The sequence below is a fragment of the Inhella crocodyli genome (assembly GCF_004004565.1).
GTDB classification, from domain to species: Bacteria; Pseudomonadota; Gammaproteobacteria; order Burkholderiales; family Burkholderiaceae_C; genus Inhella; species Inhella crocodyli.
On record NZ_SACM01000004.1, the window covers coordinates 334,736 to 392,406 of the forward strand.

The following is a 57,671-nucleotide window of genomic DNA, read 5'->3' on the forward strand; positions in this document are numbered from 1 at the left end:
AGCGCGGCCGCGGCAGGCAGGTCCAGCGCCACGATCTCGGGCTTCACGCTGACCTTCAAGCGCCCGAAGGGCGGCGTGACGCAGGCGCTGTGCTTGAAGCGCAAGGGGCGGGCGGCGTCGCTCAAGGTTCGAGACGCTTGCAGCGCGGCCTCGAAGGCCTGCACCGCCTCTGGCGCGCCGGCCACGGCGCCGTTGATGCCCTCGGGGGCCAGCACGATCAGGCCGGTGAGGCCCTGCGCCATGGCGCGCACCTGCGCGGCCAGGGCCACGGGGTCGGCCACGGGCCAGAAGCGGTAGAAGCTGCTGTGCAGCAGGGCGGCGGGCGTGGGGGGCATGGGGCGATTGTCCGAGCGCGGTGAACCCGCACGGGCGCTGCGCCGCTGCGTCCGCCCAGGGGGTGCAGCAACACCAGCATGCCAACCGCCGAGCGGCGTTCAAACGGCGACTTAGAGCCCGCAACCCAAGTTCTGTGCGGGAAAGTCCTTCCCCGTTTTAGGGTCGTGAAAACCCGATCTGTGGCGGCGCGGTAACCCCAACGTCACATCGCGTCGATATGGTGCGCGGCTTCGTCAAAAACTGAGCCGAGGTTCGTGATGCGGTGGGTGCTTTCGAAGGGGGCGTGGGCCCTCGTGGTGGCCTTGGGGGCGGTGCACGCCCCGGCGGCCTTTTCGCAGACCGTCCTGAGCAAGGGCGTCACGGTCAGCAGCATTTCGGGTGCCAAGAGCAGCACGAAGGACTACAGCCTGGTGGTGCCGGCCGGCGCCACGGCGCTGAGCTTCAAGCTCAGCGGCGGCACGGGCGACGCCGACCTGTACGTGCGTCGCGGGGCCCTGGCCACGACGAGCACCAACGACTGCGCGTCCACCGGCTCGACCAACAGCGAGACCTGCAGCTTCGCCACGCCCACGGCGGCCACGTACTACGTGCGCCTGGTGGGCTACAGCAGCTACAGCGGCGCCAGCCTGGTGGCCAACTACACGGCCGGCAGCACGCCAGCCCCCACCGTCACCCTGCAAAACGGCGTGGCCGTGGGCAGCCAGGGCGCGGCGCAAGGCGCTTGGCTGCGCTACACGATCACCGTGCCCGCGGGCGCGACAAACCTGAGCATCACCAGCAGCGGCGGCACGGGCGCGTCCGACCTGTACGTGCGCGCCGGGGCCGAGCCCTCGCTCACGGTCTACGACTGCCGTCCCTTCGTGACCGGCAACAACGAGACCTGCACCTTCGCCCAGCCGCAGGCCACCACGTACCACGTGGGCCTGTACGGCTACCAGGCCTTCTCGGGCGTGACGGTCAAGGCCCAGTACACCGCGGCCACCACGCCGCCTCCGAGCGGTGGCGGCGCCACCTGGTCGGGCTTCGACAGCTACTACGTGCAGGCCATCGGCAAGACGGGCGCGGCCTTGCGCAGCTCGCTGAACCAGCACGCCGCGTTGGGCCACGTGCGCAAGACCTACGCCGAGGTGTGGGAGGCCATCAAGTACACCGACGAGGACCCGGCCAACACCGCCAACGTGATCCTGATCTACACGGGTCGCTCGCAGGCCAAGACGGCCAACGCCTCGGCCAACTCCAGCGACCAAGACGCCTGGAACCGCGAGCACGTGTGGCCCAAGAGCCATGGCTTCCCCGACGAAGCGCAGTGGGCCCACACCGACATCCACCATCTGCGCCCGGCCGACGTGTCGGTGAACAGCACGCGCGGCAACAAGGACTTCGACTGGGGCGGCACCGCCATCGGCGAGGCCCCGGGCAACTTCACCGACGCCGACAGCTTCGAGCCGCGCGCCGCCGTGAAGGGCGACATCGCCCGCATGATGTTCTACATGGCCATCCGCTACGAAGGCAGCGACGCTACCGGCGTGCCCAACCTGGAGCTGGCCGACACCACCGGCACCACCGGCAACTTCTTGGGCAAGCGCTGCGCCTTGATGACCTGGCACCGCCAGGACCCGGTGGACGCGAACGAGATCCGCCGCCACGCGCGCATCGTCGAGCGCCAAGGCAACCGCAACCCCTTCGTCGACTACCCGGCCTGGGCCGAGGAGCTCTTCGGCGCCGGCTGCCCTTGAGGGCCTGCGGGGCAGCGTTCGCCGCGACACTGCGGGCATGAGCGCTGCCCCCACCCCTTTCGCCCTGCGCGGCGACCTCATCACCCTTGAAGCCCTGATCAAGGCCACCGACCTGGCCGGGCTGGGCCAGCTGTCGCGGGCCGTCATCGCCGATGGCGCGGTGACGGTGGACGGCGAGGTGGAAACCCGCCGCGGCCGCAAGCTGCGCGGCGGCGAGGTGGTGCGCCTGAAGGGCGCGGCCGTGCGCGTCGAGGCCGCCGACCTTCAGTAAGCGCTGGCACCGGCCAGCGCGCCACCCAGGCTGCGGTGCGTGGCACCGGCGGCCTCCCAGGTCCAGGCGTCGTCGCCGTCTTCCAGCGCGTCCAGCAGGGTGTTGGCCGCGTCGTAGAGCGGGGCCCAGGGGTCGGCGGCACCGGCCGTGCCGCTTTCGGCGCACAGCACGCGCACGCCATCGCCCGCCGCCTCGCTGTGCAGGCGCAGCGCCTGCGCGAAGCCCTGCAGGCCGGCCAAGGCCGCGCATTGCACCGGGCTGCTGGCGTGCGGGCCCTGGGCCACGTGCGCCGGCGCAAAGGCCACCACCCCCGCCCGGCGTTGCGCGGCCGATTGGCGCAGCGCCGGCCACAGCGCGCGCGTCAGCGCGATGGGGGCCAGCAGGTTGAGGTCCAACTCGTCGGCCAGGGGCGCGTCGTCGAGCGCGGCCGGACCGGTGAATTCGCGGCTGACCTTGAGGCCGGCGTGGTGCACCACCGCGTCCAGCGGCAGGCCGGCCAGGGCGCGCACCAGGGTCTGGCGCTCGGCCGGGTCGACCAGGTCGCAGGCCAGCCAGCGCACCTGGGGCAGGCTGCGCCGCGCGGCGGCCAGGCGGGCCTCGTCGGTGCCCGTGGCGGTGACCCAGGCGCCCCGCGCCAGCAGGGCCTTGACCAGGGCGCGCCCGAGGCCGCGCGTGCCGCCCGTCACCAGCACGTGCAGGCCGCGCCAGTTCAGGCCCGGGTGCCAGGCGGGGTGCGGCGCCGTGGGGCTGAGCCGGTGCGAGGGCAGGGCGGTGGCGGTGGTGGGCATGGCGGGCTCCCGGTGGGGACGGATGGAACGATCAGTTCAATAAATATACCGCTCAGTCACCAAAGATACCAAGCGGTATTTTTGGCCAAGACCTTCCTGCCAAAGTGGGTTCTTTGCTGAACTTTCAAGAATCTTTGAAAGTTCCAAAACAATCGAGGCCCTCACGCCGCCGCACCCGTCCGCCCATGAGCCCCTCGCCCACGCCCAACCCCATGAGCCCCCTTGTCCAGGCCTTCGTCAGCCACTTCGGCGAGATGGGCAGCCACTGGGGCATCAACCGCACCGTGGGCCAGATCTACGCGCTGATCTTCGTGTCGCCCGCGCCCATCCACGCCGACGACATCGCCGCCACGCTGAGCTTCAGCCGCGGCAATGTCAGCATGGGCTTGAAGGAGCTGCAGGCCTGGCGCCTCGTGCGCCTGAAGCACCTGCCGGGCGACCGCCGCGAGTACTTCGAAGCCCCGAGCGACGCCTGGGAGGTGTTCCGCACCCTGGCCGAAGAGCGCCGCCGCCGCGAGATCGAGCCCACGCTGAGCATGCTGCGCAACGCGCTGCTGGAAACGCCGACGAGCGAGGCCGACCGCATCGCCCAGGAGCGCATGCGCGGCATGCACGATCTGATCGACCTGCTGACCACCTGGTTCGACGACGTGCAGCGCATGGACCCGGCCACCCTGGCCAAGCTGATGAAGATGGGCGCCAAGATCCAGAAGCTGCTGGAGCTCACGGGCGCGATCAAGGCCCGTCCGGTGGCGTCCGACGACGACGGGGAGCGCGGCCATGGTTGACCCCAGCGCCCTGCTGCTGGCCCGCGCGCAGTTCGCGGCCAACATCAGCTTCCACATCCTGGCACCCACGCTGACCATCGCGCTGGGCTGGACCCTGCTCTTCCTGCGCTGGCGCTGGCTGCGCACCCAAGACACCGCCTGGCTGGCCGCCTACCGCTTCTGGACCAAGGTCTTCGCGTTGACCTTTGCGCTGGGCGTGGTCAGCGGCATCACCATGAGCTTCCAGTTCGGCACCAACTGGCCGGGTTTTATGGAGCGCGTGGGCAACATCGCCGGGCCGCTGCTGGGCTACGAGGTGCTGACCGCCTTCTTCCTGGAGGCCAGCTTCCTCGGGATCATGCTCTTCGGCCACGGCCGGGTGAGCGAGCGCGTGCACCTGCTGGCCACCTTCTTGGTCGCCTTCGGCACCACGCTCAGCGCCTTCTGGATCCTGAGCCTGAACAGCTGGATGCACACGCCCGCGGGCTTTCGCATCGACAACGGCGAGTTCTTCGTGACGAGCTGGTTCGAGGTCGTCTTCAACCCCAGCTTCCCCTACCGCCTGGCGCACATGCTGCTGGCCTCGGGCCTGACCGTGGCCTTCTTGCTGGCGGGCTTGAGCGCCTGGCAAACCCTGCGCGGCCACGCCAACGCCAGCACGCCGAAGGTGATGCGCGTGGGCCTGACCCTGGGCGCCCTGCTGATTCCCATTCAGATCTTTGTGGGCGACCTGCACGGCCTGAACACGCTGAAGCACCAGCCCGCCAAGATCGCCGCGATGGAAGGCGTGTGGGAGACCGAGCGCGGCGCGCCGCTGCTGCTGTTCGCCTGGCCCGACGAAGCCGCGCGCACCAACCACTTCGAGATCGGCATCCCCAAGCTGGCCAGCCTGATCCTCACGCACGAGCTGGACGGAGAAATCCGAGGCCTGAACGAATTCGAGGGCGCACACCCGCCGGTCAAGCCCGTGTTCTTCGCCTTCCGACTGATGGTGGGCACGGGCGTGCTGATGCTGCTGACGAGCTGGGGCGCGTGGTGGCTGCTGCGCCGCCGCGGCTGGGCGCCCGAGAGGCTGCCCAGCAAGCTGCTGGGCTGGACGGCGCTGATGGGCTTCTCCGGCTGGGTGGCCACGCTGGCCGGCTGGTACGTCACCGAGATCGGCCGCCAGCCCTTCATGGTCTACGGGCAGCTGCGCATCGCCGAGCTGGCGTCCTCCACCCCGAGCGCCCACATCGCCCTCACGCTGGCGGCCTACGTCACCGTGTACCTGGCGCTGATCGTGGCCTACGTGCACGTGCTGCGGCACCTGGCCAAGAAGCCCATCGACGAGCTGCTTCACGGCACCGGCGAAGCCCCGCGCAGCCCCAAGAACCAAGAGGTGCTGGCATGAGCGCGCCGGGCCGCTCCCAAGCGCGAATCCCGCAGCGCTTCGCGCGGAGGGTTTCACCATGACCCCGACCGACGGCCACTGGCTGCCCGTGGTGTTCGTCGCCCTGATGGGCGCCGCCATGCTGGCCTACGTGATCTTGGACGGCTTCGACCTCGGCGTGGGCCTGCTGCTGCCGCGGGGCCAAGGAGAGGCCGAGCAGGACCTGATGGTGGCCAGCATCGGCCCCTTCTGGGATGCCAACGAAACCTGGCTGGTGCTGGGCGTGGGCATCTTGCTCATCGCCTTCCCCAAGGCGCACGGCATCGTGCTCACGGCCCTGTATCTGCCGGTGGCGGTGATGCTCATCGGCCTCATCCTGCGCGGCGTGGCCTTCGACTTCCGCGTGAAGGTGCAGGCCAGCCACAAGCCAGCCTGGAACGCCGCCTTCGTCGCCGGCTCGGGCCTGGCTGCGGCGGCGCAAGGCTGGATGCTGGGCCGCTACATCACCGGCTTCGCCGAGGGCTGGGCCGCCACGGCCTTTGCCGCCGCCATCGCCGTGGCCCTGCCCGCGGCCTACGTGCTGCTGGGCGCCACCTGGCTGGTGATGAAGACCGAAGGCGCACTGCAAGAACGCGCCATCGCCTGGGCCAAGCAGGCCTGGGCACCGGTGGTGCTGGGCATTGGCGCCATCAGCGTGGCCACGCCGCTGGTCAGCACCACGGTGCGCGCGCGCTGGTTCGCCATGCCCGAGTTCATCGCCCTGCTGCCCATCCCGCTGATGACCCTGCTGGCCTTGGCCGGCCTGCGGTCCTTGCTCAACAGCCACCGCGTGCGCGGCAAGCTCTGCGCCGGGCCCTTCTTGCTGGCGGTGCTGGTGTTCCTGCTCAGCGGCCTGGGCCTGGCCTACAGCCTCTACCCCTACGTGGTGATGGACCGGCTCACGCTCTGGCAGGCCGCCAGCCACCCGGACTCGCTGAAGGTCATCCTCGTCGGCTGCGCCATCACCGTGCCCGCCATCGTGGGCTACACGGTGTTCGCCTACCGGGTGTTCTGGGGCAAAGCGCAGCCGCTGAGTTACGGCTGACCCCGGCCCCGGCTGGCAACATGGCGCCCACCCCCACCGGGCGCGCGCCATGTTCTCTCGCCGGCTGTTCACCTTGCTCTTGGTCTTGGGCCTGCGTCCCGTTCAAGCGGATCCCGGCCTGCCGCCCGAACTACCCCGCGGCGTGCACTGCGCCTGGCGCGAGGCCGCGCCGGGCGAGGCGCACCTGCTGATGCTGCCGGGATGGCGCGTGCAGCCCGACTGGGCCTGGCACTGGCTGCAGGCCGTGAGCGCCGCATTGCCGCCCGCGTGGAGCGCGGGCACCCGTTGCGTGCTGCGCGGCCCGAACGACGCGCGCTTTCTGCAGCGCGATGACCTGGACCTCGCGGCCTGGGCCGAGGCCCTGCGCACGACGCTGCCGAGCGGCCCCGTGCGCTTGATCGCCCATTCCAGCGGCAGCTTCGTGGCGCACCGCCTGCTGCGCCTGTTGGCCGGGTCGCCCGAAGGGACGGCCCTGTTGGGCCGCATCCACTACGTGAACCTGGACGGCGCCGTGGGCGAGGGCGACCTGGCCCTGGACGCCGCGTTGATCGCCCGCCTGGCCTCCGTGCAGGCCGTGGCCGCCGCCGACGGCATGGGCGAATCGGCCAACGCCGCGGCCATGCGCGCGCTCCTGGCCCTGGCCCCCGACCGCGTGCAGTTCACCCAGCTGGACGGCCGCGATGCCGGTTGCGCGCCCGGCGCCCGCTGGTGCTTGCACATGCTGCCCATCACCCGGCGCCCGCACCGGCCCGAGGGCTTCGACCTGGCGCGGGACTACGGCGCGATCGGTCCCGCGCACCCGGTGCAGGTCGACTACCTGCGGGCGCGCCCCATCACCGCCGCGCCGCCAGCAAGCGCCCGATGAAGGCGTCAATCGCCGCGTCGTCCTTCACCCAGCGCAGCACCACCACCAGCTCGTTCTCGCGGTCGACGTAAATGACGTTCTGCCCGTTGCCGCGGTGGATCACCGCACTGGCCGGGGCCGAGGGCAGGGCCTTGCGGTCGGCGTTCAAGTAAAAGTTCGCGTAGCCCACGCTGGGGTTGGGGCCGGAGGGCGTGACCGCCGCGCGCAGCCAGGCGGCGTCGAGCAGCTGGCGGCCGGCCCAGCGGCCCTGGTTCAGCTGCAGGTAGCCGAAGCGCGCCATGTCCCAGGCGCTGAGGAACAGGCCGCCGCCCCAGTGCCCGCCGCCGCTCACCGACTGCAGGCGCTGCCCGTCCAGCTCCACCCAGCTGTTGCTGTAGCCGTGCCAGCGCCAGTTGGGCGAGGCCTGCATGGGCTCCATCAGGCGCTCGCGCAGCACCTCGGGCAGCGGGCGGCGCAGCACCTGCAAGGCGGCCAGGGCCAGCAGGTTGACGCGCACGTCGTTGTACTCGTGCACGGTGCCGGCGGGCACGCGCGGCACCTTGGGCCAATCGTCCGGCGTGGCGCCGGTGGGCCGGTCGGCCCAGTCGGGGCGGCCCCAGAGCGTGCCCTCCCAGTCGCTGGTTTGCTGCAGCAGGTGGGTCCAGGTGATGGCGGCGTTCTTGGGCGTGGCGAAGTGGGCCTCTTGGACCTCGCGCGGCATGCTGCGCACCACGGGCTCGTCCACGCTGGCGATGCGGCCGTCTTGCACCGCCAGGCCGACCACGGCGCTGAGGAAGCTCTTCGTGATGCTGTGGCTCATGTCCACGCGCTCGGGCTCGCCAAAGGCCGCCTGCACCTTGCCGCGGTGGATCACCACGCCGGTCATCGGACCGCGCACGGCCATGGGGCCCAGGATGCCGCCAAAGTGGGGCTCGCGGCTGCCGAAGGTCTGCGCCCAGGCCACGGCCTGGTCGCGCGGCAGCGGGTTCTCGTTCTTCTGCACCTCGCGCACGGCCTCGGCCACGGCGGCGGCGTCCATGCGGCACTGGGGCTCGCAGCGCGCCCAGTCGCCGCGGGGCGGGAAGTAGGGCTCGGCGGCGTGGAGCGAGGGGGCCAGCAGGGCGCCGCTGGCCAGCAGCAGGGCCACGAGGGCGGGGCGGAACGTCATGGCGGTCAGACCTGGAAGGAGGCTCCGCAGGGCGCGGGCCGGGCCTGGATGCTACGGGCGGGGCGGCCGGCTATCCTGGCCCGCCCGCGTCCTGCACGCGCCCCATGTCCCAGCCTGCCATGCCCTTCGTGCCCCCCGATTTCCCGGTGCCCGAGACGCTCACCACCGACCGGGTGCACCTGCGCATGCTGACCGTCCACGACGTCGTGAAGGACTACGACGCCGTGATGAGCAGCGTGGCGCACCTGCAAACGGTTTGGCCCCACGGCCACTGGCCCGAGGGCCTGACCCTGGAGCAAAACCTGATCGACCTGGGCTGGCACCAGAAAGAGTTCCAGCGCCGAACCTCGTTCGCGTACACCGTGCTCAGCTTGGACGGCCAGCGCGTGCTGGGCTGCGTCTACCTCATGCCCACGCGCAAGCGCGGGCACGACGTCGAGCTCGTCTTCTGGGCCCGACAAAGCGAGCTGGCCAGCGGCTTGGAGGCGCACCTCCACACGGCCCTGCGGGATTGGCTGGCCGCGAAGTGGCCGTTCAAGGCGCCCGGCCTGCCGGGGCGAGAAGTGCCTTGGGCCGCGTGGAACGCATTGCCCGAGGTCGGGCGCTGAGGCCCGACGACGCTCAACGCGGACGCTGAAAGCCCCCGGCCACCCAGTCCTCGGCCGCGGCCTTGCTGAGCTTGTAGTTCGCCGCCACGCGCACCTCGGCCAGGCGCGTGCCGGCGGCGTCTTCGGCGCTCAGGACCGCGTAGGGCTCGTCCTCCGAGGGCACGATGTCGAGGTTGACCTTGAGCCAAGCGCCGTCCTGCGCCACGTAGAGCGACTTGTGCAGCTGCGCGCGCAGCTGTTGCTCGTGCCGCTCGATGACCTCGCTGGCCGTCTTCACCAGGGTGTTGAAGGCGCTGCTGTCCAGGGGCTTGGGGTTCTTCTTGTCGCGGCCCATGGTCCAGGGGCCGACGAGCGCGGGCTCGGCGTGGCCGTCCAGGTACATGGCCACGGCCCAGCCCTCGTCGTCCTCGTTCTTGATGACCTGGGCCGTCCAGCCTTTGTCGCGCCAGCGGCGGGGCTCTTGGATCAGGTCGGGGGTCGCGTCGTCGTCGTGCATGGGGCGGGCCGGGAAGCAGGGCGCGGGATTGTGCGGGCCCCCGTGTCAACCTGACGACCGTCAAGCCGACTCGTCCCCCCCTAAAGTTCAGCGCTTGGGCGCGTTGCGCCCCCCGAATCGGTTCCTTGCCCCATGACCTTCCACGCCTTCACCCGTTGGGCCCTGGCCCTCGTGCTCCTGGGCGCCAGCGCCCTGGCCCCCGCGCAGGAGCAATCCGCCCCGGTCAAGTCCTTGCAAGCCGCGGCCCGCCTGCTGGCGCACGCCCCCGAGGGCGTGGCCCCGGGCAAGACCCTGTGGCTGGGCCTGGAGATCGAGCACGCGCCGCACTGGCACACCTACTGGAAGAACCCGGGCGACTCCGGCCTGCCCACCACGCTGAACTGGACCCTGCCCGCGGGCCTGACGGCGGGCGAGATCCAATGGCCGGCGCCCAAGAAGCTGCCCTTGGGGCCGATGGTGAACTACGGCTTCGAAGGCACCTTGCTGCTGCCCGTGGCCGTGTCCCTGCCGGCCACGCTGCCGGCCGGGCCGCTGAAGATCGACCTGCAGGCCCAGTGGCTGGTGTGCAAGGACGTGTGCATCCCCGAGGAAGGCCAGTTCTCCATCACCCTGCCCGCGGGCACGCCCCTGACGGCGCACGCCGCCGCCTTCGCCGCCGCCCAGGCCGCCCAGCCGCTGACCAGCCCGTCCATCAAGGCCGAGGCCCGCGTCAGCGGCGCCACCCTGGTTGTGCGCGCCGAAGGCCTGCCCGCCGCGTGGCGCGGGCGCGAGGTGGCCTACTTCGCGGCCGACGCCGGTGTCATCGACCATGCGCAGCGCGAGCAGGCCGAGTGGGCTGGCGAGGTGCTGACGCTGAAGGTGCCCCTGTCGCCCAACCGCAGCGAAAGCCCCACGGCCATGCAGGCGGTGCTGACGCAAGGCCCCGAGGCCGTGGCCCTGCCGGTGACCCTGGTGGGCGGCTGGGCCGCCGCCAGCAGCGCGCCGGCCGGGCCCGAGGCCCCGCCCGTCGAACCCTGGCAGCCGCCGGCCCCGAGCACCGGCCTGGGCCTGGCGCTGGTGCTGGCCTTCTTGGGCGGCCTGCTGCTGAACCTGATGCCCTGCGTGTTCCCGGTGCTGTCGCTCAAGGCCTTCTCGCTGGTGCAAGAAGAAGCCGGCCAGCGCCGCATCGGCGCCATCGCCTACACCGTGGGCGTGGTGCTCAGCTTCGTGGCCTTGGCCGGCCTGCTGCTGGCGCTGCGCGCCGGCGGCGAGCAAATCGGCTGGGGCTTCCAGCTGCAAACGCCCTGGGTGGTGGCCGCGCTGGCGGCGCTGTTCACGCTCATTGCGCTGAACCTGTTCGGCGTGTTCGAGGTGGCGCTGGCGCTGCCCGGCCACGTGGCCGGCTGGCGCGCCGAGCGCCCCTGGTTGGACCAGGCCGCCACCGGCGTGCTGAGCGTGGCCATCGCCTCGCCCTGCACGGCCCCCTTCATGGGTGCAGCCCTGGGTGCGGCACTGGCCCTGCCGGCCTGGCAGGCCTTGGCCGTGTTTGCCAGCCTGGGCCTGGGCATGGCGGCGCCCTACGCACTGATCGCCTTCGTGCCGGCGCTGGCGCGCCTGCTGCCGCGCCCCGGCGCCTGGATGGCGCGCGTGCGCACCCTGCTGGCCTTCCCGATGCTGGCCACCGTGCTGTGGCTGGTGTGGGTGCTGGGCGTGCAGACGGGCATCGACGGCGCCGTGGCCCTGCTGGTGCTGCTGCTGGCCGTGGCCTACGCCGTGTGGGCCTGGACCCAAGGCGGCTGGGGCTGGCGCCTGAGCGGCGCCGTGGTGCTGGGCGCGGCCGGCCTGTGGGCCGCCCCCTCGTTCCACCAGCCCGACGGCGCCCCGGGGGTGTCCAACGCCGCCCCCAAGGCGCAGGCCGCGGGTTGGCAGTCCTGGAGCCCCGAGGCCCAGGCCCAAGCCCTGGCCGAGGGCAAGCCGGTGTTCGTCGACTTCACCGCCGCCTGGTGTATCAGCTGCCAGTACAACAAGCGCAACGCCCTGGCCGACGCGGCCGTGGTGGCCGACTTCGCCCAACGCGGCGTGGTGCTGATGCGCGCCGACTGGACACTGCGCGACGCCACCATCACCGCCGAACTGCGCCGCCTGGGCCGCAGCGGCGTGCCGGTGTACGCGCTTTACAAGCCGGGCGCCACCTCGTCCGACCCGCCCGTGCTGCTGCCCGAGATCCTCTCCGCCAGCGGCGTGCGCGAGGCCCTGGCCGCCACGCTCAACCCCTGATCCCACAGGGTTGAGGACTTGCTGCTTTGATTCGGCCCCCGCGTCATCTTCCGGAGTTGCCCATGACCCCTGTGTTCCTTCGCCGCACCCTCCTTGCCGCCGCCGCCCTGTGCGCCGCCGGCGCCGTGCACGCCCAGGCCGTGATTGGCCAAGCCGCCCCCGCCTTGCAGGCCGTGGACGTCAGCGGCAAGGCCGTGAACCTGGCCGACTACAAAGGCAAGACCGTGGTGCTGGAGTGGGTCAACCCCGGCTGCCCCTTCGTGAAGAAGCACTACGGCAGCGGCAACATGCAGGCCACGCAAAAAGCCGCCGCCGGCCAGGGCGTGGTGTGGCTGACCGTGAGCAGCACGGCGCCCAGCCACAAGGACTACCAAAAGCCCGCCGAGTTGGCTGCCTGGATGGCCGAGCAAAAAGCCGCCAGCACCCTGGTGATGGACGACAGCGGCGCCGTGGGCAAGGCCTGGGGCGCCAAGACCACGCCGCACCTGTTCATCGTGAACCCCGCCGGCCAGGTGGTCTACAACGGCGCCATCGACAGCAAGCCCAGCGCCAACCCGGCCGACATCCCCGGCGCCACCAACTACGTGACGGCGGCCCTGGGCGAGCTCAAGGCCGGCCAGCCCATCGCCAAGGCCAGCACCCAGCCCTACGGCTGCAGCATCAAGTACGCGAGCTGAGCGTGCTCGGGGCGGCGGTGCGGCCCGTGCGGCCGGCACGCCGCACCGCCACCAGCACCGGCCAGGCCGCCCCGGCCGCGGCCAAGTGCTTGAGGGTGTGGCCGCTGACCCACTCGCCGGTGGCGGCGAACACGGCGGCATCGGCCCCTTCCAGCACCTTGGCCAGCGCGTACCAGGCCACCACCGCGCCCAGGCGCACGCCCAAGCCGCCGGCGGGACGTCCGAGTGCCAGCACGAGCACCCACAGCACCCCGCCGCCCTGCACCACGAACCAGGGCAGCACGTTGCCGTTCAGCGCGGGCAGCGCGGCGGCCAGCAAGGCCAGGGGCAGGCTGGCGCGCAGCATCCAGACCGCGCCCGCGGGGCTCAAGCGGTCGGCGGTGGCGACGGTCAGCAAGCCGGCAAAGGCCACGGCCATGCCCGCCCGGTCCAGGGCCAAGGCCGCTCCGGTGGGGGCCCAGTGGTAGACGCTGGAGCCCACCGCGGTCAGCAGCAGGCCGGCGAAGAACACGCCCAGCCCCGCGCGCAGCGCCGGTGCCAGCGGCGGCAGGCGACGCAGGGCCACGAAGCCCAGCAGGCCGGGCAGCAGGAACACGGCGTTGCTCACCGTGTCCCAGGTGTTGGGGATGCCGAAGAAGCAGCGGGCGTCGACGAAAGGGTGGCCGTGGGCGTGCAGCTGCGCGTGGCCGTGCTCGTTCAAGTGGGCCAACCAGCGGGCCGTAAGAACATCGCCGAACCAGAACGCCAGCAGGGCCAGCAGGAGCCAGAGGCCGGCCATCAGCGGCCAACCGAAGGAACGAGAAGAGGGGGTCATGGCGCGGTGCAAAGGGCGTTGAGGCCGCGCATGATTGGTGGCGTCTCCCACTGCGGCAAGCTTTGAAGCCGCGGGCGCAAGGCGCGGTACCGCCGGCATCTGACGCCGCCACCCGAGCCCATCCGGTGGTGCAATGCGGGCCATGCTGAACCGCCGCACCCTCCTCGCCACCGGGGCCCTGGCCGCCCCCGCCTTCATCCGCGCCCAGGGCCTCAGCGCACCGCAGAAGGTCGTCTTCGCCACCAATTGGAAGGCCCAGGCCGCGCACGGCGGCTTCTACCAGGCGCTGGTCGATGGCACGTACGCCAAGGCCGGGCTGGCGGTCGAGATCCGCCAGGGCGGTCCGCAGGTCAACAACCGGCCGCTGCTGCCCGCGGGCAAGGTCGATTTCTTGATGACGGGCAACCTGCTGCACGCCTTCGACCACGCCAAGATGGGCGTGCCCACGCTCTGCGTCGCGGCGGTGTTCCAGAAGGACCCGCAGGCGCTCATCGCGCACCCGGGCCAAGGCTTCGAGCAGTTCGCGGCCCTGGCCAAGGCGCCGCGCGCCTGGATCGCCAAGGACCTGCAGTTCACCACCTGGCAGTGGCTCAAGCAGGCGCACGGCTTTCGGGACGAAGCGCTGCGCCCCTACAACTACACGCTCGGCCCCTTCCTGGCCGAGAAGCGCAGCATCCAGCAGGCCTACTCGGTGGCCGAGCCGATCTACGTGAAGGAGCAAGGCGGCTTCGACCCCGTGGTGCACCTCATCGCCGACCACGGCTGGCGCAGCTACAGCACCTTGATCGACGCGCGCGCCGACACCGTGGCCAAGCAGCCCGACCTGGTGAAGCGCTTCGTCGACGCCAGCATCGCCGGCTGGAAGGCCTACGTCAGCGGCAGCGTGGCCCAGCGCGCCGCGGCCGACGCGCGCATGCGCCAAGACAACCCCGAAATGAAGCAGGCCGAGCTGCTGGCCAGCCACGCGCTGATGGTCGGCCAAGGCCTGGTGGGCGACGTGGCCACCCTGGGCCGCCTGCGCCTGGCCCAGGTGGACGGCTTCTTGCAGGACATGGTCAAGGCCGGCCTGTACAAGCCGGGCGAGGTGAAGCTGGCCCAGGTGGCGAGTGAGCGCTTCACCGGCTGACGCCAGGCCGCTTCAGCGCTGGCGAGGCGGAGAATTGTCGCTGAGCACAAAGTGGGCGACCGACGCTTGAAGCCGTTGTGACAGCTGGGCCAGCACCTCGGTGCTGGACGCGGACTGTTCCGCCACCGCGGCGTTTTGTTGCGTCAGCGTTTCCAGCGCGGCCACCGCCTCGTTGACGGCGCGGATCTCGTGGCTCTGGCGGCCGGCCGCGGCGCTGATGTCTTGGATCACCGCGTTCACGTTCGCCACGGCGCTTTGGATGCTTTGCATGGTGTGGCCCGCAGCGTGCACGCGCTCAAGGCCCTCTTCGATGCGCTCGGTGCTCACGGCGATCAGGCCCTTGATCTCGCGGGCCGCGGTGGCCGATCGCTGGGCGAGCGTGCGCACCTCGCTGGCCACCACCGCGAAGCCTCGGCCCTGTTCGCCCGCGCGGGCCGCCTCCACGGCGGCGTTCAGGGCCAAGATGTTGGTTTGGAAGGCGATGCCATCGATCACGCCGATGATGTCCACGATGCGCTGGCTCGCCGTGTGGATGGCGTCCATGGCGCTCACGGCCTGGCCCACGGTGTTGCCTCCTTGAGCGGCCACCGCCGCGGCGTCGTTGGCCAGCTGCCGGGCCTGCTGCGCGTTGTCCGCGGTGACCACCACGTCGGCCGACAGGGTCTGCACGGTGGACGCGGTTTGCTGCAAGCGGGCGGCGGCTTGCTCGGTTCGCGCGCTCAGTTCCTGGTTCTCTTGGCGGATCTCGTCGCTGGCACTGTTGACCTCTTGGGTGGCTTGCTGAAAGCCCAGGAGCAAGGCGCTCCATTCGTGGCGCATGGCCTCCAGCGCTTGGCTCAACTGCCCCAGTTCGTTGCGGGTGTCGGCCTGGAAAGGCTGGCTCAGGTCTCCCCCGGCCATGGATGTGCTGCGTTGGGCCAGCGTCTGGATGGGCTTGAGGATGGCCTGGACCACCGCCCACAGGCGCCAGGCCAAGAAACCCAACAAGGCCAGCAACACGGCGCTGAGGGCGTAGACAAAGGTCGCCAGCTCCTGGGCCCGGGCTTGCAGCGCGTGGGCCACGTGCCGCGACAACGTCTGGGTGAGCTGCGTTTGGGCCTGCAGCGCCGATTGCAGGGCTTTGGCGTAGTCGGCCGCAGGCTTGTCAAAGTCGGGCGAGAAGCCAAGGAAGGTCTGGTCGACCAAGGCGATGCTTTGCGCCACGCCCTCTTTGGCCGCGGTCACGCGCCTTTGCAAGTCCTCGTCCAGCACCACCCCGGCGCGCTCGTGGGCCAGGTCCAGGTTCTGCTGGAAGAAGCGAGCGCGGTCCTCCAACCGCGCCTTGACGGCCGCGAGTTGGTTCAAGTCCAGCGGGCTGGCGCCCTTTTGCCGCAGCACGTTGAAGCCCAGGTCGTGCAGCTGCGCCAGCTGGTCGACCACGGTCTTGCCCTCTTGGAAGCCGGCCACGATCAAGAAGTAGTTGCCGGGCTCGGGGTCCAGCAACAGGCCGGAGGCCGCCAGCACGTGCGCGCTGAGGTCGTCCAACTGCCGCAGCAAGGCACCGTGGCGGTCGAAGGCCTCTCGTCCTGCCATCCTGTCTTGGGCCACCTCCGCGGCCAGCACCGCGAAGGCCTTCTGCGCGTCGGTCCATCGAGCGCGCAGGCCTTCGGCCTCCGGCAGCACGGCCTCCACGGCCTTCAAGGCCGCATTGACCTTGGCCTGCGCCGCTTGCCGAGGGGCGGCGGCATCGGCCTGGCCGCTGAGTTGGAGAAAGCTGTGCAGGCGGTGCTCTTGGACGGCAGCGATGGCGTCCAGCAGGGACAGGGCGGCGGGCGTGCCTTGGAACTCCTGGTGCACGAAGCGCTGCTCAGCCAACACGCGCTGCATCAAGGCGCCGGTCGGCAGCGCCACGGCCAAGACCACCAGCAAAGACAACCAACTGAAGCGGACGACCAGGGACTGGTCCTTCATGGAGAACATCGTGGGCTCCGAGGGATCGCGCCAAGCGCGCCCTGGATGGTCCGGATGCTTGGTGACGAATCCGTGACGCTGGGCCTGGCCCTTCAGAAAAATGGGGGAGGGGTCTCCACCGCCGTGACACCCAGGCTTGAGCTAGCGCAAGGCCCACCGGCGCGGCTGGGCGGAGCATTCGAGGTGTCCGCTCTTTGAGCTCCCTCATGCCTGCCGCCCCCGCCGCCCCACCTCCCGATTTCTTCCGCACCCTGGTGCGGACCTTGCCGGACCTTGTGTGGATCAAGGACCCGGAGGGCGTGTACCTGGCCTGCAACCCGCGCTTCGAGGCCCTGTACGGCGTGCCCGAAGACCAGATCGTGGGCAAGACCGACCGGGATTTCGTGGCGCCCGAGCTGGCGGCCTTCTTTCGCGACCACGACCTCAAGGCCATCCTGGCTGGCCGCACGCAGCAAAACGAAGAGGTGCTGCGCTTTGCCAGCGACGGCCACACCGAGCACGTCCAGACCCTGAAGACGCCGCTGCGCGACGCCGCAGGGCGCCTGATCGGCGTGCTGGGCGTGGCCCGCGACATCACCAGTGCGGTGGCCCTGCGCGAATCGCTCCAGCGGACGATCGACCGCCTTCGCGATGCCGAGCGCATCGCCCAGCAGGGCACGTGGTGGGTGGACCTGGCGACCGATCGATTGGAGTGGTCGGAGCAGGTGCACGCCATCTTCGAGACCGACCCTGCGACCCACCAGCCCAGCCTGGAAGACTTCTTTCGACGGGTGCACCGCGACGACCGCGACATCGTGGACCTGGCCTTTCGCGAGGCCGTGGAACGCTGCCAGGTCTACCGCGTGCAGCACCGCATCGTGTTTCCGGACGGCCGCGTCAAGCACGTGCTGGAGCACGCCGAGCCGCGCCGCGATGCGCAGGGCCAACTGCGCAGTGTCATGGGCACGGTGCAGGACGTCACCCAGCGGGTGCTGGACGAGCAGGCCCTGAACGAGCGGCGGGCCTTGTTCTCGGCGGTGGTCAGCCAGTCGACCGACAGCGTGGCCATCATCGAGCCCAAGACCGCGCGCTTCGTGGAGTTCAACGACGCCGCGGCCAAGGCCCTGGGCTACACCCGCGACGAGTTCGCCCAGCTCACGGTGGGGGACATCGACCCCCTCTACAACGATGCCGCGATCCAAGCCACGTTCGAAACCATGCACGGGCCCGAGCCCGTGCGCTTCGAGTCGCAGCACCGCCGCAAAGACGGCGAGTTGCGGGACGTGAGCATCACCGGGCACGGCATCGAGGTGAACGGCCGGCGTTACGTGGTCTCCATCTGGCGCGACATCACCGACGCGCAGCGTGCCGAGATCGAAATCCACCGCCTGTCGTACTACGACGGGCTGACGGGCCTGCCCAACCGCCACCTGCTCAGCGACCGCGTGGAGCGCGCCATCCGCCAGGCCCGGCCCGACGAGCCCGCCGCGCTGCTGATCGTCAACCTCGACCGCTTCCACGCCATCAACGACGCCCTGGGGCGCCCCGTGGGCGACGAGGTGCTGCGCGAGGTGGCGCGGCGCCTGAAGCGCCTGCAGCCCACGATCGACTCGGTCATGCACCTGGGCGCCGACGAGTTCGTGCTCTTGCTGCCGCCGGCGCGCGACCGCTCGGCTGCCGACACCAGCGCCGACGCCCTGCGCGCGGCCCACGCCGCGCTCAAGGCCCTGCAGCCGGCCTTCCAGGTGGGCGAGCACTGCATGGAGCTGCGCGTCAGCGTCGGGGTCACCCTGCTCGCGCAGTCGCCGAACGACAACTTCAGCGACGCGATGCGCCGGGCCGACACCGCCTTGCACCGCGCCAAGCGGGCCAGCGTGCAGCGCGTGTCCTTCTTCGACGAAAGCATGGGCGAGGCGGCGCGCCACCAGTTCACGCTGGAGCAGGCCTTGCGCGAGGCCGTTCCGGGTGGGCAGTTGCGCCTGTACCTGCAGCCGCAGGTGGACGTGCGCGGCCGCCAAGTGGCGGCCGAGGCCCTGGTGCGCTGGCAGCACCCCGAGCGGGGCCTGGTGCCGCCCGGCGACTTCATCCCGGTGGCCGAAGACAGCGGCCTGATCGTGGCCCTGGACCGCTGGATGCTGGACGCCGTGGCGCGCCTGACCCGCCAGTTGCGCGAGGCCGGGCACCCTCTGCGCATTGCCGTCAACATCAGCCCGCGGCACTTCCACTCGCCCGACTTCGTCAGCTGGGTGCAGGCCTGCTTGCTGCGCCACCGCGCCTTGCCCGACGACCTGATGCTCGAGGTCACCGAGGGCCTGGTGATCGAGAACCTGGACGAGGTGGTGCTGAAGATGCGCTCGCTCAGCGAGGTGGGCGTGAGCTTCTCGATGGACGACTTCGGCACCGGCTACTCCTCGCTGGCGCACCTCAAGCGCCTGCCCATCCACGAGCTCAAGATCGACCGCAGCTTCGTGCACGACGCGACCGACGACGCCGACAGCGTGGCCCTGATCAGCACCATCCTGGCCGTGGCCCATCACATGAACTTGGAAGTGGTGGCCGAGGGCATCGAGAACGCGCAGCAGGTCGCGCTGTTCGCGGGTTTGGCCCCGCAGGTGCGCCTGCAGGGCTACCACTTCAGCAAGCCCCTGCCCGAGGCCGATTGGCGGGCGCTCTACGCCCCGGCGGCGCCCGCGGCGTCGGCCTGAGCACCGGCCTTGCGCCGCGTCAAAGCGCCGGCGCGCCGCGCGGCGCACCATGAACGCACCCCATCACTTCGGAGCGTTTCATGTCTTTGTTCCACGCCGTGCTTTGGTTGGACCACCACGAGGCCAAGGTGCTGCAGTTCGACGCCGAACACGTGCAGGCCGAGCGCGTCAAATCCCACAGCCACCACACCAAGCAGCGCGGCAGCGCGGTGCGCACCGAGCACGAGTTCTACGCCGACGTGTGCGACGCATTGGCCGGCATCGCCGAGGTGCTGGTGACCGGCTCGCGCACCGCACAGTCCGACTTCAAGCACTACGTGGAGAAGCACCGCGCCGCGCTGGCCCCGCAGATCGTGGGCTACGAGACGGTGGACCACCCCAGCGACAAGCAGCTGGTGGCCATGGCGCGGCAGTACTTCCTGAAGCACGACCGCATGGCCGGCGTGCCCACGCCGACCTGAGGGTCGCTGGCCGGGCTCAGGCGGTGAAGCCGCTGGGCCCGGCGTCCTTCGTCCACCAGGCGCGTGGCGCGCGCCACTCGCGCGTCCAGCCCGCCACGGCCTCGGCCGGCATGGGGTGGGCAATGCCATAGCCCTGGGCCACGTCGCAGCCCAGCCACAGCAGCGCGCTGCCGTGGGCCTCGGTCTCCACGCCCTCGGCCACCACCTCGCGCCCAAAGGCCTGGGCCAGGCCGATGACGCCTTGCAGGATGGCGAGGTCGTCGGGGTCTTCCAAAAGGTTGCGCACGAAGCTCTGGTCGATCTTGAGCTTCGCCACCGGCAGGCGCTTGAGGTAGGTGAGCGTCGAGTAACCGGTGCCAAAGTCGTCGAGCGCGAAGCAAAAACCGCGGCGCTCGCCGTCGGCCATGATGCGGCTCACGCCCAGCAGGTCTTCGAGCGCGCTCGACTCGAGCACCTCCAGCACCAGGTCGGCCGGGTTCAGGTCGGGGTACTGGCCCAGCAGGTTTTGCAGGTCGTCGATGAAGCCGGGCTGCTGCAGGTGCCGCGCGCTGATGTTCACGCTGATGGGCAGGCGAACGCCCTGGCGATGCCAGGCCGCGCGCTGCGCCACGACCGACTCCAGCACCCACTGCCCCAGGCTGCATTCCAGCGGGTGGTCGTGCACGGCCGGCAGGAACTCCGCCGGGGCCAGCAGTCCGCGCTCGGGGTGCTGCCAGCGCACCAGGGCTTCCAGGCCCACCACCTCGCCGGTGCGCAGGTTCACCTGCGGCTGGTAGTGAAGCACCATCTCGTGCCGGCCCAGGGCCTGGCGCATGCCCTCCACGCTGGCGATGTGCCCGCGCAGCGCGCGGTCGCGCACGGCGTCGAAGACCACGTAGCGGTTCTTGCCCTGCAGCTTGGCGGCGTACATGGCCTGGTCGGCCTGGCGCAGCAGCTGGTCGCTGTCGACCTCTTCGTCCTGCGGGTAGAGCGTCACGCCCAGGCTGGCCGAGACCTGCAGGGTCAGCTCGCCCACGTCGTAGGGCAGGGAGGCGGCCCACAACAGGCGCTGCAGCAGGGGCTCGCAGGCGTGGGCGTCGGGCAGGTCTTGCAGCACGGCCACGAACTCGTCGCCGCCCAAGCGGGCCAGGGTGTCGCCTTCGCGCAGGGCCTGGTGCATGCGGTTGGCCAGGCCCACCAGCAGGCGGTCGCCCACCTCGTGGCCGTGCGCATCGTTCACGGCCTTGAAGCCGTCCAGGTCCAGGTAGACCACGGCCACGCGCAGGCCTCGGCGCGGGGCCAGGGCCAGGGCCTGGCGCAGGCGGTCGGCCAGCAGCACGCGGTTGGGCAGGCCGGTCAGGGCGTCGTAGTGGGCGGTGTGCTCCAGCCGGCGCTCTTGGTCCTTCAGGCGGGTGATGTCGCTCATCAGGCTGATGAAGTGCGTCACGCGGCCCGCGGCGTCGCGCACGGCGCTGATGGTTTGCTGGGTGGCGATGAGCGAGCCGCCCTTGTGGCGGTCCCAGACCTCGCCCTGCCACAGGCCGGTCTGCTTGAGCTCTTGCCACTGGTGCTCGAAGTAGGCCGGCGGGTGCTGACCCGAGTCCAGCAGGCGCGGCGAGTGGCCCACCAGCTCTTGCCGCGTGTAGCCGGTCAGGCGCTCGAAGGCGGCATTGACGTCCACGATGCGGCCCTGCGGGTCGGTGATCATGATGCCCTCGCGGGCGTGGGTGAACACCCCGGCTTCCAGCTGCCACTGGGCCTGCTGGCGGCGCAAGTGCGCCATGCGCTGCCACAGCCAGCGCCGGCCGCCCCAGGCGGCCACCGCGATGACCCCGCCAAGCCCCAACAAGGCCCCGACCCGCCAGGCCGGCGGCACCGGCAACACGGCCGCGACCAGGGCCAGCAGCCAAGCGCTGGCCACGAGCAGGAACGCCCCGCGCGGTCGGGTCAGGTGAACGGTCAACAAGGGAATCCAGGGGCCCAGCGGGGGAAGGGCACAAAAGCCCGCGTTTGTAACCGGGTTACTCCCCCGCGCCGGTCAGGACTGTCCCGGGCGCCGGCCGCAGCCTTCGCCGCGCGCGAGGCGTGGTCGCCTGGGGGCGACGGCGGCTCAGAGCCAGCGGCTGGCCGCCACCTCGCGGGCCCGCAGCTGCGCTTGCAGCAGCTCCAGCACCCGCAGGTGGGCCGCCTGCAAGGCCTCCAGCGCCTCGGGGGCCAGGCCCTGGGGCGCCACGGCGCGCAACTGCAGCGCCTCGTGCGCCAGCAGCAGCAGGCGCGCGTGGCGCTGCAAGAAGGGCGTGCCGCCCAGCGCGTCGTCGCCCGCCGTGGCGCGCAGCCAGGACTGCGCCCAGGTTTCCTGCACGTCCAGGGCCGGGGCCAGCTCGCGCCGGCCCAGCAAGTAGAGCTCCAGGCTGCGCATCCAGGCGCCGAACTCGACCTTGGCGCGCAGCAGGTGCAGGTCCTCGCGGCGCAGCAGGGCCTGGTGGCGCCAGGCCGCCGGTGGCTCCCAGTGCTGCACCCAGGGCAGCAGCTGGTCGGCCGGCATGGGCCGCGCGATGCCGTAGCCCTGGCCGAGCGTGCAGCCCAGCTGCAGCAGCACGGCGCCGTGCTCTTCGCTCTCCACGCCCTCGGCCACCACCTCGCGGTGGAAGGCGTCGGCCAGGCCGATGACGCCGTGCAGGATGGACAGGTCGTCGGGGTCGTCCAGCATGTCGCGCACGAAGCTCTGGTCGATCTTCAACTCGGCCACCGGCAGGCGACGAAGGTAGGTCAGCGAGGAATAGCCGGTGCCGAAGTCGTCGAGCGAGAAGCGCAGGCCGCGGCGTGCGCCCTCGGCCATGGTGCGGCTCACGCCCACCATGTCTTCAAGGGCGCTGGTTTCCAGCACCTCGAGCACCAGCTGGTTGGGGTGCAGCTGCGGGTGCCGCTGCAGGGCCTGCGCCACGTGCTCGATGAAGTCCAGCTGCTGCAGGTGGCGCGCGCTGATGTTGACGCTCACCGACAGGCTCAGGCCGGCGTCGGTCCAGGCGGCCAGCTGGGCCAGGGCGCTGCGGATCACCCACTCGCCGATCTCGCACTCCACCGGGTGGTCGTCGACCGCCGGCAGGAACTGCCCGGGCGCCAGCAGGCCGCGCTGCGGGTGGCGCCAGCGGATCAGCGCCTCCACGCCCACCACCTGCCCGCTGCCCATGTGGACCTTGGGCTGGTAGTGCAGCACGAACTCGTTGCCCACCAGGGCCTGGCGCAGGGATTCGACGGTGGCGCTGTGGCCGCGCAGCGCGCGGTCTTGGTCGGCGTCGAAGACCACCACGCGGTTCTTGCCCGCCACCTTGGCCTCGTACATGGCCTGGTCGGCCTGGCGCAGCAGCTGGTCGGCGTCCACGTCCTCGGCCTGCGGGTAGTGCGTCACGCCCACGCTGGCCGACACCTGCAGGTTCAGCTCGCCGACGGGCAGGGGCTGGGCGGCGGCGCGCAGCAGGCGGCCGACCAGGGGCTGGCTGGCGTTGGTGTCGGCCAGGTCGGGCAGCACGACGACGAACTCGTCGCCGCCCAGGCGGGCCAGGGTGTCGCCCTCGCGCAGGGTCTGCTGCAGGCGGCTGGCCAGGGCCACCAGCAGGCGGTCGCCGGCCTCGTGGCCGTGCAGGTCGTTCACGGCCTTGAAGCCGTCCAGGTCCAGGTAGGCCACGGCCACCACCTGGCCACGGCGTGGGGCTTGGGCCATGGCCTGCTTCAGGCGGTCGCCCAGCAGCACGCGGTTGGGCAGGCCGGTCAGCGCGTCGTAGTGCGCGATGTGGGCCAGGCGCTGCTCCTGCTCTTTGAGGCGCGTGATGTCGTTCATCAGCGTCACGTAGTGCGTGATCTCGCCCTGCTCGTCGCGCACGGCGCTGATGGTCTCCAGCACCACGAACACGCTGCCGTCCTTGGCCCGGTCGTGCACCTCGCCGTGCCACTGCCCGTCGCGCCGCAGGTGCTCCCACATCGCGTCGAAAAACGCCGGCTCGTGGTGCCCCGAATCGAGCAGGCGGGGCGAGCGGCCGAGCAGCTCGTCGCGCCGGTAGCCGGTCAGGCGCAAGAAGGCCTCGTTCACGTCCACGATCAGGCCCTGGGCGTCGGTGATCATGATGCCCTCGCGGGCGTGCGTGAACACGCCCGCGGCCAGCTTCAGCTGGGCCTGGGCACGGCGCTGCTGGGTGGCCAGCTGGCGCAGCTGCTCGCCGGTGCGGTTCAGGCGGGCGAGCACGCTTTCGGGCGGCGTGTTCTCGGGCAAGGGCGGCAGCTCGAAGTCGCCCCGGCCCAGGCGGCCGATGCGCGCGTGCAATTCGCTGGCGGGGCCGCCGAGCAAGGCGCGCAGCGTGCGGCGCGTGCGCAGCACCAGCAGCACCACCAAGGCCGCCAGCGCGACCACCACCAAGCGGCCCCACAGGGCATGGCGCGCGGCCGTCTCGACCGCCGCGTGGGTTCGGGCGTCCATGGATTGGTACACCGCGTCGATGGGCCCCATGATGGCGGCCTTCAGGCGGTGGTAGCCCTCGTCGTGCAGCATGCCCCGCGCCCGCTCGCGGGTGCTGCCATCGCCCGGGGCCGCGCCCTGCACCAAGGCCATGGCTTGCTGCTCCAACTGCGCCAGGGCGTCCGATTCGCCCTTGGCGCGCGCCAGCGCTTGGAATTCTTCGGCCGTGAGACCGGCCTCGCGCAGCAGGTCCATCAGGGGCACCGCCGGGCCGTGCACCTCCGTGCGGGCCACCCGGCCGCCCAGCACCAGGTCCCAGTAGATCTGCCCGTAGCGGGCCGGTCGGGGCAGGCGGCCGTCGCGGATGGCGACGATGTCGTCGAAGGCCTCGCGGTAGCGGGCGTCGCCGGTGACGACGTAGGTGCGGGCCATGCGGGTCAGGTCGTCGGACGACTGGCGCAGCTCGTCCGCCAACATGAAGGCCCGGTGCCGGGCGTCGTTCGCGGCGTCGACGCGCTTTTCCAGCCACACGTAGCCCACGAAAGCCAGCACCAAGGCCAGCAGTGCGGCGATGGTGCGTCCGACTTGGCGGGAATAGGGCTTGGCGTTGGCGTCCATGGGCAGAGGTCGGGGCCGGCTGGGCGGTCCACTCGCCTTTGTACCCGTTGCGTCCCGCAGGGGGCCAGGGCGCGCTGTGAAGGAGTTGGCGCCCGTCCACAACGCCCCGCGGGCAGCGGGATCACCCGGAGGCGTTTGTTACAAAACGTCCCACCACAATCCGCCCATGCGCTTTTTCTACTGGACCATGGCCCTGTTGATCGTCGGCACCTTCGTGCCGGCGGCCTTTTACTTCGTCCTGTTCGTGTTCACGGGCGAAGGCGGGTGCCTGGACCGGGCCAAGGCCCTGTGGAACTACACGCGCGTGTTCACGCTGGCCAGCCTGAACATCCTGATCTGGGGCCACGTCATCGTGGGCCTCTGGCAGATCTTCTTCCGCTGAGGCTCAGCGCAGCGACGCGTTCAGCCTCGCCAAGGCCTCGGTGCCCGGGCACAGCGCAGCCTCGTCCAAGCGGTTCAGCGCGCCCGCGGGCAGCTTCATTTGCTGGTGCAGGGTGCGCGGCTCGGGGTTCACGTAGATCAGGCCCGTGGGCAGCTCGCCCTGGGCCTGCAGGCGTTGCACGGTGGTCATGGCGCTCAGGCGGTCGCGCGGGTCGTGGTCGGCTTGCAGCTTGCGCAGGCGCAGCAGGCTGCCGTCGGCCTGGGGCACGTCCATCACCGCCGCGTCGCCCGTGGGGGCCTCGGCCAGGTCGATGAAGTCGATGCGGTTGAGCGCGGCGTTGTGCTCGCGCACGTGGTCGTAGCTGCGCGTGCTGCCGGCGTGGTTGTTGAAGGCCACGCAGGGGCTCACCACGTCGATGAAGGCGGCGCCGCCATGCTGCAGGGCGCCCTGGATGAGGGGCACCAGCTGCGCCTTGTCGCCGCTGAAGCCGCGCGCCACGTAGCTGGCGCCCAGCTGCAGGGCCAGGCTCACCAGGTCGATGGCCACGTCGGTGTTGGTCGCGCCCTTTTTGCTGCGGCTGCCGGCGTCGGCCGTGGGGCTGAACTGGCCCTTGGTGAGCCCGTACACGCCGTTGTTCTCGACGAGGTAGACCATGGGCACACCGCGGCGCATGGCGTGCGCGAACTGCCCCAGGCCGATGGAGGCGGAGTCGCCATCGCCGCTGACGCCCAGGTACAGCAGCTCGCGGTTGGCCAGGCTGGCGCCGGTGAGCACGCTGGGCATGCGCCCGTGCACGCTGTTCAGGCCGTGGCTGGCGCTCAGGAAGTAGTCGGGCGTCTTGCTGCTGCAGCCGATGCCGCTCATCTTGGCCACGCGGTGCGGCTCGATGTCCAGCTGCCAGCAGGCTTGGATGATGGCGGCACTGATGCTGTCGTGCCCGCAGCCGGCGCACAGGGTGCTGATGCGGCCCTCGTAGTCGCGCCGCGTGTAGCCCACCTTGTTCTTGGTGAGCGTGGGGTGGTGCAGGCTGGGCTTGGCGATGTAGGTCATGCGGGGCTCCCAACGGCGGCTTGTTGGACCGATTGGGTGATGGCGTCGCGGATGAAGCGCGCGGTGATCGGCGTGCCGTCGAAGTGCAGCAGCTTGCGCAGCTTCTTGGGGTCGACTTCGAGCTGGTTCACCAGCAGGGTGCGCAGCTGGCCGTCGCGGTTTTGCTCGACGACGAAGACCGTGTCGTGCGCGTCGATGAACTCGCCCACCGAGGCGGCGAAGGGGAAGGCGCGCACGCGCAGCGCGTCCAGGTGCACGCCGGCCTGCGCGAGCTCGTGCAGGGCCTCGTCCATGGCCGGGGCAGTGCTGCCGAAGTAGACGACGCCCAGGCGCGTGCCTTGGGCGGCGGCGCGCACGGCGGGCTGCGGCGCCAGCTGCGCGGCCGTGCGCATCTTGCGCTGCAGGCGGTCGGCGATGTAGCGGTAGTCGTCGCCGCGCTCGCTGTACACGGCCAGCGCGTTGTGCGTGCTGCCGCGCGTGAAGTACGCGCCCTTGCTGGGGTGCGTGCCGGGCAGGGTGCGCCAAGCCAGCGCGTCGCCGTCCACGTCCTTGTAGCGCTCGAGCTTGCGCCCGGCATCCAAATCCTCGCGGGTCAGCACCTTCCCCCGGTCGTAGCGGCGCGCGTCGTCCCAGTGGAAGGGGCGGCACAGGCGTTGGTTCATGCCGATGTCGAGCTCGCTCATCACGATCACCGGCGTTTGCAGGCGGTCGGCCAGGTCCAAGGCGGTGGCGGCGAACTCGAACAGCTCGGCCGGGTCTTCGGGGAAGAGCAGCACGTGCTGCGTGTCGCCGTGGCTGGCGTAGGCGCAGGCCAGCAGGTCGGCCTGCTGCGTGCGCGTGGGCATGCCGGTGCTGGGCCCGCCACGCTGCACGTTGACGATGGTCAGCGGCACCTCGGCGAAGTAAGCGAAGCCCAGGAACTCCTGCATCAGGCTGATGCCGGGGCCGCTGGTGGCGGTGAAGGCGCGCGCGCCGTTCCATCCCGCGCCCAGGATCATGCCGATGGCGGCGATCTCGTCCTCGGCCTGCACGATGGCGGCCTTGACCTCGCCCGTCTCGGGGTCGGTGCGGAACTGCTTGCAGTAGGCCTGGAAGGCCTCGGCCACCGAGGTGGACGGCGTGATCGGGTACCAGGCGCACACGGTGGCGCCGCCGTAGACCATGCCGAGCGCCGTCGCCGCATTGCCCTCGACAAAAATGCGGTCGCCCACGGCGTTGGCGCGTTGCACGCGCAGGCCCAAGCCTTGCTGCGCGAGGTGCTCGCGCGCGAAGGCCGCGCCCGCGCGCAGCGCCTGCACGTTGCTGTCCAGCAGCTTCTCTTTGCCCTTGTACTGCTCGGCGAACAGGGTTTCGATGACGGGCAGCTCGACCTGCATCAGCTCGGCCAGCGCGCCCAGCACGAGGATGTTCTTGAACAGCGTGCGCTGGCGCGGGTCCTCGTAGCTGGCGTTGCAGATCGCCGTGGCCGGCATGCCGATGGCGGTGATGTCGTCGCGCAAGCTGCCCGGTGGCAAGGGCTTGGTGCTGTCGTAGAACAGGTAACCGCCCGGGTCGAGTTCGGCCACGTCGGCGTCCCAGGTCTGCGGGTTCATGGCCACCATCAGATCGATGCCGCCGCGGCGCCCCAGCCAGCCCTGCTCGCACACGCGCAGCTCGTACCAGGTGGGCATGCCTTGGATGTTGCTCGGGAAGATGTTGCGGGGGCTGACCGGCACGCCCATGCGCAAGATGGCGCGCGCCAACAGTTCGTTGGCGCTGGCGCTGCCGCTGCCATTGACGTTGGCGAACTTGATGACGAAGTCGTTGGTGGATTCGATGCGGCTCATCGTTGGATTTCCTTTGCGTGAGTGCGCGGAGCGACTGCGCGTCCAGGGTCGCTTGGGCGCGTGCCTCGGGGCAGCCCGCAGGCGCTGTCCGCCCTGCACCCGGAGTTCCTTTTGTCTTGCCAAAAGGAACCAAAAGCGCCGCCCCGGCTCCAGCGCCCCAGCCTGCGGCTGGGGTTCCCTGCGCTGCTCGTTCCGGGGGGCTGCGGGATTGAACTCCCTGCGCTCACTGCGTTCGCTCCGGTCAGACAGCAATCCCGGGTCAGTGCTTGAAGCGCGCTGCGCGCGCGCCCCCCTGCACTGCGCTGCTCGGCGCCTACGAACGGGGCAACAGCCGGAACAGCCGAATACCGAACAGCCCGGACTTCAACCTTTGGCGCCGCTTCTCGGCTGTTGGCTGCTGGGCTGTTCGCCCCGTTTGACGAGCCGAGCAGCGCAGCCGAGTCCGGCGCGCGCGCCAGCGCGCTTCGTGCACTGACTCCGCCCGACTGTCTGACCGGAGCGAACGCAGTGAGCGCAGGGAGTTTCGGGCGGGCCGGGCTTGGCGAGCAGCACAGGGCACCCCCGCCAACGGCGGGGGCGAAGGCTGCCGGGGCGGGCGCTTTTCCCCCCTTTTGGCAAGACAAAAGGGGGTCGGGGTGCAGGGGCGAAGCGCCCTGCGGGCTGCACCTCTGGTGCGCCCACCCGCTCACCCCCGACACCCCACCCCCACCTTCGCCGTCGTCAGCAAAAACTTCTGCATGTCCCACGCCCCCGTCGGACAGCGCTCGGCGCACAGGCCGCAGTGCAGGCACACGTCCTCGTCCTTGACCATCACCCGCCCGGTCTTCAACTCGGGGCTGACCAACAGCGCCTGGTCCAGATTCAACGACGGTGCGTTCAAGCGGGACCGCAGGTCCGCCTCGTCGCCGTTGGCCACGAAGCTGATGCAGTCCGTCGGGCAGATGTCGGTGCAGGCGTCGCACTCGATGCACAACTTGGGCGCGAACACCGTTTGCACGTCGCAGTTCAGGCAGCGCTGCGCTTCCTTGAACGCCGTCTTCGCGTCGAAGCCCAGCTCCACCTCCACGCGGATGCTGGCCAGGGCCTTCTCGGCCTCGGCCCAGGGCACCTTGAAGCGCAGGTCGTTGCTCGGGGCGTTGTCGTAGCTCCACTGGTGGATGCCCATCTTTTGGGACACCAGGTTCACGTGCGGCGCGGGGCGCTGGCGCAGGTCCTGGCCGTTCAGGAACTGGTCGATGCTCACCGCCGCCTCGTGCCCGTGGGCCACCGCCGTGATGATGTTCTTGGGGCCGAAGGCCGCGTCGCCGCCGAAGAACACGCGCTGCAGGCTGCTTTGGTGGGTGAGGGGGTCGAGCACCGGCAGGCCGTCGCGGCCGAAGTCGATGCCCGCGTCGCGCTCGATCCAGGGGAAGGCGTTTTCCTGCCCCACGGCCAGCAGCACCTCGTCGCAGGGCAGGTCCACGGTGCGGCCCGTGGGCACGAGCTGGCGGCGGCCTTGCGCGTCGGTCACCGAGTCGACGATCTCGAAGCGCATGCCCGTGAGCACGCCGCCCTCCAGCAAGAAGGCCACCGGCGCGTGCTGCGGCAGGATGGGGATGCCCTCGTGCTCGGCGTCTTCCTTCTCCCAGGGGCTGGCCTTCATGGCCTCGTAGGTGGAGCGCACCGTCACCGTCACGCTCTCGGCGCCCAGGCGCTTGGCGCTGCGGCAGCAGTCCATCGCGGTGTTGCCGCCCCCCAGCACCAGCACGCGGCGGCCGACGGTCGTCACGTGGCCGAAGCTCACCGAGGCCAACCAGTCGATGCCGATGTGCACTTGGGCTTTCGCGTCCCAGCGGCCGGGCAAGTCCAGGTCGCGGCCGCGCGGCGCGCCGGTGCCCACGAACACGGCGTCCCAGCCCTCGCTCAGCAGGGCCTTCATCGACTCGATGCGCTGCCCGCTGCGGAAGCTCACCCCCAGGCGCAGCACGTGGTCGACCTCCTCGTCGATCACTTCCTCCGGCAGCCGAAAGCGCGGCACCTGGCTGCGCATGAAGCCGCCGGCCTTGGCCTCGGCGTCGAACACGGTCACTTCATAGCCGGCGGCGGCCAGGTCGCGCGCCACGGTCAGGCTGGCCGGGCCGGCGCCCACGCAGGCCACGCGGCGGCCGTTGCGCGCGGCGGCGGCGATGGGGCTGGGCATGCGCGCGTGGATGTCGGCGCCCTTGAGGTCGGCGGCCACGCGCTTCAGGCGGCAGATGGCCACCGGTTCGGGCCTTTGCGCCTGGGCCGCTTCCACGCGGCCGCGGCGGCAGGCAGGCTCGCAGGGGCGGTCGCAGGTGCGGCCCAAGATGCCGGGGAAGACGTTGCTGGCCCAGTTCACCAGGTAGGCCTCGTCGTAGCGGCCTTGGGCGATGAGCCGGATGTACTCCGGCACGGGCGTGTGGGCCGGGCAGGCCCATTGGCAATCGACGACCCGGTGGTGGTACGCCGGGTCGTGGGTGTTTGTGGGCTGCACCAGGTGTCTCCTTGCGGCCTTGAATGACGGTGCCCCGGTGGGGCGTGCGGCAGTCTCCGCCCGCCAGAGGGCCCCGGGCAGGTGGAAAACCCAAGGCTTTGCGGGGTCTTTGACGGCGCTCAAACCCATCGCGCCCGGCGCCCAGGGCATGACGCTGGGTAAAGCAATGCAAAGGCAGCCCTTGCCAAAGTCAGGGTTAGCCCCGCCCCCCGACACTGGCGGCATGAACCGCCCGACCTTGCTTTCCGCCCTGGCCCTGGCCGCCAGCGCCGCCGTCGCCCAAACGCCGCCCCCGGCCGACCCACCGGCCCCCGCTCCGACGCCGGCCCCCGCCCCCGCCGCCCCGCAGCAGTTGGACAAGGTCGAGGTCAGCGGCCAGCCCAGCGACAACGCCGTGCGCCGCAACAGCACGGCCAGCAAGATCGTCATCGGCCGCGAGGACCTGCTGCGCTTTGGCGACGGCAACCTGGCCGACCTGATGCGCCGCCTGCCCGGCGTCACGCCCACCGGCCGCCCGGGCCGCGGCGGCGGCATCGCCATGCGCGGCATGGGCGGTGGCTTCACGCAGATCTTGGTCAACGGCGAGCGCATGGCGCCCGGCTTCTCCATCGACCAGATCTCGCCCGACCAGATCGAACGCATCGAGATCCAACGCGCCCCCACGGCCGAGACCGGCGCGCGCGCCGTGGCCGGCACCATCAACATCATCTTGCGCGAGCCCCTGGCCAAGAAGCTGCACGAGTTCCGCGCGCAGGTGGGCGGTGAGCAAGGCGAGCCGCAGGGCAACCTCACCTGGACGCGCAACGACAACCTGGGCGAGGCCATCAACTACTCGCTGACCACGGTGCTCAACCACCAGCGCCGCCGCGACGGCGTGGACAGCAGCACCACGCGCGAGTCGGTCAGCGGCCTGCTGCCCGCCACCCAGCGCGACCTGGACGGCCACAGCTTTGAGCGCCGCACCAGCCTCAACCTGAACGCCCGCGTGCTGTGGCGCCTGGGCGAGGGCGAGCAGCTCATGTTCATGCCCTTTGCCGTGGTGGCCCGGGGCGGCACCGAAAGCGACGTGGCCCTGCGCGACACGCGCTACGCCAGCGCCGCCGCCCAGCCCTACGCCCTGGCCCGCACCGACAGCGACGGCGAGTTCAACATGCTGCGCTTCGGCGGCACCTACACCAAGCGCCTGAGCGAAGAAACGCGCCTGGAGCTGCGTGCCAACGGCGGCCGCACCGAGCTCAGCAGCGACAGCACCCGCGTGGAAAGCGGCGGCACCCTGCCGCGCACCCAGCGCGACCAAACCAAGAACCGCGACGACAACCTCAACCTCGTCGCCAAGACCACGGTGCAAACCGCCAAGGAGCACAACTGGGTCAGCGGCGCCGAGCTGGAATGGGGCCAGCGCGACAACACCCGCGTCACCACCGTCACCGGGCAAAGCACCAGCAGCAGCGGCGATTTGGGCGACAACCTCAGCGCCCGATCGCTGCGCTTCGCCGCCTACACGCAGGACGAGTGGCAGCTCAACCCCAACTGGAGCCTGTACGCCGGCCTGCGCTACGAGCAGATCAACAACCGCGGCGAGGCCGGCGCGGGCGCCCCATCGGTGGACAACACCAGCCGCGTGGCCTCGCCCCTGCTGCACGCGCTGTGGAAGCCCGACCCCAAGGGTCGCGACCAGGTGCGCATGAGCCTCACCCGCAGCTACCGCGCCGCCAACCTCAACGACCTGGTGGCCCGCCGCGTCATCAACGCCGAAGTGCCCTTGGGCCCCAACACCGAGGACACGCCGGACCGCGCCGGCAACCCCAACCTCAAGCCCGAGCTGGCCACCGGCCTGGAGCTGGCCTTCGAGCACTACCTCCCCAAGGGCGGCCTGCTGTCGGCCAACGTCTTCGCACGGCAAATCAAGGGCCTGATCCGCACCACGCAACAGCAAGAGCTGGCGCAAGACCTCAGCGGCGCGCAGGTGCTGCGCTTCATCAACCGCCCGCGCAACCTGGGCGACGCCAGAACCGTCGGCATCGAGCTGGAGGCCAAGGCCCGCCTGGACGAGTTCTGGGCCGACGCGCCGAAAGAGCTCGTGCCCTTGCAGCTGCGCGCCAACCTCAGCGTGTTCGACAGCAGCGTGGACGGCATTCCCGGCCCCAACAACCGCATCGACGCCCAGCCCCGCGCCACCGCCAACCTGGGCGCCGACTACCGCGTGCCCGGCACCGGCGTGAGCCTGGGGGCGAGCTGGAGCTTCACCCCCGAGGTGCTGATCCAGCAAACCGAGACCACCCAGGTGCGCACCAGCAAGCGCCGCGTGTGGGACGCCTACGCCCAGTGGACGCAGACCCGCGACCTCACCTGGCGCCTGGGCCTGAGCAACCTGGCCCCGCTGGACGCCTTCAGCGAAACCGTGATTCGCAACGCCGCCTTCATCACCACGACCGACAGCGTGAACAAGACCTTCTTGAACTGGACGCTGCGGGCGGAAATGCGCTTTTAAGTCACCCACAGCCGGTACAGGAAATTACCACCCACTACTGCCTTCTCGCTCCGACAAAATAAAGAGCGCCTGTGAGGCCGTTTGTCATATGTCACTTTATTTGCAGTGGGGTCAGTTAAGCGGTGCTCGCGTCGACTTCGAATTGATCTGTCGACACAAAAACGTCATGACGCGAGGATGGCGATCAGGCCTGGTCTAGTGTGGTTGCTGACAAATGACAAAAATCAACCATCGGGCTGTGCAATTCAAGTAAATAGCATTTAATAGATTGATTCAGGGAGGATATTAATGAATATGCGTGTGGTTGTTGCCTTTTTGGTTGGCATTGCTCTGCTAGCGGGGTGTGCTGCACCTGTAAGAAAGGCGGAGGTGCGACAAGCCCGGGAAATCCCGCGTGGTGCAGATGCGAAACCCATTCAATTCAAAAAAGTGGTGGTCAAGCTACGAAGGGGCGAGGAAATCGGCAGCAGCCACGTTGGTATCGCCTGCCTTCCTCAGGGCAAAGTTGAGTGGAAGGGTGGCAAAGTCAATATAACTGACGAGGAGTTTACGGAGGCTTTCCGAGAAGAGCTCGAGAAATACAACTATCCTGTTGTGGGTGATCCGAATGCATTGTTCGACGACCCTTCTTCTTGGAAAGCTGAACTCCTCGTTGCTGGACAGATTAATAAGTTGGATATCAGTGTCTGCTACCCGATGGCTGGCTTTGGTAATTTCAAGGATTCCAAAGGTGGTGCCTTTGTTCGGGTCAATTGGCAGGTTTACGGTCAGTTGGAGCGAAAAGTTATCTATGAAACTACAACCGAAGGTTCGTTCCAATCGGATAGCGCGACGTCATTTGGCATTGAGAAGAGTTTGACCAACGCTTTTGCGGCTGCGGTTCAAAATCTGTTGGCAGATGAGAAATTCCATCAGCTCGTAAAGCGTAGCACTGCGACATCTGGTAGTCCGGAAGCGTCTGCAGTGGACAATATGCCTCCTTTAGAGATCAAGGCGCCGTCCGTGATGTCACCATCACTTGACGTCGCCCGGAAAGCCACAGTAACAATCTTCGCCGGCGGTGGCCATGGGAGCGGCTTCATCGTGTCAGCAGACGGATATGTTTTGACAAACGAGCATGTCGTTCGTGAAGCCAGGTTCGTGACGGTCAGGCTGTCAAATGGCAGGGAAACGCTGGGTGACGTGGTCCGCGTTAGTAGTCGGCGAGATGTAGCGCTAATCCGGTTACGCGAGCAAAATCTTCCTGCGGTGGGAATGGCATTGAATCTCCAGCCTCCTATTGGCGCAGATGTCTATGCCATTGGAACACCCCGGCGAGAGAGCTTGGACACCACAGTGACCCGAGGAATCATTTCTGCGTACCGTGACGAACGAGGACTGAAATTCCTCCAAAGTGACGTACAAATTCACCCTGGGAATTCTGGCGGACCACTGGTCACTACTGATGGGCGTGTCGTGGGCATAGCTGTTCAAGGCTTGATGGTTGGCAGTGCTAGTCAAAATTTGAATTTCTTTGTGCCAATTGACGACGCAATTGGCGCTCTAAACCTGAAGTTCAGGTAATGGCATAACGATTTACGCCCTTGGCAGTGGCATTTAGACGCCACTGCTCCGTCAAGCGCTTCGAGTACCTTGCTAAAGACGGACCAAGATGCGCCCCATGCCCTGGATGTGCAAATGACTTCAGGGCTTCTTCTTTTCTAGGGTTGCTGCGACCGCTAGCCCATCTGGCTACATTCCGGTTCCAAGATGAATTGACTTCCGTTTAAGGAGTGAATTCGGATTTGAGGTCTGAACCAACTTAAGGGCCTGGGCGAGAGCTGGAGCTTCACCCCCGAGGTGCTGATCCAGCAAACCGAGACCACCCAGGTGCGCACCAGCAAGCGCCGTGTGTGGGACGCCTACGCCCAGTGGACGCAGACCCGCGACCTCACCTGGCGCCTGGGCCTGAGCAACCTGGCCCCGCTGGACGCCTTCAGCGAAACCGTGATTCGCAACGCCGCCTTCATCACCACGACCGACAGCGTGAACAAGACCTTCTTGAACTGGACGCTGCGGGCGGAAATGCGCTTCTGAGGTCGCGCCGCTCGTCAGTTGACCCAGGCCCCTGTCGGGGCCGCGTTGTGGGAAGGACCCAGGCGGCGGCATGACCGGCGTCGCGCCCCCGCGGGCGCGGCACACTGGGCCCATTCCGCACCTTGGAGCCTTCCTTGCGCCCGACCTCCCTTGCCCTGGCCATCGGGGCCCTGTCGCTGCCCTTGGCCCTCCAGGCGGCGCCGCCGCCCGCGGTCGATGCCGCCGCCATCGACGCCGTCTTCGCCCAGCACACCGCCAGCACCCCCGGCTGCGCGGTGGGCGTGGTGCGGGACGGCCAACTGCTGCACGCCAAGGGCTACGGCCTGGCGGACCTGTCCTTCGGCGTGCCCATCACGCCGCGCACGGTGTTCGACATCGGCTCGGTCTCCAAGCAGTTCACCGCGCTGGCCCTGCTGTGGCTGGTGCACGACGGCCAGCTGCGCCTGGACGACACGGTCCAGCAGCACCTGCCCGAGTTGGCGGCGAGCCTGCCCCAGCCCATCACCCTGCGGCAGATGCTGCAGCACACCGCGGGGCTGCCGGACTACCCGCTGATGATGGTCCTGGCCGGCGACGCCGAAGAGAACGTCACCGGCGACGAGGACGCGCTGCGCGTGATCCGCGCCGGCGTGCCGCTCAACTTCGCGCCGGGCACCGAGTTCTCGTACAGCAACTCCGGCTACTTCCTGGCGGGGCAGGTGGTCGAGAAGGTCAGTGGCCAAAAGCTCGACGCCTTCCTGAAGGCCCGCCTCTTCCAGCCCCTGGGCATGGCGGCCACCCACATCCGCACCGACCACACCCAGGTCGTGGCGCAACGCGCCAACGCCTACGCCCCCCGCCAAGGCGGTTGGGCCCTCAGCTTTTCCAACTGGAACCAGGCCGGCGACGGCGCGGTGCAAAGCAGCGTGGACGACCTCGCCCGGTGGGAGGCCGAGCTGATGGACCCCAAGGTGGTGCCCGCCCCGGTGCTGACCTGGATGCGCACCCCCGGCGTGCTGGCCAATGGCAAGACCACGACCTACGGCATGGGCTGGATGACCGACCCCTACCGGGGCCTGACACGCACGCACCACGGCGGCGTGTGGGCCGGCTACCGCGCCATGACGATGCGCTTCCCCAGCGAACGCACCGCCATCGCCCTGACCTGCAACCGCGCCGCCGCCGATACCGCCGACCTGGCGCAGAAGGTGGCCGACGTGGTGCTGGCCGGCGCGTTCCCCACCCCCCGGAACCCGCTGCCCGCCAATCCCACCGTGCCCGCCGCCGAACTGGAGCGCCTGCACGGGGCCTATTTGCGCAGCGACGGCGTGGCCCTGGCCCGCATCGACCCCGGCAGCAGCCCCGGCACCCTGACTATCAACCAGGGTGGCGGCCCGGCCCCGCTCACGGTGCTGGACGCCACCGAGTTGCGCACCCGCCAGGGCTCGCGCCTGCGCTGGGCGGACGACCGCCAGTCTTTCGAGCTGGTGAACGCCCGCGACGACGCCCGCGTTCGCTACCAGCGCGTGGCCCTTGGGCGCCTGTCCGCCGCCCAGCGCCAGGCCCTCATCGGCCGCTACGCGCACGCCGGCCTGGCGGCCCAATGGCAGGTGCAAGCCGGCGAGGGCGAGGCCCTCGTGCTCAAGGGCAAGGGCCTGGACGACGGCCTGCCGCTGCAGCCCATCAACGCCCAGCTGCTGCGCAGCCCCATGGGCTTGGTGCACATCCAGCGCGACGCCCAAGGCCGCGTCGCATCCCTGCGCCTGGCCAACGACCGCCTGCGGCACCTGGTGATGACGCGCCTGTGACGCCGGCGCCCACCACCCAGGTGGGGGCTTGAGGGTCCGCCCCAGCCGCTGGGGCCGTGCGCGCCCTCGACAATGAAGAGCGGCCCACGGAGGGCCGTTTCTATTTTTTGCTCCTTCGCCACCATGAAGCTCCCCTGCTTTTTCATCACGACGCTCGCGCTTGCGGTGGGCAGCTCCGCGGGGGCTCAAGAGGCCCCTGCGGTGCCGGCACCTGCGGCCAGCGCGCCGGCCATGCAGCCCTTGGCCAGGACGCGAACCGTCTCGTTGAGACCCGCCGACCCGTCCTACCCCGAGGCGCTTCACAGCAAGGGCGTACAAGGTTTGGTGGAAGTCCGCGCTACCCTGGGCGCGGATGGCAAACCAAGCGACTTGATGGTGCTCAACAGCTCGCGTTCCCAAGCGCTCGATGACGCGGGACTGGCCCTGGTGACGCGGCTTCAGTTCGCCGTCAAGGCGCCGGCCGAGGGCGCCAGCTCGCCGGCCATCCCCAACGCCACCCAGGTGGTGGTCCCGGTGGAGTTTCTTCGAGACTCCCTGGGCACCCTGAGCAAGAAAACCTGCGCTGAGTTTGGGGTGGACGTGGCTTACCACCGCGCGACGTTTCCGGAGCAACAGGTCGGCGACATGAGCGTCATCAAGATGACCATCGGCGCCATGGTCCTGGGGGGCTTTCAGCGCACCGGGCCGAGCCCACTGGTGGCCTTGGCCAAGAAATCGAAGTCTGCGGCCCGAGACATCGCTGAGGCATGTGCCACGTCGCCTGAGCGTTTGTTTCTCGAGCAGTTCAAAGAGCTCATGGACAAGAGCCCGGGCTAGGGCGATGAATCGGCGGCTGTCTCCCAACGCACTCGGTCCGCTTCAGCCGCCCGCAGCGCTCCTCCGCACCCTGGCCAACAACCGCGCCTCCGCCGGATGCCCCGCCGCCTCGATGGCGCGCTGCCACCACCCGTCCGCTTCTTCTTCCCGCCCTTGACGCGACAGCGCCCGCGCCAGCGCCGCGCAGGCATGGGCCTGCAAGGCCTCGGGCACGGTGGGCAGCAGGGCGCGCAGCGCGCGCTCGGCCTCGGCGGGCTCGCCGGCTTCGGCCAGGGCGATGGCGTGGCCCAGGCGCGGCGCATGGCTGGGGTCGTGGGCCAGCAGCAGCTCGTAGTAGCGAACGATGGCCGGCCAGTTCGTGGCCTCGGGGCTCGGGGCCATGGCGTGCTCGGCGGCGATGCCGGCTTGCAGGTGCCAACGGGTGAGCGCCGTGCCGCGCTGCGAGGCTTTCAGGTGAACGAGCCCTAGACGGATCAGGCCCGCGTCCCAGCGGTCGCGCGGTTGGCCGTGCAGGGGCACGAGCTCGCCGGCGTCGTCGATGCGGCCCGTGAGCCGCGCGCCATGCAGCAGCAGCAGGGCGGCCAGGGCGTCGGCCTCCGGGGCGGCCGTGGCCGGGTGCGCGGCCAGCGCGCGGGCCAGGCGGATGGCCTCCCAGCACAGCGCCAGCGGGTCCTCACCTTGCGGCGCGTCGCCTTGGCGGCCGGCGGCGAGCTGGCCGTGGTGGAACACCAGCGCCAGCGTGCTGAGCACGGCCTCGCGCCGTGGTGGCAGCTCGGCCCCGCCGGGCACGGCCAGCGTGTGACCGCCCAAGGTGACGCGCGCACGGGCCAGGCGCTGGGCCAACGCGGCCTCGGTGCTGAACAGCAGCGGGGCGATGGCCGCCAGCTCCAGGCCCAGCAGGCTGCGCAGCGCCAGCGCCACCTGCGTGGCCGGGGGCAGGGCGGGGTGGCAGGCGGCGAACAGCAGCGCCAGCTCGTCGTCGTTCAGCTCGCCCGCCAGCCGGCCTTCGTCGGCGGGCGGCGCGGCCAGGGCCTCGGGCTCGGCGTCGTCGGGCAGCGCGGTGTGCGGGCGGGTGTGGCGCAGCTCGTCGATGGCCAGGCGCTGCGCCACGCGGTACAGCCAGGCCGCGGGCCGTTCGGGCACGCCCTCGCGCGGCCAGCGCTCCAGCGCGCGCAGGGTGGCGGTTTGCACCGCGTCCTCGGCCAGGGCGAGGTGGCCCAGGCCCAGCTGGCGCGCCAGCAGCGCCACGGCGCGGCGGCGCTCGCGCGTGAGCAGCGCAGCCAGCTCGGGGGTCATCGCCTCAGCGGAGCCGCAGGGGTCTTGTGCAGCAGGCAGGGCCCGTTCGGCATGACGAATTTCTGGGGTTGATGCACGTGGAGGGTTGGAAACCTCACGCGATCCTGGGCGAGCCGGCGCGCGCGAGGCGCCTGCGCCCGATGCGGCTCAAAAGGCCTTTGACAGTGTCAACTGCACGCTGCCCAAGTCGGCCTTGCCGGCATCGAACTCCGGCCGCGCAAATTGAGTGCGGCTCAGCATGGCCTCGAAGCCCAGGGCAAAACCATGGCCCAGCGGAGCCGCCACGCCCAAGGCCGCCCAAGGCTGAACCCGCGAGTCCCGCAAGCTGCTGCCAGCCTGCCCCACGGGCAGCAAGCGCAGCTGGGTCGACACCTGCGCCGCGCCGGCCGCCGCATGCAGCACCACCCCATCACCCAGCGGGCGATGCCAAGCCGCGCCGAGCATCCATGCCTGAGTGCGAAAACGCCCCGTCAGCGTGGGTGTGCCCAGCCGGGCGCTGCCGAAGTCCACGCGGCGCAACTCGGCCGCCAGCCGCCCACCAGCCAGGGTGCCGGGCACCCACAGCGCGGCCGCCAATTGGTGGCCCTGGTCGCGGTCCTCGCACAGCGCTACGCCTTGGCAAGCCAGCTGCGTCTCAGCCGCGCCAAAGCCCAGGCGGGCATACCCCCACCCCGGGGCCTGCGCTTGCGCGCTACCCAGGGCGGCAGAGGCCAACAAGGCCGTCAACAGGAGACGGGCGGGGGTCCGGCGCGAGGGCATGGGCAGGTCTCCAGGGCGAAGAATGAATGGGGCGAATGGTAGGCGAGTTGACCTGGCGCTAAAGGGCAGACCGCGGTGAGCGCTAGCATTCCGACTGCCGAAGGAGCTTCTGGCTCCTCGGCGACCGACAGCCCCATTCAAGAGCCGCCATGCCCATTCGCACGCCACGCACCGCCCTGTTTGCCACGACGTTCTTGATGGCCTTGGCCGGGTGCGGCGGAGGCAGCGATTCCAGCGGCAGCGACGGCCTCAAGCTGCCCAGCACCACCAACCTTCAGCCACCCCAGGCCCAGGTGACGCCGCCCAGCGCGCAGGGTGCCGCGCTGAGTTGGACCCCCAGTGCACCGGCGCCGGCCTATGCCGTGTGGCGCTATCCCGTGCCAGGCGGCAGCACGGCGCTAGACCTCTGCGCCGGCGCCACCAGCGGCACTGGCACCGTGGTGGGCACCACCACGGGAACCAGTTTCATCGACACCAGCGCCACCGACCAGGCCGCTTGCTACGTCGTTGTGCCTTGCGCCGATGCTGCTGGTGCCAGTTGCGCCCTGCCCACCAGTGCGGCTGCCATGCCGCCCATCGCTGCAGCCAAGCTCTCGGCGGCACCCACGGCCACCGTCAGCATCGCTCTGCCGCCTGCCTCCGTCTTCCCGGGCGACACCGTGGTGCTCGCGGGCTCGGCCACCGGCGTGCAAGGCACGGCGGCCTACGAGTGGAAGCAGCTCGGCGGCACCAAAGTGACCCTCAGCGCGCCCACCGGCCGCGAGACACGCTTCACCGCGCCGGCCGTGCCCGCGGGCAAGGCCGATGAACTGGTGGACTTCGAACTCAGCGTGGCCGATTCGCGCGGCTTCCAGTCCAAGGCCAAGGTCGCCGTCACCGTGCGGCCGCGCGGCGGCCCCATCGTCAGCGCCACGCCGCTGCGCCAGGCGCAGCCGGGGCAACTCGTCAGCCTGCACGCCATCGGCGCCGGCGGCACGCAATACCAGTGGGTGCAGACCGGCCCGGTGGACGCCAGCGGCCAGATCCCGGCCAATCTGCGCGTCACGCTGACGAACGCCAACACCGCCAACCCCAGCTTCACCGCGCCGCCCAGCATCGACGGCGGCAAGGCCACGCTGAGCTTCCAGGTCACCCACACCGACCCCGCCACCGGCCAGCGCGCCACCGAAACGCAAAGCGTGCAGTTGCAGGCCCCCGCCACCGGCAACAGCGGCCAGCCCCTCTCCGTGGCCGGCGCCGACCCCAAGAAGCCCGGCGCCAAGCAAAAACCCGTGCCCAACGCCGCCCCGGCCAGCCCGGGCGTGGCCGGCAGCGTGGTCTACCTCACCGTACCGGTGAACGGCGGCAAGCCGCCTTTCACCTGGAGCTGGCGTCAAGTGGGCGGCCCGGCTGCGGCAGCCGTCAGCGGCACCAACGGAGCGCGCCTGGCCGTCACCTTGCCCAGCGTGGGCAGCGCCGCCGACCTGCGCTTTGAAGCCACCATCACCGACGCCGACGGCAACCGCGTCACCGCCATTGGCACCGCGCGCGCGCTGCCGCCGCTGGTGGCGCCGCCCACCCCGGCCGTGCCGCCGCTGCGCATCGTGCTTGCCCCGGTGCAGGCCACGGCCGGTGTGCCCGTATTGCTCAGCGCCCCGGTCAACGGCGGCAGCGTGTCGCAAACCGGCGGCGCGCAAGGCGGCCTCACCGGCCAGCCCGCCGGCAGCGGCGGCACTGGCACCACCAGCGCCAGCTTCACGCCCACCCAGGCCGGCAGCGGCGGCAGCACGGCCGAGGTCACCATCTCCGGCACCAACGCCCAGGGCCAGCCGGTGCAGTACGCCATCCCGGTGCTCGTGCAGGCCAACCCGGCGCTCGCGCCCGTCACCGCCCCGGTGCTCGTGCCGCCCGCCGCCCCGGCGCTGAGCCCTGACACCGCGCTGGCCGTGGCCGTCACCGGCGCCACCCTCGCCAACGAAGCCCAGGCCGGTGTGGCACTAGGCGTCAACGCCACCGGCGGGCGTGGCAGCTACACCTACGCCTGGAAGTACGACGGCAGCATTCCGGCCGGTGCCAGCGTCAGCCTCAGCGACACCAGCAGCAGCCACCCCACGTTGGCCACCCCCAGCGTCAGCGCCGACACCCTGCTGAGCTTCACCGTCACCGTCAGCGACGGCAAACAGACCGTCAACAAGCCCGTCACCCTGCTGGTGCAGGACACGATTCGCCCGCTGGCGCTGACCGCGCCACCCGCCGCCCAGGTGGTGGGCGGCAACCCGGTCAGCACCAGCGTGCAGGTGGCCGGCGGCCAGGCGCCCTACAGCTACCGCTGGGAGCCCATCGGCACGCCGCCCGCCGGCGTCACCGCCAGCGGCACTGACACGGCCGTGCTCAAGCTCAGCACCTCGGTCGTCAGCGCCGCCGTCACCGCCAGCTACAAGCTCACCGTCACCGACGCCGGCAACCGCACGGCCACCGCGCAGGCCGATGTCGCCGTGCTGCCCGCGCCCAGCGGCGCCCCCGGAGTGGCCGCCCCTCGCCTTGTGCTCGCCCCCTTGAGCGCCGTTGCGGGCCAGGCCGTCCAGATCACCGTGCCGCTGCGCAGCGCCACCGCCACGCAGATCAGCGGCCCCGTCGCCGCCCTGGCCACCCTGGTGGCCCCCAGCGCCTCGCAGAGCGCCTTCTCGGTGCTCACCCCCGCCATCACCACCGAAAGCGACACGCTCGAAGTGGTGCTGCGCGGCCAGAACAGCGCCGGCCAAACGGCCGAGATGCTGCAGGTCGTCAACCTCACGCGCCCGGCCACCGTCGCCCCGCCGCAGCTGCCGCCGCAGCGCGTGCCGCCGGTGCCGCCCCCGGCGCCCACGCCGCTGGCCGTCAAGGCCTGCCAGCCCGCCTACAGCGTCAACGAGGGCAACCCCTTCACGCTCAGCGCCTGCGCCACGGGCGGCAACAACGCCTACAGCTACAGCTGGCAGCTCGTCAGCAGCAAGCCGGCTGCCGTGCAGATCCCGCTCACCGACGCCAACACCAGCCACCCCGGGCTGATCGCGCCGCAGGTGGCGGCCGATACGCAGGTCACCTTCCGCGTCACGGTGAACGACACCGCCGGTGCCAGCGCCAGCAACACCCTGGTGCTGACAGTGCGCGACGTGCTCGTGCCGCTGCGCCTCGTGCCCGGGCCGGACAGCACCGTCTACGCCGGCCAGTCCATCAAGATCGCCATGGCCGCCACCGGCGGCACGGCGCCCTACCGTTGGACCTGGACCAGCGGTGCCGCCAGCAACACGGTGCAGCTGGCGCTGACCGGCACCGACACGCCCGTCGTCACCGCCACCGCGCCGGCCGTGTGCCAGGCGCAGACCGTGACCCTCGTCGCCGCCCTCAGCGACGCCGCCGGCCGCAGCACCCTGGCCCAGACCCAGGTGCAGGTGCAACCCGACCCGACCAAGGTCTGCGTGCCCGACGCCAGCCTGCCCGCGCAGCTCGTCCCCATCCGCACCGTCGCCGCCCCGCCGCGCGTGGTGCTGGTGGGCGAGGAGGCCGACCTCTTCACCGGCCTGCCCAATGCGCAGTTCCAGCAGATCAGCGGCGTGCACCTCGACATCCTGGCCGGCCCCGTGGCCAGCCCTTCGGGCGGCACCCGCGTGCGCGTCAAGGTCAACGCCATCAGCGCCACCAGCGACAGCGCCGAGGTCAAGTTCACCGGCACCGACAGCCGCGGCGTGCCCACGGTGGAGACGGTGCACGTCAGCCTCGTCAACCCGCCGGGCAAGATCACCGTGGCGGTGCCCGTGGCCCAGTCCAACACCCCGCCGCCGCAGAAGTTCGAAGTGGCCAATTGCGGCAGCCGCGGTGCCGATGCCAACCTCAAGGGCGTGGTGCTCGGCGCCTGCCCCAGCGGCGGCAGCGGCCAGTACACCTACACCTGGACCTACGTCGGTGCCAGCCCGTCCAGCGCCGTGCCGCCCGCGGCCATCGCGCTGCGCGACACCAACACCAGCCACCCCAGCTTCGACCCGCCCGCCGGCATCACCCTGGCGAAGGTGCAGCTGGCCTTCTTGGCCGAGGTGAGCGACGGCACGCAAACGGTGCGCGTGCCCATCGGCTACACGCTCTACAACGTCGGCGGCACCGAGTCCTCGGCCTTTGTGCAGACCGTGGAAGTGGCGCCGGGCAGCGTGGTCACCCTGCACTCGCCGGCGCCCTTCGGTGGCCAGCCGCCCTACCGCTACACGCTCAAGAGCGTGGTCGACAGCAACGGCAACGTGGTGGCCGGGCTCACCCCCTGCCCGGGCGAAGCCGGCTGCTGGAGCTTCACGCCGCCCGCCCCGCCCCCCGGCCAGACGGTGACCACCACCGCCACCATCACCATCACCGATGCCGTGGGCAACGAGCAGGAGGTGCAGTCCAAGGCCAGCGTCACCACGCCCAACCCGGCCGGGGCCGCTGCCGGGGCCGCCGAGCCCACGCCCACGCCCATCCCCGACGCCGTCAAGCCCAACCCGCCGCCGGCGCTGGCCGCCAGCATCAGCGTCGCCTACTACCGGTGGGATTCCTACACCACGGCGCAAGAGGTCGAGAGCTTCCAGAAGAGCCTGTCGGCGCATGCCAATGCCAGCGGCAAGGCGGTGCCCACCAACACGCTGGAGTTCATCAACTGGCGCCTGACCTGCCCGGAGAAGCTGCCCGACCGCGACGCCACCGACCCGGCCACCGCCGCCGCCACCTCGGCCACCTGCCCCGACGCCAACCCGCGCGCCCTGGCCGCCACCGGTGGCGACCCCGCCGGCGTGCTGCTGGACCCGCTGCCCTTCGTCGCCCCGCCGGCCGACAAGACCACCGCGGCCAACACCAAGGTGCTGAAGCTGGAAGTCACGGTGGTGGAGCGCGGCACCTGGCCCGACGGCAGCCCGCTGGTGCGCCTGGCCAAGGCCAGTGCCAACCTCATGGTGAAGAGCCCGCTGCTGGGCTCGGTCTGCTACACCTGCGGCGACTACGAAGGCGACGCCAAGCGCGCGTGCACCCGCCTGGAGATCATCCGGCGCACCGAGGTCACCTGCCCGAACAGCAAGCCCTATTGCATGAACGACATCTTCCAGCCCGCTGGCCAGTCGCCCAGTCTGTACAAGCGCTGCGTGGACGAGCCGACCGCGCGCCAGCTCTGGTACATCGAAAGCTCGGACAAGGTGGCCTGCTTCCGCTACGACTCCAGCACCTTCCGCGACGACCTCGTGTGCCACCTCGCCTGCTACGGCGACCGTTGCAACCAGAACGCGCTGCCGCCCGACACCACGCTCTGGAAGCCCTGACCGGGCACGGGCCGCCGGCCTGCGCCTTCGCCGCCGCCTTCGGGCGGCGGCCTTGTTTTCGGCCTCTGCCGCTTCTGCCATGCGCTCTGCCCAGCTGCTCCTGACCGTCACCTTGCTGATGCTGGGCAGCGCCCACGCCCAGCCGCCGGCCGACGCCGCCCTGCACGAAGCCCGCGCCCGCGCCGCCCTGGCCGAGGCGCAGGCCCAGGGCGACGCCGCGCGTGCGCAGCAGGGCCTGCTGCACGCACTGCAGGCCGCGCAGCACGGGGCCACCACGCCCGAGCTGCTGAGCGCGCTGCTGCGCCAGCCCATCGTGGCGCAGGCTTTTGCCCTGCGCTGGCGCTCGCCCTCGGGCTGGCGCGGCGGGCCGGTCACCGTGCTGGCCGCCTCGGCCGATGGGCGCTGGCGTCTGGAGCTGGCCGGCGCGCAGCTGCACCTGAGCGAACCCGCCCGGGGCCAGCATCACGCCCTGCCGGGCCTGAACGCCGACTTCGGCGAGCCCAGCGCCGCCGCGCTGTCGGCCGACGGCCGCTGGCTGGCCGCCGGCAGCACGCGCGGCCGCCTGGCGCTGTGGGCCTTGCCCGGCGCGGTGGGCGAGGCCCCGCGCCTGCACCGCCACTGGCCCGCCCACACCGCCCGCGTGCGCGCGCTCGCCTTCGGGCCCGAGGGCCGACTGGCCAGCGCCGCCGGCGACGCCGCCACCGAACCGCTGCGCCTGTGGGATGCCGCGCAAGGCCGCCTGACACGCACCCTGCCCCCCGGCCCGGGCCGCGTGCACGCCCTGGCCTGGTCGCCGCGCGGCGACGCGCTGGCCGCCGCCGAAGACGGTGCCGGCCTGCGCCTGTGGGAGGCCCTGGCCGACGAGGGCCGTGCGCCGCTGACCCTGGCCAGTGAGGGCCGCAGCAGCTACGCCCTGGCCTTCGACACGGCTGGCGACACGCTAGCCGTGGGCTCGGACGACGGCGCGCTGCGCGTCTTCGACCTGCGCGCTCCGCGGGGTGCCGACGGCCTGCCCGTGCAGCGCAGCCTCACCGGCGGCCACTTCGCGCGCATCGTTTCGCTGGCCTTTGTGGGCGCGCAGCACCTCGCCACCGGCACCGACGACGGCGCCGTGCGCCTCTTCGCCCTGCGCGCCGACCTGCCGCGCCTGCCGCTGGTGGCCGAGCTGGGCCGCGAGGGTGCGCGCACCCAGGCCCTGCTGCACGAGCCCGCCCGCGGCCTGCTGCTGGCCGGCACTGCCGAGGGCGGCCTGCGCCAGTGGGCTTGGGCTGAGAGCAACGCCACCCCCTTGCCCGCACCCCCCGGCCACCGCATGCGCGTGACCGCCGTCGCCGTGGCCGCGCAGGCGAATCTGGCGGCCAGCGCCTCGCTGGATGGCAGCGTGCGCCTGTGGAACTGGACGCAGGGCGAGGAACGCGCGCTGCTGCCGCACGCCGCTGGCGCCACCGCCGTGGCCCTGAACGCCGCCGGCACCCAGCTGCTCACCGGCGACGCCGAGGGCCGCGTGCGCTGGTGGGCCCTGGCCGCCGGCGCTGAGCCCGGCCTGCTGCACGAAATGAAAACCCAGGCTGCCGTGCGCTGGCTGGCCTTTGCCGACGGCGACCGCGAGGCCCTGGCCGGCGACGAGGCCGGCGCCCTGCACCGCTGGCGCGGTGGCGACGCGCCGCCGCAGGCGCTGGCCCGTGTGGCCACCCCCCGCGCCCGCTGGGCAGCGGCCGGCGGCGGGCGCTGGCTGGCCGTGGGCACGCACGATGGGCAGGCCGTGGTGTTCGACCTGCATGCCCGCAGCCCGGGCACCCTGGCCGAGCATTGGCGCGGCCCGGCCACCGGCGCCCGCCGCAGCCCGCTGGCAGCGCTCGCCCTGAGCGACGACGGCCAGCGCCTGGCCGCTGCCGCCGACGACGGCGTGCTGCGCGTGTTCGACCCCCGCGACGGCCGCCTGCTCGCCGGCCTGGGCGAGCCCGGCCAGCGCGTGCAGGCCCTGGCCTTTGCCGAAGGCGGCGCGGCGCTGTGGGTGGCGCAGGCCGACGGCAGCCTGCGCGCCTGGGATTGGGAGCGCGGCCAGGAGGCCGGCCGCTGGCGCGACGGCCCGGCCCGCGTGCTGGCCCTGGCCCAGGCTGGCGCGGACGGCACGGACGGCGATTGGCTGACGGGCTCGGACGACGGCCGCCTGCGCCGCTGGCAGGGCCTGCGCCGCCTGGGCCCTGCCCAGGCCCTGCTGCAGCACGACGAGGCCGTGTTCAGCGTGGCCCTGGATGCCCGGGGCGAGCGCCTGGCCAGCGGCGGCGACGACCAACGCCTGCGCCTGCGCGGCCCGGGCTTCAGCGCCGAGTTGCCGCAGCCCGGTCTGGTGGCGGCCACGGCCTGGAGCGCCGAGGGTCGCGAGCTGTGGGCCGGCCTGCCCGATGGCCGCGTGCGTGCCTGGAACCCGGAGACGGGCGCGCTGACCCGCACGCTGGCGCCCGGCGCGGTGGCTGCCGACACCCCTCTGGCCGGACAGGGGCAGGTGTGGGCCCTGCGCGGCAGCGCCGACGGCCGCTGGCTGGCGCAGGCCAACAACCAGGGCAGCGTGTGGCTGTGGCAGCGCGGCCCGATGGCCGCCGCTGATGCCGGCGCGCTGCGCCTGGCCCACCGCCTGGAGGGCGGCTCGGCCCGCGTGCTGGCCCTGGCCTTTGACCGCGCCGGAACGCAACTGGCCAGCGCGGACGAAGACGGCACGGTGCGCATCTGGCGCCTCAGCGATGGCCAGATGCAGAGCAGCTGGGCCGCCAGCGCCGCGCCCGTTACCGGGCTGGCCTTCGACCCCAGCGGCCGGCAGTTGATCAGCGTGGGTTTTGACGGACGACTGAGCGTGTGGGCGGCCGACAGCGGCCAGCTGCGGGTCGGCATCAACGATGGCGGCGGGCGCCTGTGGTCGGTGGCGCTGGCCGATGCTGGCGCCGGCTCAGGCTGGCTGGCCGTGGGCGCCGACGATGGCCTGCTGCGGCTCTGGCCCTGGCCGCTGAGCGAGGTCGGCGCGGCATCGCTCTGGCGCGTGCCGCTGGGCGGCGGGCGCGTGCAGGCGCTGGCGGCCTCGGCCAACGGTCAAGCGCTGGCGCTGGGCCTGGCCAATGGCGCGGTGCACTGCCTGCCCATGGGCTGGCTGCCCTTGCAGCAGCCGGCTGCGGCCCGCGCGGCCTTGATGCGCTGGGCGGCGCAATGGGGCTGGCGGGCGACCCACAGCGGCGACTGGCAGGAGAGCCTCGACCGGCCTGCCGGCGTGCTGGCGCCCGGGCCGGGCTGCGCCGTGCGCTGAAGGCCTCAGCCGCTCAGCGACTCAGTGTGCTATTAGGCAGGATGAAGCCGGGCAGGGTGTGGGCGCGCAGGCAGGCCGTGTCCACCGGCTGAGCGGGGGCGTTGAGGAACTGCACGATGAGGCCCATGGCACAGGCGTTGATGGCGCCCACTTGCACATGGGTGCCGTCGGGGAAGACGGCGAGCTGCGCCTTGGGCAAGGTGCGCACCACCTCTTCGCTGCGGAAGGTGGGCGTCTGCGCGTCGAGCCGGCCGCTGAGCACCAGGGTGGGCAGGGCGCTGGCCACGTTGCGGTCGGTGGTGTCGGGCAGGCTGGGCACGGCCACGGCCTCGCACATGCCGATCAGCTCGCGGGCCACCGCGTCGGCAAACAGCAGCGGCAGCGGGCCGGCACCTTCGCGAATGACTTCGTCGGGCGAGCGCACCGGGTCGTCGGAGCAGACCACAGCCATGTACATGGCTGTGGCAAGCGCGCCCTCAGCCGGCTGGCGGGCGGCCAGCAGCTTTTCGCCGCGCCACTGCGCCAGACCTTGGCCCATGCTCTCGCGCCCGCCTTGGGCCAGGTAGTCGAGGAAGAAGGGCAGGCTGAAGACGCCGATCTTGTAGCCGACCTTCTCGTAGACGAGGTTGGCGAAGTCGAGCGCGGTCACGGTCAGCGGGTAGCGCTGGTCGGGCGCCTTCGGGTCGACGAACGCAGCCTCGATGGGCCCGGCGTCGAACAGCGCCAGGCCGCGCTGCAGCAGGGCCGGCACGTCGTAGGCCGCGGCACATTTGGGGTCGTCGCGGCACAGGCGGTCGAGCTGGCGCAGCGAGAACTCGAGGTCGATGGCGCGGTCCTCCACCCAGCTCTTGCGCGACAGGGCGCTGGTGCCGTCGAGCACCACGCCGGCCAAGATGCCGGGGAAGTCGCGCATCAGGTGCTGGCCGAGCTGCGAGCCGTAGGAGGCGCCGTAATAAAAAAGGCGTTCGTAGCCCAGGGCGGCGCGGGCGTCGTTCACATCGGCGGCCAATGCCACGCTGTTGTACTGCGCGAGGTCGATGCCCTGCGCACGCCAGCCGGCCACACAGGCGTCGAGCTTGCGGCGCTCCACGGCCGCGCGGGCCGGGGCAGGCAGCCCTTGCTGGTAGGCGGCCCAGGCCAGGCCGTGGAACTCCGGGCATTGCAGATGGGGCACGGTGTGCTGCGTGCCGCGTTGGTCGAGGACCACCACGTCGCGACGATCGAGCACCGGGCCGAGCAGGTGCGGCTGGAAGAGGCTGAACAGGGCCGGCGTGATCAGCGAGCCGCCGGGGCCGCCCGAAAGCATGAAGAGCGGCGGCTCGCTGCCGGGCTGGCGTGCGCGCAGACGCAGGTAGCCGAGCTTGACCTGCCGCCCCGTGGGGGCGGCGCGGTTCTCGGGCACGACGACGTAGCCGCAGTCGGCGCGCAAGTCCACCTTGGGGGTGGCGGGCGGCGTGATGAAGCAGGGGGCCACCGACTCGATGCGCGGTGCCGCCACCGCGCTGAAGCCCCAGGCCGCACCCAAGGCGAGCAGGGTCGATGCGATGAACGAACGAGGGGTCATCGGGTGCGTCTCCGAAATGCTGGCCCGTGCAGGCTCAGGTCGACTTGCCTTTGATGAGGCGGTAGACCGCCAGCAGGATCATGGGGCCGGCCACGGCAGCGGCGAAGGCCATCAGCTGCCCGCTCAGGCCCAGCGCACCCATCAGCCAGGAGCCGATCCACGAACCGGCGATGCCGAGCAAGGCAGTGACGATCCAGCCACCGGGGTCTTTGCCCGGCATGAGCAGCTTGGCGACCACGCCGACCACCAGGCCGAGCAGGGTCACCAGCACCATGCCCATCACGCCGCCCACGGCGGCCCCCAACACAGGACTTTGTTCCATGTCATCTCTCCGTTTCAGTGGGGAAGAAACCGTTGCACCGGCGGGGCCTCAGCCACCGCGCACCAGGGCCTCGGGCACGTTGTAGCGCTCGCCCTGGTCGAACTCGATGCGCCAGCCCTCGGCCTCGCGCACGGACTTCAGGGGCGATAGGGCATCGGAGGCGACGGCCTCGCCCCGGACAAAAAGGATGCGGCGCTGGCTCCCGTCGTCCCAACGCAGCAGCACCGTGGCGCTGCCGTCGAAGCCACGGCGTACCACCAGCGCCTCACATTGGCGGGTCTGGGTGAACGGAGGCTCGCAGGCCACGGTGGTGCTGGCATGAAAGCGGGTGCCTGGCATCACGGCGTCGGCCGTGGCCGGCCGGGGTTTGAGCGGCGCGCCGCTGACGGCCACCTTCAGCGTGTAGCGGCTGATTTCACCGCGACGGCCGGCCGCACGCGGTTGAACCACGCGCACGGTGTAGAGCCCATCATCGGGCAGCAAGCCGTCGTAGCGGTTGCCGCTGCGCTCACCGATGGCCATGGCCGCACTGATCGACCCCGGCGGCAGCAGATTGAAAGTGGCACTGGAGGCGCCGGCCTGCAGGCTGACGCGAAGGCGCTGTCCGGCCTGCGCGCGCAGCGTGTGGTCCACGTACTCGTAGCCCTGGATGCGATCGCGCACCGTGGCTTCGCTGCGCCCTTTGGCAAATTCGATGGAACGATGGCGGCGGCTGAGGTCCATGGCGGTACCCGCCAGCAGGGTGGGTGCCCACTCGTAGATACCGCCGTCGGCCATCAACGTCAGGTAAAGACGGCCGTCTTTCAGCAAGTAAGAGCGCACGGCGCCGAGGTCGCGGGCCACGCGCTCATCCAGGTGCGGGGGCGCGCACAGCGCACGCGTGGCGGCCACAGGGCCGAACCGCATCTGGCCGCTGTTTTTGTCAGCGGCGGGGCTGCTCTCGTATTGGGCTTGGCCCCGGTTGCAATCCAAGCGGAACACCGCCTGCCCGTCGGGCTGGAAGTGCAAGGTGAAGCGGTTGGGGTCGTCGATGCGTGTGGTGCCCTGGGCGTCGTCCATGGACTGGATGGACAGCAAGTGCCAGCGCGTGCCATCGAACATCGATGCATCGGCCAGGGCGGCCGTGCTGCTGAGTGCTAGCGCGCCCAGAGCGCCGATCCAGAGCTTCATGGAATACCTCTCGGGTGAATAAAAAAAAGCCCACGCGCACGGATCGTGACGCGTGGGCCTGTTGGCGATGCAGCCCTCAGCCGCCGAAGACCACCGCTTCCGGAAACTCGTAGCGCTCGTTGCCGGCTTCGATGTGGAACATGTCGCCGCGCTTGCTGCCCTTGAAGTGCATGCTGCCGTCGGCCTGGCTGAGGTCGGCGCTCAAGGGGCGACCTTTGTCGAAGAAGATGGCGCGCGTGCGGCCGTCGGGCCGAGTGACCATGACCGTCGCCGAGCCGTTGCCTTCACGCGTGACGCTGGCGTTGCACTGCTGCATGGGGCCTTGTGGCTGCATCTTGCAGTTGACGATGGTGCGCGCATCGCTCTGGCCTTGGCCGGCGCGCGCAGCCGACGTGTTGAGGGCGCTGTCCGGGGCCTTGAAGGACAGGATCTCGCAGGTGCCGACGGATTTGTCCCTGGCGGTGTAGGTCACGCGCGGTTCTTGCCCGCCATTGGGCGTGATGTCCACCCAGGCACCGGCCGAATTGGCAGAGATTTGGCCGTCGGGTCGCTTGATCAGCTTGGCCACCTTGCCGTTCATGTACACCTGCCCCTTGGGGTTGGTGTCCACGTTCAGGCTGGCGCCACACTTGGCGGCAAACAGGGGAACAGCGGCTTGCGCCGAGCCGAGGCACAAGGCAGTCAAGGCCAAGATCAGGGAACGCTTCATGGGAACTCCTGGGTGGGATGGACAAGGGTTGCAGACGTTAGCCCGTTGGCCCATTGTGGGGCGAAGAAAGGCCCTGCAAGGCCTGCAAGGCGGCGTCGAAATCGTAACCCGCCAAGGCCTGCTGGGCTTGCTGCAAAGCACTGGCCCACGGGCTGCCGGCGCAGGAGTCCAGCAGGGCGTCCAGCGCATCGGTGGCCTCGGCTTCGCTGTCTTGCAACAGAGCGCGCAAGCGAACCAATTGCTGCTGCTGGGCGCTGCTGGCTTGCCAGTCGTGCGAGGCCGCGCTGGGTGCGGCGGCGGCCGGCGCGGGCAGCCGGGCATCCAGCGTGGCCAGCAGGGCTTCCAAGGGCACTTGCACAGCGGCCAGGGCGGCATCGCACTGCGCTGGGCTGGCATCGGGCAAGCGACAGGTGGCCTCCAGGGCGGCGGCGGCGGCTTGCAGGGCGTGCGCGCCGATGTGCCCTGCCGTGGACTTGAGCGTGTGTGCGAGCCGAGCGGGGGCTTCGGCGTCGGGCTGCGCTTGCGCGCCAACAAAGTCGTGCACAAAAGTCCGGGTGCCTTGTTGGAAGCGGCGCAGCAGGCGCAGGTACAGCGCGGAGTTGTGGGCCGCGATGCGCAGCCCGGCCTGGGGATCCAGGCCGTCGAAGGCCAGGGTGCTCGGGTCGAAGCCGTCGTTCTCTGGCGGTGGGGCGTCGAGCTCGGTGGGGGTGGTGTCGGCCGGCTCCGACGCTGGGCGTGGTGGTGTGACCCAGCGCGCCAGCGTGGCGAACATGGCGCCCACGTCCAGCGGCTTGGCGATGTGGTCGTTCATGCCGGCGGCCAGCACCTTCTCGCGATCGCCGGCCATGGCATTGGCGGTCATGGCAATCACGGGTAGCTGTTGCCACGCGGGGTTCTGGCGCAAGGTGCGGGTCGCGGTGTAGCCGTCCATGACGGGCATTTGGCAGTCCATGAGCACGCCGTCGAACGGCGACTCGGCAGCCAGTCGGTCCAGGGCCTCTTGGCCGTTCTCGGCCAGCACGACTTCGATGCCCGCACCCCGGAGCAGCTCCAGCGCCAGCTCTTGGTTCATGTCGTTGTCTTCCACCAGCAGCAGGCGCGCGCCGCGCAGGTGCTGGCGCGCCTGTTGCGCCAGCTCGGCGCGTTGCCAGCGTCGGGTGGCCACGGGCGCATGGCCCCCGGTGGAACGGCCGACGGCTTCGAACAGGTGAGACGGGGTCACCGGCCGCACCAGCACGCCCGCCAAAGTCACGCCCACTTGGCTGGCCGCTTCGCGGGCTTGCTCGGCATCGCCGGAGGCAATGAGCCACGCCGGTGGGCAGTGCGGTGCGGCTTGCAGCACCTGCAAGGCCGCGATCCCGTCTTGCCCCGGCATGTCGCGGTCCATCAGCATCAGCGCGTAAGGGCGGCCGTTGTCCTCGGCGGCTTGGGCCAACGCTTGGGCTTCGTCCCCATTCGAGGCGCCGTCGGCTGTCATGCCAAAGGCCTGCAAGGTGCTCATCAGGATGTCGCGCGAGTGGGCACTGTCATCGACCACCAGCACACGCAGGCCGGTCAGCGCGTTGCTGGGGGCCGCCGCAGAGGGACTGTGCGCCTGCAGGCCCAAACGCACGGTGAAGTGAAAGGTGGCGCCTTGGCCTGCTTGGCTTTCGACCCAGATGCGCCCTTGCATGCGCTCGACCAAGTTCTTGCTGATGGCCAGCCCCAGGCCGGTGCCGCCGTACTTGCGGGTGGTGGACGAATCGGCCTGGCTGAAGCTCTGGAACAGACGGCCTTGCTGCTCGGGGGACAGACCGATGCCCGAGTCGCGCACCCAGAGGTGCAGTTCCACGCTCTCGTCGTCGCGGTTCTGGGTCGTGATGCCGAGTTCGATTTCGCCTTGCGCCGTGAACTTCACGGCGTTGTTGCCCAGGTTGGTCAGCACCTGGCCCAGTCGCAGCGGGTCGCCCACCAGGGCGGTGGGGGTGGCGGGGTCCAACCGAACGAGCAGGTCCAAGCGCTTCTCTTGCGCCTTGAAGCCCACCAAGTTGGCAAAACCATCCAGCAGGTCTTCCAGTTGGAATGGCACCGACTCCAGGTCCAGCTTGCCGGCCTCGATCTTCGAGAAGTCGAGGATGTCGTTGATGATGCCCAGCAAGTTGTTGGCGGCGAGGTGGACCTTCTCGATGTAGTGCCGAGGCTTTCGCTCCAGGGGCGCCTGCAGGGCGAGATGGCTCATGCCGATGATGGCGTTCATGGGCGTGCGGATCTCGTGGCTCATGTTGGCCAGGAAGTCGCTCTTGGCCCGGGTGGCGGCTTCGGCGGCGTCTCGCGCTTGGCAGATGGCTTGCTCGGCCGCCTCCAACTGCGTGATGTCGTAGCTCCAAGACACGATGTGGTCGGCACCCAAGATGTTCTCGATGGACGAGGTGAGCAGCACCGTGAAGGCCTGCCCGTCGGCACGCCGAAATCGGGCGCGGTAGCCTTCCACGCGACCATCGGCCCACAAGCGATCGACAAAAGCCTGGCGCTCGCTGGGCTCAGCCCAGTAATCAGCGGTGTTGAGTTGGGTCAGGTCGTCGCGGTCGCGGCCCAGCAGCTCGGCCAGGCGGCGGTTGCTGAACGCGGGCCGGCCTTCGCGTGTGTTGATGGAGCAGCCCACGGGTGCGAGGTCGAGCAGGTCGCGCAAACGGGCTTCGTTGTCGCGCAGCGCGGCTTCCGCTTGCTTGCGTTCGTGGATGTCGAACAGCATGCCGTCCAAGTGACGCGCTTGGCCCGTTTCGTCGGCGGTGGGCATGCAGCGGAACAGTGCCCAGCGAGCGCTGCCGTCGCGGTGCACCACGCGCAACTCATGCCCGAACCCCTGTTGGGTGGCCAGCCCGGACCGCAAGGTGGCCTGCCAAGCAGGTGCGTCGTCGGGGTGGATCAGATCGACCAAGCGACGTGGCGCGGAGTCACCCAAAAAATCGGCCGCGGGGTAGCCGCTGAGGTCCTGAACGGCAGGGCTGAGGAAGTCCAAACGCCATGGGGGCTGCGCCTCGCTGCGAAACACCACCCCGGGAAGGTTCTGCACCATGGCCTGCACCTGGGCTTGGCTGAGCGCCAAGGCCCGCTGCTGCTGCGCCCGCAGCGCCTGATCGGCGCGGCGGCGCAACACCAGGTGGCCCAGCACGGCGCTCGTCAAGAACGTGAGCAGACCCACCGCACCCAAGGTGTAGGGGCTCAGAACGGCCGACAGCTCACCCAGGTACACCAGCTTCCAGGCACCCAAACGGTGGTTGAAGTTCACCGGGCTGGCCGCGGCCAGGTACAACGCGCCATCCATCCAGTGCAGGCCGCCACCCAAGAAGTCGGGCAGGGCTTGTGCCGCTTGGATCTCGGAACCTCGTTTGCCGTACAGGTGGTTGGAAGCAAAGCGCCTTTGCTTCTCGGCGCTGAGTTCGCCCACGTGCCGCAGCAACCAGTCACTCCGGTTGCCGGCCATCACCACGTGTTCAGGCGACAGCAACAGGCCCAAGGTGTGGGGCCAGTGGCTCAGTTGACGGTCCACCTCTTCCGAGCGTTCGCGGGCGACGACCACCCCAACGATGTCCGCGGTGCTTTGCGCCTCTCGATTGCGGTAGACGGGGGCGGCGATGTACGAGTGGCGTCCCGCGCTGGAGGCATCCACCGCGATGGAGGCGGAGGGCTGACCGGACAAGGCCTGCTGGAAATAGTGACGGAAGGCGACGTTCATGCCGCGCTCCAGGCCATCGATCGTGCCCGACTGGGCCACAACCTGTCCGGCACGGTTGGCGAGATAGGCCTGATCGGCTTGCACACTGGCAGCCAAGGTCTGCAGGGCACTGACCAGCGACGGTGCGGGCGCGGCCTCCAAGCCGGGCGCACTCGCGGCCTCCATGAGGTCGAGGTTCAAGCGACCGGCCAGTGCCACCGCGCCCATGCTTTGCCCGGTCAGCGTTCGCTGCTCCAAGGCCAGGGCCTCGCGCTCTACACGGGCTTGCAGCAGTCGGGTGTGATCGCCGATCACCCACTGCGCGTACCCGGCCAAGGCCGCCAGCGCCAGCCCGAGTGCCGCCAACAGCACGCCCAGGCGCGCTGACACGCTGAGGGTCAGGGGGCCCGCCGGGTCGCTGCGCGCCATCAGAGCACGATGGTGTGCGCGATGCCTTCGACCTGGTGCACTTTGGCAGCCAGGTCGGCGTCAGAGTCATGGAACTTCGTTGCGATGGCCTGGAATTGCGACAGAACAACCACGAAGGCGTCGATCACGTCGGGGTCGAAGTGCTGATTTCGACCGGCGATGATGATCTCGACGGCTTTCTCATGCGGCATGCCTTCTTTGTAGACGCGCCGGCTGATGAGCGCGTCGTACACATCGGCCACCGCCATGAGGCGGGCCGAAATCGGGATGAGATCGCCCCCAATGCCTTGGGGGTAGCCGCTGCCGTCCCACTTCTCTTGGTGGCCATAGGCGATCTCCTTGGCGCACTGCAAGAACGCGACGGGCAGGCCGAGCTGTTGTTCGGCCCGTTCGATGGCGTCGCGTCCGATGGTGGTGTGGGTCTTCATGACCTCGAACTCTTCGGCCGTGAGCTTGCCCGGTTTGAGCAAGATGCGGTCGGGGATGCCGACCTTGCCGATGTCGTGCAGCGGGGCCGACTTGAACAACATTTCGATCTGCGCATCGGTCAAGTAGTGGGCAAACCGTGGGTGATTGCGCAGCTGTTCCGCCAAGGCACGCACGTAGTACTGGGTGCGCCGGATGTGATTGCCGGTTTCGTTGTCTCGCGACTCGGCCAAGGACGCCATCGAGAGGATGGTGACGTCTTGAATGGCATGCACTTCGGCCGTGCGCAGCGCCACCTGTTGCTCCAGGAAGGCGTTTTGGTCGCGGAGAAAGTCGGCCGCGGCTTTGAGCTTGAGTTGCGTTTCCACCCGCGCCAGCACGATGGGCGGGCTGATGGGCTTGGTGATGTAGTCCAGCGCACCCATCTTCAGACCGGCTTCCTCGTCGGCCGTGCTGCTCATGGCTGTGAGGAAGACGATGGGGATGTCGCGGGTGGCCGGATCGGCCTTGAGCGCCGCACAGACTTGGTGCCCGTCCATGCCGGGCATCATGATGTCGAGCAGGACAAGGTCAGGCGCTGGCGCCGCGCGCGCGATCGCCAGCGCCTTTTCGCCCGAATTGGCCAGTTTGACCCTGTAGCGGTCCTTCAGCAGGTTGCCGATCAGGGTCAGGTTGTCGGGCGTGTCGTCAACGACGAGGACGGTCGGCTTGAGCGGCGTGGCAAGCGTCATGCGGATCGGAGGCTAACGGGATGAGGTCGCCATGGTGGCACAGCCAACGACCTGGCGAAAGCCATCAGCCCAAAGCGTCAATGGTGCGAATTTCGATCCATTGCCGGCCGTGCTGGTGGGGGCAATCGGCTGCCAAGGCCTCGGCCGCAGCCAGGTCGGGCGCTTGCACGATGTAGAACCCCCCGATCACATCGTGCGCCTCGGCGTACGGTCCGTCGCTCACCAGCACCTGCCCACCCTGACGGCGCAGGTGGCGGCCGCCGTCGTCGGTGAGCTTCTCGCCGCCCACCAGCTGTCCCGCGGCGCCCAGGCGTTCGGCCCAGGCTTGGTGGGCGGCAATGATTTCGCCCAACTCGGCGGCGTTGATTGCCATCGAGTCGGCGGGGGTTTCGTGCAGCAGGAATAGGAAGTTCGGCATGGCGTTCTCCGTTGGGGATGGTGCACACGGGATTGTGGGCACCTGCCGCCATGACGGACAGGCCCCGGCCCGCATGACGGTGCCGCAAAAAAAATTTCAGGGGCAGGTGCCGCGACTCGGGCCCCCTGCTGCGTTCTGGGCTGGACCTGGCGCGCGAGCCGCA

The 57,671-nt window shown here is 70.3% G+C and carries 40 protein-coding genes (1 of these 40 cut by a window edge); 20 read left to right on the forward strand and 20 right to left on the reverse strand.

The window, feature by feature from the left end; genetic code table 11:
• Positions 1-335 carry the beginning of an oxygen-dependent tRNA uridine(34) hydroxylase TrhO gene (trhO, locus tag EOD73_RS14750; protein ID WP_127683787.1) on the reverse strand. The gene continues 502 nt to the left of window position 1, outside the view, so 335 of the gene's 837 nt are visible here — the first part of the coding sequence; its start codon is at positions 333-335; its stop codon lies off the left edge, out of view.
• A 258-nt stretch (positions 336-593) separates the two neighbouring features.
• Between trhO and EOD73_RS14755 the strand changes: the two genes are divergently transcribed.
• Together EOD73_RS14755 and EOD73_RS14760 are read left to right on the forward strand one after the other, a co-directional pair.
• Complete coding sequence (locus tag EOD73_RS14755; RefSeq protein ID WP_127683788.1) at positions 594-2,072, forward strand: endonuclease; 1,479 nt, start codon at positions 594-596, stop codon at positions 2,070-2,072.
• 37 nt (positions 2,073-2,109) lie between these two features.
• Complete coding sequence (locus tag EOD73_RS14760) at positions 2,110-2,343, forward strand: RNA-binding S4 domain-containing protein (RefSeq protein ID WP_127683789.1); 234 nt, start codon at positions 2,110-2,112, stop codon at positions 2,341-2,343.
• Here EOD73_RS14760 and EOD73_RS14765 read toward each other — a convergent pair.
• A complete protein-coding gene (locus EOD73_RS14765; RefSeq protein ID WP_127683790.1) occupies positions 2,337-3,131 on the reverse strand; it encodes an SDR family NAD(P)-dependent oxidoreductase in 795 nt (264 codons plus the stop codon). The two genes, EOD73_RS14760 and EOD73_RS14765, sit on opposite strands and share 7 nt — an antisense overlap.
• Positions 3,132-3,343: 212 nt before the next feature.
• Between EOD73_RS14765 and EOD73_RS14770 the strand changes: the two genes are divergently transcribed.
• Genes EOD73_RS14770 through EOD73_RS14785 form a run of 4 tightly spaced genes read left to right on the forward strand, consistent with a single transcriptional unit; the run spans position 3,344 to position 7,216 of the window.
• Positions 3,344-3,919, forward strand: coding sequence for a GbsR/MarR family transcriptional regulator (locus tag EOD73_RS14770; protein WP_127683791.1), 576 nt, complete (start codon positions 3,344-3,346; stop codon positions 3,917-3,919).
• Positions 3,912-5,288 carry a cytochrome ubiquinol oxidase subunit I gene (locus EOD73_RS14775; protein WP_127683792.1) on the forward strand — a complete coding sequence of 459 codons (1,377 nt, stop codon included), beginning with the start codon at positions 3,912-3,914 and terminating at the stop codon, positions 5,286-5,288. The genes EOD73_RS14770 and EOD73_RS14775 overlap by 8 nt, the downstream gene beginning before the upstream one ends.
• A gap of 58 nt (positions 5,289-5,346) precedes the next feature.
• On the forward strand, positions 5,347-6,351 hold the full coding sequence (locus tag EOD73_RS14780) for a cytochrome d ubiquinol oxidase subunit II (RefSeq protein ID WP_127683793.1): 1,005 nt from the start codon (positions 5,347-5,349) through the stop codon (positions 6,349-6,351).
• 49 nt (positions 6,352-6,400) lie between these two features.
• On the forward strand, positions 6,401-7,216 hold the full coding sequence (locus EOD73_RS14785) for an alpha/beta fold hydrolase (protein WP_127683794.1): 816 nt from the start codon (positions 6,401-6,403) through the stop codon (positions 7,214-7,216).
• On the opposite strand, the gene EOD73_RS14790 is transcribed toward EOD73_RS14785, so the two are convergent.
• Positions 7,185-8,363, reverse strand: a complete 1,179-nt coding sequence (locus tag EOD73_RS14790) for a serine hydrolase domain-containing protein (RefSeq protein ID WP_127683795.1) — start codon at positions 8,361-8,363, stop codon at positions 7,185-7,187. The two genes, EOD73_RS14785 and EOD73_RS14790, sit on opposite strands and share 32 nt — an antisense overlap.
• 104 nt (positions 8,364-8,467) lie before the next feature.
• On the opposite strand from EOD73_RS14790, the gene EOD73_RS14795 reads away from it, so the two are divergent.
• Positions 8,468-8,971: a GNAT family N-acetyltransferase gene (locus EOD73_RS14795; RefSeq protein ID WP_205702480.1), complete on the forward strand. Its 504-nt coding sequence runs from the start codon at positions 8,468-8,470 to the stop codon at positions 8,969-8,971.
• A 13-nt stretch (positions 8,972-8,984) separates the two neighbouring features.
• Here EOD73_RS14795 and EOD73_RS14800 read toward each other — a convergent pair whose 3' ends face one another.
• Complete coding sequence (locus tag EOD73_RS14800) at positions 8,985-9,467, reverse strand: hypothetical protein (protein WP_127683796.1); 483 nt, start codon at positions 9,465-9,467, stop codon at positions 8,985-8,987.
• Positions 9,468-9,599: 132 nt separating this feature from the next.
• Here EOD73_RS14800 and EOD73_RS14805 point away from each other — a divergent pair, with 132 nt between their 5' ends.
• Both EOD73_RS14805 and EOD73_RS14810 read left to right on the forward strand, forming a co-directional pair.
• Positions 9,600-11,723, forward strand: a complete 2,124-nt coding sequence (locus tag EOD73_RS14805) for a protein-disulfide reductase DsbD family protein (RefSeq protein ID WP_127683797.1) — start codon at positions 9,600-9,602, stop codon at positions 11,721-11,723.
• 62 nt (positions 11,724-11,785) lie between these two features.
• Entirely contained in the window at positions 11,786-12,400 is a 615-nt protein-coding gene (locus tag EOD73_RS14810) for a redoxin domain-containing protein (protein WP_127683798.1), read from the forward strand.
• Here EOD73_RS14810 and EOD73_RS14815 read toward each other — a convergent pair.
• Positions 12,384-13,214 carry a hypothetical protein gene (locus EOD73_RS14815; RefSeq protein WP_127683799.1) on the reverse strand — a complete coding sequence of 277 codons (831 nt, stop codon included), beginning with the start codon at positions 13,212-13,214 and terminating at the stop codon, positions 12,384-12,386. The genes EOD73_RS14810 and EOD73_RS14815 overlap by 17 nt on opposite strands.
• A 142-nt stretch (positions 13,215-13,356) precedes the next feature.
• Between EOD73_RS14815 and EOD73_RS14820 the strand changes: the two genes are divergently transcribed.
• Positions 13,357-14,340: an ABC transporter substrate-binding protein gene (locus EOD73_RS14820; protein ID WP_240660729.1), complete on the forward strand. Its 984-nt coding sequence runs from the start codon at positions 13,357-13,359 to the stop codon at positions 14,338-14,340.
• Between the two features lie 12 nt (positions 14,341-14,352).
• On the opposite strand, the gene EOD73_RS14825 is transcribed toward EOD73_RS14820, so the two are convergent.
• Complete coding sequence (locus EOD73_RS14825) at positions 14,353-16,299, reverse strand: methyl-accepting chemotaxis protein (RefSeq protein WP_127683801.1); 1,947 nt, start codon at positions 16,297-16,299, stop codon at positions 14,353-14,355.
• A gap of 197 nt (positions 16,300-16,496) precedes the next feature.
• Between EOD73_RS14825 and EOD73_RS14830 the strand changes: the two genes are divergently transcribed.
• Together EOD73_RS14830 and EOD73_RS14835 are read left to right on the forward strand one after the other, a co-directional pair.
• The gene (locus tag EOD73_RS14830; RefSeq protein ID WP_127683802.1) at positions 16,497-18,974 is read left to right on the forward strand and encodes a sensor domain-containing protein; all 2,478 of its coding nucleotides are present in this window, start codon (positions 16,497-16,499) and stop codon (positions 18,972-18,974) included.
• Between the two features lie 80 nt (positions 18,975-19,054).
• Positions 19,055-19,435, forward strand: a complete 381-nt coding sequence (locus EOD73_RS14835) for a hypothetical protein (protein WP_127683803.1) — start codon at positions 19,055-19,057, stop codon at positions 19,433-19,435.
• Positions 19,436-19,451: 16 nt separating this feature from the next.
• Here the strand turns inward: EOD73_RS14835 and EOD73_RS14840 are convergent, their stop codons facing one another.
• Positions 19,452-21,380 (reverse strand): putative bifunctional diguanylate cyclase/phosphodiesterase, encoded by a 1,929-nt coding sequence (locus EOD73_RS14840; protein WP_240660730.1) that lies wholly within the window; start codon positions 21,378-21,380, stop codon positions 19,452-19,454.
• Between the two features lie 144 nt (positions 21,381-21,524).
• Complete coding sequence (locus EOD73_RS14845; protein ID WP_205702481.1) at positions 21,525-24,482, reverse strand: putative bifunctional diguanylate cyclase/phosphodiesterase; 2,958 nt, start codon at positions 24,480-24,482, stop codon at positions 21,525-21,527.
• Between the two features lie 166 nt (positions 24,483-24,648).
• On the opposite strand from EOD73_RS14845, the gene EOD73_RS14850 reads away from it, so the two are divergent.
• The gene (locus tag EOD73_RS14850) at positions 24,649-24,864 is read left to right on the forward strand and encodes a hypothetical protein (protein ID WP_127683804.1); all 216 of its coding nucleotides are present in this window, start codon (positions 24,649-24,651) and stop codon (positions 24,862-24,864) included.
• Between the two features lie 3 nt (positions 24,865-24,867).
• On the opposite strand, the gene EOD73_RS14855 is transcribed toward EOD73_RS14850, so the two are convergent.
• The 3 genes from EOD73_RS14855 to EOD73_RS14865 all read right to left on the reverse strand — a co-directional run bounded on the left by EOD73_RS14855 (position 24,868) and on the right by EOD73_RS14865 (position 30,234).
• On the reverse strand, positions 24,868-25,914 hold the full coding sequence (locus EOD73_RS14855) for a 2-oxoacid:ferredoxin oxidoreductase subunit beta (RefSeq protein WP_127683805.1): 1,047 nt from the start codon (positions 25,912-25,914) through the stop codon (positions 24,868-24,870).
• Complete coding sequence (locus tag EOD73_RS14860) at positions 25,911-27,740, reverse strand: 2-oxoacid:acceptor oxidoreductase subunit alpha (protein WP_127683806.1); 1,830 nt, start codon at positions 27,738-27,740, stop codon at positions 25,911-25,913. The genes EOD73_RS14855 and EOD73_RS14860 overlap by 4 nt, the downstream gene beginning before the upstream one ends.
• A gap of 685 nt (positions 27,741-28,425) precedes the next feature.
• Positions 28,426-30,234, reverse strand: a complete 1,809-nt coding sequence (locus tag EOD73_RS14865) for an FAD-dependent oxidoreductase (protein WP_127683807.1) — start codon at positions 30,232-30,234, stop codon at positions 28,426-28,428.
• Positions 30,235-30,457: 223 nt separating this feature from the next.
• Here EOD73_RS14865 and EOD73_RS14870 point away from each other — a divergent pair, with 223 nt between their 5' ends.
• The 5 genes from EOD73_RS14870 to EOD73_RS14890 all read left to right on the forward strand — a co-directional run bounded on the left by EOD73_RS14870 (position 30,458) and on the right by EOD73_RS14890 (position 37,404).
• On the forward strand, positions 30,458-32,725 hold the full coding sequence (locus tag EOD73_RS14870) for a TonB-dependent receptor plug domain-containing protein (protein ID WP_127683808.1): 2,268 nt from the start codon (positions 30,458-30,460) through the stop codon (positions 32,723-32,725).
• A gap of 288 nt (positions 32,726-33,013) precedes the next feature.
• A complete protein-coding gene (locus tag EOD73_RS14875; RefSeq protein ID WP_127683809.1) occupies positions 33,014-34,288 on the forward strand; it encodes a S1C family serine protease in 1,275 nt (424 codons plus the stop codon).
• A gap of 276 nt (positions 34,289-34,564) precedes the next feature.
• On the forward strand, positions 34,565-34,801 hold the full coding sequence (locus EOD73_RS14880) for a hypothetical protein (protein WP_127683810.1): 237 nt from the start codon (positions 34,565-34,567) through the stop codon (positions 34,799-34,801).
• A 134-nt stretch (positions 34,802-34,935) separates the two neighbouring features.
• Positions 34,936-36,588 (forward strand): serine hydrolase domain-containing protein, encoded by a 1,653-nt coding sequence (locus tag EOD73_RS14885; protein WP_164846092.1) that lies wholly within the window; start codon positions 34,936-34,938, stop codon positions 36,586-36,588.
• Between the two features lie 231 nt (positions 36,589-36,819).
• Positions 36,820-37,404: a TonB family protein gene (locus tag EOD73_RS14890; RefSeq protein ID WP_164846093.1), complete on the forward strand. Its 585-nt coding sequence runs from the start codon at positions 36,820-36,822 to the stop codon at positions 37,402-37,404.
• Between the two features lie 42 nt (positions 37,405-37,446).
• Here the strand turns inward: EOD73_RS14890 and EOD73_RS14895 are convergent, their stop codons facing one another.
• Positions 37,447-38,700: a DUF6596 domain-containing protein gene (locus EOD73_RS14895; protein ID WP_127683813.1), complete on the reverse strand. Its 1,254-nt coding sequence runs from the start codon at positions 38,698-38,700 to the stop codon at positions 37,447-37,449.
• A gap of 147 nt (positions 38,701-38,847) precedes the next feature.
• Positions 38,848-39,459, reverse strand: a complete 612-nt coding sequence (locus tag EOD73_RS14900) for a porin family protein (protein ID WP_127683814.1) — start codon at positions 39,457-39,459, stop codon at positions 38,848-38,850.
• 149 nt (positions 39,460-39,608) lie between these two features.
• On the opposite strand from EOD73_RS14900, the gene EOD73_RS14905 reads away from it, so the two are divergent.
• Positions 39,609-44,750, forward strand: a complete 5,142-nt coding sequence (locus EOD73_RS14905; protein WP_127683815.1) for a PKD domain-containing protein — start codon at positions 39,609-39,611, stop codon at positions 44,748-44,750.
• Between the two features lie 79 nt (positions 44,751-44,829).
• Positions 44,830-48,045, forward strand: coding sequence for a hypothetical protein (locus EOD73_RS14910; protein WP_127683816.1), 3,216 nt, complete (start codon positions 44,830-44,832; stop codon positions 48,043-48,045).
• A gap of 13 nt (positions 48,046-48,058) precedes the next feature.
• Here EOD73_RS14910 and EOD73_RS14915 read toward each other — a convergent pair whose 3' ends face one another.
• The 7 genes from EOD73_RS14915 to EOD73_RS14945 form a co-directional block, all read right to left on the reverse strand.
• Positions 48,059-49,609: an alpha/beta hydrolase gene (locus EOD73_RS14915; protein WP_127683817.1), complete on the reverse strand. Its 1,551-nt coding sequence runs from the start codon at positions 49,607-49,609 to the stop codon at positions 48,059-48,061.
• Between the two features lie 34 nt (positions 49,610-49,643).
• Positions 49,644-49,931: a GlsB/YeaQ/YmgE family stress response membrane protein gene (locus tag EOD73_RS14920; protein ID WP_240660731.1), complete on the reverse strand. Its 288-nt coding sequence runs from the start codon at positions 49,929-49,931 to the stop codon at positions 49,644-49,646.
• 48 nt (positions 49,932-49,979) lie between these two features.
• The gene (locus tag EOD73_RS14925; RefSeq protein ID WP_127683818.1) at positions 49,980-51,101 is read right to left on the reverse strand and encodes an META domain-containing protein; all 1,122 of its coding nucleotides are present in this window, start codon (positions 51,099-51,101) and stop codon (positions 49,980-49,982) included.
• A 76-nt stretch (positions 51,102-51,177) separates the two neighbouring features.
• Complete coding sequence (locus EOD73_RS14930) at positions 51,178-51,810, reverse strand: hypothetical protein (protein WP_127683819.1); 633 nt, start codon at positions 51,808-51,810, stop codon at positions 51,178-51,180.
• Positions 51,811-51,847: 37 nt separating this feature from the next.
• On the reverse strand, positions 51,848-55,933 hold the full coding sequence (locus tag EOD73_RS14935; RefSeq protein ID WP_127683820.1) for a response regulator: 4,086 nt from the start codon (positions 55,931-55,933) through the stop codon (positions 51,848-51,850).
• Positions 55,933-57,090 (reverse strand): response regulator, encoded by a 1,158-nt coding sequence (locus EOD73_RS14940; protein WP_127683821.1) that lies wholly within the window; start codon positions 57,088-57,090, stop codon positions 55,933-55,935. The genes EOD73_RS14935 and EOD73_RS14940 overlap by 1 nt, the downstream gene beginning before the upstream one ends.
• Before the next feature lie 64 nt (positions 57,091-57,154).
• A complete protein-coding gene (locus EOD73_RS14945; protein ID WP_127683822.1) occupies positions 57,155-57,508 on the reverse strand; it encodes a YciI family protein in 354 nt (117 codons plus the stop codon).
• Between the last annotated feature and the right edge of the window lie 163 nt (positions 57,509-57,671).

What these genes read in the sequence shown, in the direction of transcription:
- EOD73_RS14755 (WP_127683788.1), top strand. Translation starts at nt 594, where the DNA reads ATGCGGTGGGTGCTTTCGAAGGGGGCGTGGGCCCTCGTGGTGGCCTTG.
- EOD73_RS14760 (WP_127683789.1), top strand. Translation starts at nt 2,110, where the DNA reads ATGAGCGCTGCCCCCACCCCTTTCGCCCTGCGCGGCGACCTCATCACC.
- EOD73_RS14765 (WP_127683790.1), bottom strand. Translation starts at nt 3,131, where the DNA reads ATGCCCACCACCGCCACCGCCCTGCCCTCGCACCGGCTCAGCCCCACG.
- EOD73_RS14770 (WP_127683791.1), top strand. Translation starts at nt 3,344, where the DNA reads ATGAGCCCCCTTGTCCAGGCCTTCGTCAGCCACTTCGGCGAGATGGGC.
- EOD73_RS14775 (WP_127683792.1), top strand. Translation starts at nt 3,912, where the DNA reads ATGGTTGACCCCAGCGCCCTGCTGCTGGCCCGCGCGCAGTTCGCGGCC.
- EOD73_RS14780 (WP_127683793.1), top strand. Translation starts at nt 5,347, where the DNA reads ATGACCCCGACCGACGGCCACTGGCTGCCCGTGGTGTTCGTCGCCCTG.
- EOD73_RS14785 (WP_127683794.1), top strand. Translation starts at nt 6,401, where the DNA reads ATGTTCTCTCGCCGGCTGTTCACCTTGCTCTTGGTCTTGGGCCTGCGT.
- EOD73_RS14790 (WP_127683795.1), bottom strand. Translation starts at nt 8,363, where the DNA reads ATGACGTTCCGCCCCGCCCTCGTGGCCCTGCTGCTGGCCAGCGGCGCC.
- EOD73_RS14795 (WP_205702480.1), top strand. Translation starts at nt 8,468, where the DNA reads ATGTCCCAGCCTGCCATGCCCTTCGTGCCCCCCGATTTCCCGGTGCCC.
- EOD73_RS14800 (WP_127683796.1), bottom strand. Translation starts at nt 9,467, where the DNA reads ATGCACGACGACGACGCGACCCCCGACCTGATCCAAGAGCCCCGCCGC.
- EOD73_RS14805 (WP_127683797.1), top strand. Translation starts at nt 9,600, where the DNA reads ATGACCTTCCACGCCTTCACCCGTTGGGCCCTGGCCCTCGTGCTCCTG.
- EOD73_RS14810 (WP_127683798.1), top strand. Translation starts at nt 11,786, where the DNA reads ATGACCCCTGTGTTCCTTCGCCGCACCCTCCTTGCCGCCGCCGCCCTG.
- EOD73_RS14815 (WP_127683799.1), bottom strand. Translation starts at nt 13,214, where the DNA reads ATGACCCCCTCTTCTCGTTCCTTCGGTTGGCCGCTGATGGCCGGCCTC.
- EOD73_RS14820 (WP_240660729.1), top strand. Translation starts at nt 13,357, where the DNA reads ATGCTGAACCGCCGCACCCTCCTCGCCACCGGGGCCCTGGCCGCCCCC.
- EOD73_RS14825 (WP_127683801.1), bottom strand. Translation starts at nt 16,299, where the DNA reads ATGTTCTCCATGAAGGACCAGTCCCTGGTCGTCCGCTTCAGTTGGTTG.
- EOD73_RS14830 (WP_127683802.1), top strand. Translation starts at nt 16,497, where the DNA reads ATGCCTGCCGCCCCCGCCGCCCCACCTCCCGATTTCTTCCGCACCCTG.
- EOD73_RS14835 (WP_127683803.1), top strand. Translation starts at nt 19,055, where the DNA reads ATGTCTTTGTTCCACGCCGTGCTTTGGTTGGACCACCACGAGGCCAAG.
- EOD73_RS14845 (WP_205702481.1), bottom strand. Translation starts at nt 24,482, where the DNA reads ATGGACGCCAACGCCAAGCCCTATTCCCGCCAAGTCGGACGCACCATC.
- EOD73_RS14850 (WP_127683804.1), top strand. Translation starts at nt 24,649, where the DNA reads ATGCGCTTTTTCTACTGGACCATGGCCCTGTTGATCGTCGGCACCTTC.
- EOD73_RS14855 (WP_127683805.1), bottom strand. Translation starts at nt 25,914, where the DNA reads ATGACCTACATCGCCAAGCCCAGCCTGCACCACCCCACGCTCACCAAG.
- EOD73_RS14860 (WP_127683806.1), bottom strand. Translation starts at nt 27,740, where the DNA reads ATGAGCCGCATCGAATCCACCAACGACTTCGTCATCAAGTTCGCCAAC.
- EOD73_RS14870 (WP_127683808.1), top strand. Translation starts at nt 30,458, where the DNA reads ATGAACCGCCCGACCTTGCTTTCCGCCCTGGCCCTGGCCGCCAGCGCC.
- EOD73_RS14875 (WP_127683809.1), top strand. Translation starts at nt 33,014, where the DNA reads ATGAATATGCGTGTGGTTGTTGCCTTTTTGGTTGGCATTGCTCTGCTA.
- EOD73_RS14890 (WP_164846093.1), top strand. Translation starts at nt 36,820, where the DNA reads ATGCAGCCCTTGGCCAGGACGCGAACCGTCTCGTTGAGACCCGCCGAC.
- EOD73_RS14895 (WP_127683813.1), bottom strand. Translation starts at nt 38,700, where the DNA reads ATGACCCCCGAGCTGGCTGCGCTGCTCACGCGCGAGCGCCGCCGCGCC.
- EOD73_RS14900 (WP_127683814.1), bottom strand. Translation starts at nt 39,459, where the DNA reads ATGCCCTCGCGCCGGACCCCCGCCCGTCTCCTGTTGACGGCCTTGTTG.
- EOD73_RS14905 (WP_127683815.1), top strand. Translation starts at nt 39,609, where the DNA reads ATGCCCATTCGCACGCCACGCACCGCCCTGTTTGCCACGACGTTCTTG.
- EOD73_RS14910 (WP_127683816.1), top strand. Translation starts at nt 44,830, where the DNA reads ATGCGCTCTGCCCAGCTGCTCCTGACCGTCACCTTGCTGATGCTGGGC.
- EOD73_RS14915 (WP_127683817.1), bottom strand. Translation starts at nt 49,609, where the DNA reads ATGACCCCTCGTTCGTTCATCGCATCGACCCTGCTCGCCTTGGGTGCG.
- EOD73_RS14920 (WP_240660731.1), bottom strand. Translation starts at nt 49,931, where the DNA reads ATGGAACAAAGTCCTGTGTTGGGGGCCGCCGTGGGCGGCGTGATGGGC.
- EOD73_RS14925 (WP_127683818.1), bottom strand. Translation starts at nt 51,101, where the DNA reads ATGAAGCTCTGGATCGGCGCTCTGGGCGCGCTAGCACTCAGCAGCACG.
- EOD73_RS14930 (WP_127683819.1), bottom strand. Translation starts at nt 51,810, where the DNA reads ATGAAGCGTTCCCTGATCTTGGCCTTGACTGCCTTGTGCCTCGGCTCG.
- EOD73_RS14935 (WP_127683820.1), bottom strand. Translation starts at nt 55,933, where the DNA reads ATGGCGCGCAGCGACCCGGCGGGCCCCCTGACCCTCAGCGTGTCAGCG.
- EOD73_RS14940 (WP_127683821.1), bottom strand. Translation starts at nt 57,090, where the DNA reads ATGACGCTTGCCACGCCGCTCAAGCCGACCGTCCTCGTCGTTGACGAC.
- EOD73_RS14945 (WP_127683822.1), bottom strand. Translation starts at nt 57,508, where the DNA reads ATGCCGAACTTCCTATTCCTGCTGCACGAAACCCCCGCCGACTCGATG.